58 protein-coding genes and 2 pseudogenes (2 of these 60 running past the window's edge) are annotated in these 55,193 nt (G+C 67.4%); 40 read left to right on the top strand and 20 right to left on the bottom strand.

Annotation, left to right across the window (positions count from 1 at the left end; translation table 11 throughout):
* From IB230_RS10635 to IB230_RS10590, 11 genes are all read left to right on the top strand, one after another.
* Positions 1-490, top strand: partial view of an adenylosuccinate synthase gene (locus tag IB230_RS10635; protein WP_192271998.1) — the 3' end only. Its footprint begins 803 nt before the window's first position; only the last 490 of its 1,293 coding nucleotides appear in the window; its start codon lies beyond the left edge, outside the window; the stop codon is at positions 488-490.
* Between the two features lie 242 nt (positions 491-732).
* Positions 733-1,041: a hypothetical protein gene (locus tag IB230_RS10630; protein WP_225589489.1), complete on the top strand. Its 309-nt coding sequence runs from the start codon at positions 733-735 to the stop codon at positions 1,039-1,041.
* A gap of 120 nt (positions 1,042-1,161) precedes the next feature.
* The gene (locus IB230_RS10625) at positions 1,162-1,479 is read left to right on the top strand and encodes a hypothetical protein (protein ID WP_225589488.1); all 318 of its coding nucleotides are present in this window, start codon (positions 1,162-1,164) and stop codon (positions 1,477-1,479) included.
* Between the two features lie 135 nt (positions 1,480-1,614).
* Positions 1,615-1,920 carry a hypothetical protein gene (locus tag IB230_RS10620; protein WP_225589487.1) on the top strand — a complete coding sequence of 102 codons (306 nt, stop codon included), beginning with the start codon at positions 1,615-1,617 and terminating at the stop codon, positions 1,918-1,920.
* 138 nt (positions 1,921-2,058) lie between these two features.
* On the top strand, positions 2,059-3,222 hold the full coding sequence (locus tag IB230_RS10615; RefSeq protein ID WP_192271996.1) for an efflux RND transporter periplasmic adaptor subunit: 1,164 nt from the start codon (positions 2,059-2,061) through the stop codon (positions 3,220-3,222).
* Positions 3,219-6,311, top strand: coding sequence for an efflux RND transporter permease subunit (locus IB230_RS10610; protein ID WP_192271994.1), 3,093 nt, complete (start codon positions 3,219-3,221; stop codon positions 6,309-6,311). Before IB230_RS10615 ends, IB230_RS10610 begins: the two co-directional genes overlap by 4 nt.
* 97 nt (positions 6,312-6,408) lie before the next feature.
* Entirely contained in the window at positions 6,409-7,089 is a 681-nt protein-coding gene (locus tag IB230_RS19835; protein ID WP_343227301.1) for an aspartyl/asparaginyl beta-hydroxylase domain-containing protein, read from the top strand.
* Positions 6,984-7,394 (top strand): aspartyl/asparaginyl beta-hydroxylase domain-containing protein, encoded by a 411-nt coding sequence (locus IB230_RS19830; RefSeq protein WP_343227340.1) that lies wholly within the window; start codon positions 6,984-6,986, stop codon positions 7,392-7,394. The genes IB230_RS19835 and IB230_RS19830 overlap by 106 nt, the downstream gene beginning before the upstream one ends.
* A gap of 59 nt (positions 7,395-7,453) precedes the next feature.
* Positions 7,454-8,134, top strand: a complete 681-nt coding sequence (locus tag IB230_RS10600; RefSeq protein ID WP_225589562.1) for a response regulator transcription factor — start codon at positions 7,454-7,456, stop codon at positions 8,132-8,134.
* Positions 8,127-9,458, top strand: coding sequence for a HAMP domain-containing sensor histidine kinase (locus IB230_RS10595; protein ID WP_192271990.1), 1,332 nt, complete (start codon positions 8,127-8,129; stop codon positions 9,456-9,458). Before IB230_RS10600 ends, IB230_RS10595 begins: the two co-directional genes overlap by 8 nt.
* 266 nt (positions 9,459-9,724) lie before the next feature.
* Entirely contained in the window at positions 9,725-10,522 is a 798-nt protein-coding gene (locus IB230_RS10590; RefSeq protein WP_225589486.1) for a MipA/OmpV family protein, read from the top strand.
* Positions 10,523-11,424: 902 nt separating this feature from the next.
* On the opposite strand, the gene IB230_RS10585 is transcribed toward IB230_RS10590, so the two are convergent.
* From IB230_RS10585 to IB230_RS10575, 3 genes are read right to left on the bottom strand one after another with little or no spacing between them, the layout of a single operon-like run.
* Positions 11,425-12,999 carry an AAA family ATPase gene (locus tag IB230_RS10585; protein WP_225589485.1) on the bottom strand — a complete coding sequence of 525 codons (1,575 nt, stop codon included), beginning with the start codon at positions 12,997-12,999 and terminating at the stop codon, positions 11,425-11,427.
* On the bottom strand, positions 12,980-14,830 hold the full coding sequence (locus IB230_RS19925) for a DUF2075 domain-containing protein (RefSeq protein ID WP_192271988.1): 1,851 nt from the start codon (positions 14,828-14,830) through the stop codon (positions 12,980-12,982). Before IB230_RS19925 ends, IB230_RS10585 begins: the two co-directional genes overlap by 20 nt.
* A gap of 25 nt (positions 14,831-14,855) precedes the next feature.
* On the bottom strand, positions 14,856-15,206 hold the full coding sequence (locus IB230_RS10575; RefSeq protein WP_192271986.1) for a nucleotide pyrophosphohydrolase: 351 nt from the start codon (positions 15,204-15,206) through the stop codon (positions 14,856-14,858).
* Positions 15,207-15,330: 124 nt separating this feature from the next.
* On the opposite strand from IB230_RS10575, the gene IB230_RS10570 reads away from it, so the two are divergent.
* From IB230_RS10570 to IB230_RS10560, 3 genes are all read left to right on the top strand, one after another.
* Positions 15,331-16,209: a GIY-YIG nuclease family protein gene (locus IB230_RS10570; protein WP_192271984.1), complete on the top strand. Its 879-nt coding sequence runs from the start codon at positions 15,331-15,333 to the stop codon at positions 16,207-16,209.
* A 400-nt stretch (positions 16,210-16,609) separates the two neighbouring features.
* Entirely contained in the window at positions 16,610-17,083 is a 474-nt protein-coding gene (locus tag IB230_RS10565) for a hypothetical protein (protein WP_192271982.1), read from the top strand.
* A gap of 100 nt (positions 17,084-17,183) precedes the next feature.
* On the top strand, positions 17,184-18,425 hold the full coding sequence (locus tag IB230_RS10560; protein WP_192271980.1) for a hypothetical protein: 1,242 nt from the start codon (positions 17,184-17,186) through the stop codon (positions 18,423-18,425).
* Between the two features lie 35 nt (positions 18,426-18,460).
* Here the strand turns inward: IB230_RS10560 and IB230_RS10555 are convergent, their stop codons facing one another.
* Both IB230_RS10555 and IB230_RS10550 read right to left on the bottom strand, forming a co-directional pair.
* Entirely contained in the window at positions 18,461-21,427 is a 2,967-nt protein-coding gene (locus IB230_RS10555) for an EAL domain-containing protein (RefSeq protein WP_192271978.1), read from the bottom strand.
* The gene (locus IB230_RS10550) at positions 21,424-23,319 is read right to left on the bottom strand and encodes a sensor domain-containing diguanylate cyclase (protein ID WP_192271976.1); all 1,896 of its coding nucleotides are present in this window, start codon (positions 23,317-23,319) and stop codon (positions 21,424-21,426) included. The genes IB230_RS10555 and IB230_RS10550 overlap by 4 nt, the downstream gene beginning before the upstream one ends.
* Positions 23,320-23,638: 319 nt before the next feature.
* Here IB230_RS10550 and IB230_RS10545 point away from each other — a divergent pair, with 319 nt between their 5' ends.
* The 10 genes and pseudogenes from IB230_RS10545 (at position 23,639) to IB230_RS10505 (ending at position 30,198) form a co-directional block, all read left to right on the top strand.
* Positions 23,639-25,402: a methyl-accepting chemotaxis protein gene (locus tag IB230_RS10545; protein WP_192271967.1), complete on the top strand. Its 1,764-nt coding sequence runs from the start codon at positions 23,639-23,641 to the stop codon at positions 25,400-25,402.
* Between the two features lie 306 nt (positions 25,403-25,708).
* The gene (locus IB230_RS10540; RefSeq protein ID WP_192271965.1) at positions 25,709-26,062 is read left to right on the top strand and encodes a hypothetical protein; all 354 of its coding nucleotides are present in this window, start codon (positions 25,709-25,711) and stop codon (positions 26,060-26,062) included.
* A gap of 235 nt (positions 26,063-26,297) precedes the next feature.
* A complete protein-coding gene (locus IB230_RS10535) occupies positions 26,298-26,576 on the top strand; it encodes a hypothetical protein (RefSeq protein WP_192271963.1) in 279 nt (92 codons plus the stop codon).
* Between the two features lie 32 nt (positions 26,577-26,608).
* Positions 26,609-27,010 (top strand): hypothetical protein, encoded by a 402-nt coding sequence (locus tag IB230_RS10530; protein ID WP_192271961.1) that lies wholly within the window; start codon positions 26,609-26,611, stop codon positions 27,008-27,010.
* A 5-nt stretch (positions 27,011-27,015) separates the two neighbouring features.
* Positions 27,016-27,291: a hypothetical protein gene (locus tag IB230_RS10525; RefSeq protein ID WP_192271959.1), complete on the top strand. Its 276-nt coding sequence runs from the start codon at positions 27,016-27,018 to the stop codon at positions 27,289-27,291.
* Positions 27,292-27,385: 94 nt separating this feature from the next.
* Complete coding sequence (locus IB230_RS10520) at positions 27,386-27,877, top strand: hypothetical protein (protein WP_192271957.1); 492 nt, start codon at positions 27,386-27,388, stop codon at positions 27,875-27,877.
* Positions 27,878-27,903: 26 nt separating this feature from the next.
* The gene (locus IB230_RS10515) at positions 27,904-28,239 is read left to right on the top strand and encodes a hypothetical protein (protein WP_192271955.1); all 336 of its coding nucleotides are present in this window, start codon (positions 27,904-27,906) and stop codon (positions 28,237-28,239) included.
* Positions 28,240-28,459: 220 nt separating this feature from the next.
* Positions 28,460-28,855: pseudogene (locus IB230_RS19690) on the top strand (PAS domain-containing protein); the annotation flags it as partial.
* A 36-nt stretch (positions 28,856-28,891) separates the two neighbouring features.
* A complete protein-coding gene (locus IB230_RS10510) occupies positions 28,892-29,836 on the top strand; it encodes an HWE histidine kinase domain-containing protein (protein WP_225589560.1) in 945 nt (314 codons plus the stop codon).
* Entirely contained in the window at positions 29,833-30,198 is a 366-nt protein-coding gene (locus IB230_RS10505) for a response regulator (RefSeq protein WP_192271951.1), read from the top strand. Before IB230_RS10510 ends, IB230_RS10505 begins: the two co-directional genes overlap by 4 nt.
* Positions 30,199-30,210: 12 nt before the next feature.
* On the opposite strand, the gene IB230_RS10500 is transcribed toward IB230_RS10505, so the two are convergent.
* Positions 30,211-30,441, bottom strand: a complete 231-nt coding sequence (locus tag IB230_RS10500; protein WP_192271949.1) for a hypothetical protein — start codon at positions 30,439-30,441, stop codon at positions 30,211-30,213.
* A 174-nt stretch (positions 30,442-30,615) separates the two neighbouring features.
* Here IB230_RS10500 and IB230_RS10495 point away from each other — a divergent pair, with 174 nt between their 5' ends.
* The 7 genes and pseudogenes from IB230_RS10495 to IB230_RS10465 form a co-directional block, all read left to right on the top strand.
* A complete protein-coding gene (locus tag IB230_RS10495; RefSeq protein WP_192271947.1) occupies positions 30,616-30,801 on the top strand; it encodes a hypothetical protein in 186 nt (61 codons plus the stop codon).
* 8 nt (positions 30,802-30,809) lie between these two features.
* The gene (locus tag IB230_RS10490) at positions 30,810-31,004 is read left to right on the top strand and encodes a hypothetical protein (RefSeq protein WP_192271945.1); all 195 of its coding nucleotides are present in this window, start codon (positions 30,810-30,812) and stop codon (positions 31,002-31,004) included.
* A 28-nt stretch (positions 31,005-31,032) separates the two neighbouring features.
* A complete protein-coding gene (locus tag IB230_RS10485; protein ID WP_192271943.1) occupies positions 31,033-31,311 on the top strand; it encodes a hypothetical protein in 279 nt (92 codons plus the stop codon).
* Positions 31,312-31,345: 34 nt separating this feature from the next.
* Positions 31,346-32,557, top strand: a complete 1,212-nt coding sequence (locus IB230_RS10480) for a HAMP domain-containing sensor histidine kinase (protein WP_192271941.1) — start codon at positions 31,346-31,348, stop codon at positions 32,555-32,557.
* Between the two features lie 214 nt (positions 32,558-32,771).
* Positions 32,772-33,524: a hypothetical protein gene (locus tag IB230_RS10475; protein WP_192271939.1), complete on the top strand. Its 753-nt coding sequence runs from the start codon at positions 32,772-32,774 to the stop codon at positions 33,522-33,524.
* Between the two features lie 74 nt (positions 33,525-33,598).
* Positions 33,599-34,003 carry a host attachment family protein gene (locus tag IB230_RS10470; protein WP_192271937.1) on the top strand — a complete coding sequence of 135 codons (405 nt, stop codon included), beginning with the start codon at positions 33,599-33,601 and terminating at the stop codon, positions 34,001-34,003.
* Positions 34,004-34,056: 53 nt separating this feature from the next.
* Positions 34,057-34,321: pseudogene (locus IB230_RS10465) on the top strand (thioredoxin family protein); the annotation flags it as partial.
* Positions 34,322-34,405: 84 nt separating this feature from the next.
* On the opposite strand, the gene IB230_RS10460 reads toward IB230_RS10465, so the two are convergent.
* Complete coding sequence (locus tag IB230_RS10460; protein WP_192271929.1) at positions 34,406-34,834, bottom strand: type II toxin-antitoxin system death-on-curing family toxin; 429 nt, start codon at positions 34,832-34,834, stop codon at positions 34,406-34,408.
* Between the two features lie 8 nt (positions 34,835-34,842).
* Positions 34,843-35,064, bottom strand: a complete 222-nt coding sequence (locus tag IB230_RS10455; protein ID WP_192271927.1) for an AbrB/MazE/SpoVT family DNA-binding domain-containing protein — start codon at positions 35,062-35,064, stop codon at positions 34,843-34,845.
* Between the two features lie 224 nt (positions 35,065-35,288).
* Here IB230_RS10455 and IB230_RS10450 point away from each other — a divergent pair, with 224 nt between their 5' ends.
* From IB230_RS10450 to IB230_RS10435, 4 genes are all read left to right on the top strand, one after another.
* On the top strand, positions 35,289-37,394 hold the full coding sequence (locus tag IB230_RS10450) for an EAL domain-containing protein (RefSeq protein ID WP_192271925.1): 2,106 nt from the start codon (positions 35,289-35,291) through the stop codon (positions 37,392-37,394).
* 85 nt (positions 37,395-37,479) lie between these two features.
* Entirely contained in the window at positions 37,480-39,099 is a 1,620-nt protein-coding gene (locus tag IB230_RS10445) for a CHASE2 domain-containing protein (protein ID WP_192271923.1), read from the top strand.
* Positions 39,080-39,391 carry a hypothetical protein gene (locus tag IB230_RS10440; RefSeq protein ID WP_192271921.1) on the top strand — a complete coding sequence of 104 codons (312 nt, stop codon included), beginning with the start codon at positions 39,080-39,082 and terminating at the stop codon, positions 39,389-39,391. The genes IB230_RS10445 and IB230_RS10440 overlap by 20 nt, the downstream gene beginning before the upstream one ends.
* The gene (locus IB230_RS10435; RefSeq protein WP_192271919.1) at positions 39,388-40,890 is read left to right on the top strand and encodes a M48 family metallopeptidase; all 1,503 of its coding nucleotides are present in this window, start codon (positions 39,388-39,390) and stop codon (positions 40,888-40,890) included. Before IB230_RS10440 ends, IB230_RS10435 begins: the two co-directional genes overlap by 4 nt.
* A 105-nt stretch (positions 40,891-40,995) precedes the next feature.
* Here IB230_RS10435 and IB230_RS10430 read toward each other — a convergent pair whose 3' ends face one another.
* Complete coding sequence (locus IB230_RS10430) at positions 40,996-41,355, bottom strand: glycine zipper 2TM domain-containing protein (protein WP_192271917.1); 360 nt, start codon at positions 41,353-41,355, stop codon at positions 40,996-40,998.
* Between the two features lie 209 nt (positions 41,356-41,564).
* Here IB230_RS10430 and IB230_RS10425 point away from each other — a divergent pair, with 209 nt between their 5' ends.
* The 3 genes from IB230_RS10425 to IB230_RS10415 all read left to right on the top strand — a co-directional run bounded on the left by IB230_RS10425 (position 41,565) and on the right by IB230_RS10415 (position 42,732).
* Positions 41,565-42,056, top strand: coding sequence for a pyridoxamine 5'-phosphate oxidase family protein (locus IB230_RS10425; protein ID WP_192271915.1), 492 nt, complete (start codon positions 41,565-41,567; stop codon positions 42,054-42,056).
* A gap of 143 nt (positions 42,057-42,199) precedes the next feature.
* Positions 42,200-42,508, top strand: a complete 309-nt coding sequence (locus tag IB230_RS10420; RefSeq protein WP_192271913.1) for a hypothetical protein — start codon at positions 42,200-42,202, stop codon at positions 42,506-42,508.
* 59 nt (positions 42,509-42,567) lie between these two features.
* On the top strand, positions 42,568-42,732 hold the full coding sequence (locus IB230_RS10415; protein ID WP_192271911.1) for a hypothetical protein: 165 nt from the start codon (positions 42,568-42,570) through the stop codon (positions 42,730-42,732).
* Between the two features lie 285 nt (positions 42,733-43,017).
* Here IB230_RS10415 and IB230_RS10410 read toward each other — a convergent pair whose 3' ends face one another.
* The 8 genes from IB230_RS10410 to IB230_RS10375 all read right to left on the bottom strand — a co-directional run bounded on the left by IB230_RS10410 (position 43,018) and on the right by IB230_RS10375 (position 51,009).
* Positions 43,018-44,418 carry a hypothetical protein gene (locus tag IB230_RS10410; protein WP_192271909.1) on the bottom strand — a complete coding sequence of 467 codons (1,401 nt, stop codon included), beginning with the start codon at positions 44,416-44,418 and terminating at the stop codon, positions 43,018-43,020.
* 96 nt (positions 44,419-44,514) lie between these two features.
* The gene (locus IB230_RS10405; protein ID WP_192271907.1) at positions 44,515-47,553 is read right to left on the bottom strand and encodes a TonB-dependent receptor; all 3,039 of its coding nucleotides are present in this window, start codon (positions 47,551-47,553) and stop codon (positions 44,515-44,517) included.
* A 121-nt stretch (positions 47,554-47,674) separates the two neighbouring features.
* The gene (locus IB230_RS10400; RefSeq protein WP_192271905.1) at positions 47,675-48,727 is read right to left on the bottom strand and encodes a FecR domain-containing protein; all 1,053 of its coding nucleotides are present in this window, start codon (positions 48,725-48,727) and stop codon (positions 47,675-47,677) included.
* On the bottom strand, positions 48,724-49,239 hold the full coding sequence (locus IB230_RS10395) for a sigma-70 family RNA polymerase sigma factor (protein WP_192271903.1): 516 nt from the start codon (positions 49,237-49,239) through the stop codon (positions 48,724-48,726). Before IB230_RS10395 ends, IB230_RS10400 begins: the two co-directional genes overlap by 4 nt.
* Before the next feature lie 69 nt (positions 49,240-49,308).
* On the bottom strand, positions 49,309-49,527 hold the full coding sequence (locus tag IB230_RS10390; protein ID WP_225589484.1) for a hypothetical protein: 219 nt from the start codon (positions 49,525-49,527) through the stop codon (positions 49,309-49,311).
* Entirely contained in the window at positions 49,508-49,975 is a 468-nt protein-coding gene (locus IB230_RS10385; protein ID WP_192271899.1) for a 3-dehydroquinate dehydratase, read from the bottom strand. Before IB230_RS10385 ends, IB230_RS10390 begins: the two co-directional genes overlap by 20 nt.
* A 13-nt stretch (positions 49,976-49,988) precedes the next feature.
* Positions 49,989-50,441 (bottom strand): hypothetical protein, encoded by a 453-nt coding sequence (locus IB230_RS10380; RefSeq protein ID WP_192271897.1) that lies wholly within the window; start codon positions 50,439-50,441, stop codon positions 49,989-49,991.
* 109 nt (positions 50,442-50,550) lie between these two features.
* On the bottom strand, positions 50,551-51,009 hold the full coding sequence (locus IB230_RS10375) for a hemerythrin domain-containing protein (protein WP_192271895.1): 459 nt from the start codon (positions 51,007-51,009) through the stop codon (positions 50,551-50,553).
* A 134-nt stretch (positions 51,010-51,143) separates the two neighbouring features.
* Here IB230_RS10375 and IB230_RS10370 point away from each other — a divergent pair, with 134 nt between their 5' ends.
* Entirely contained in the window at positions 51,144-51,572 is a 429-nt protein-coding gene (locus IB230_RS10370) for a VOC family protein (RefSeq protein ID WP_192271886.1), read from the top strand.
* A 170-nt stretch (positions 51,573-51,742) separates the two neighbouring features.
* Here IB230_RS10370 and IB230_RS10365 read toward each other — a convergent pair whose 3' ends face one another.
* Positions 51,743-52,507 carry an SDR family oxidoreductase gene (locus IB230_RS10365; RefSeq protein ID WP_192271884.1) on the bottom strand — a complete coding sequence of 255 codons (765 nt, stop codon included), beginning with the start codon at positions 52,505-52,507 and terminating at the stop codon, positions 51,743-51,745.
* 127 nt (positions 52,508-52,634) lie between these two features.
* Between IB230_RS10365 and IB230_RS10360 the strand changes: the two genes are divergently transcribed.
* Positions 52,635-53,537 carry a LysR family transcriptional regulator gene (locus tag IB230_RS10360; protein ID WP_192271882.1) on the top strand — a complete coding sequence of 301 codons (903 nt, stop codon included), beginning with the start codon at positions 52,635-52,637 and terminating at the stop codon, positions 53,535-53,537.
* 3 nt (positions 53,538-53,540) lie between these two features.
* Here IB230_RS10360 and IB230_RS10355 read toward each other — a convergent pair whose 3' ends face one another.
* Together IB230_RS10355 and IB230_RS10350 are read right to left on the bottom strand one after the other, a co-directional pair.
* Positions 53,541-54,782: a cation:proton antiporter gene (locus tag IB230_RS10355; RefSeq protein WP_192271880.1), complete on the bottom strand. Its 1,242-nt coding sequence runs from the start codon at positions 54,780-54,782 to the stop codon at positions 53,541-53,543.
* A gap of 67 nt (positions 54,783-54,849) precedes the next feature.
* Positions 54,850-55,193, bottom strand: partial view of a DUF11 domain-containing protein gene (locus tag IB230_RS10350; RefSeq protein ID WP_192271878.1) — the 3' portion only. 1,507 nt of this gene lie beyond the right edge of the window; only the last 344 of its 1,851 coding nucleotides appear in the window; its start codon lies off the right edge, out of view — the gene reads right to left on this strand; its stop codon occupies positions 54,850-54,852.

Raw genomic sequence — 55,193 nt, 5'->3', positions numbered from 1 at the left:
GGCCTATGCGACGCGCGTCGGCGGCGGTCCGTTCCCGACCGAACTGGACGACGAAGTCGGCCAGGGCATCCGCGACCGTGGCCAGGAGTACGGCGCGTCCACCGGCCGTCCGCGCCGCTGCGGCTGGATGGACATCGTCGCGCTGAAGCGCGCCGTCGCCATCAACGGCATCTCCGGCCTGTGCATCACCAAGCTCGACGTGCTGGACGGCATGGAGAAGCTGAAGATCTGCATCGCGTACGAGTACCGCGGCAAGCGCACCGAGTACGCACCGCTCGACGCCGCCGGCTGGGAAGAGTGCACGCCGGTGTACCTGGAATTCCCGGGCTGGGAAGAGAACACCCACGGCGTCACCGAGTGGGACAAGCTGCCGCCGGCCGCGCGTGCCTACCTGCGCGCGCTGGAGGAACTGTCGGGTTGCCCGCTGGCCATCGTCAGCACCGGTCCCGACCGCGACCACACCATGGTGCTGCAGGATCCGTTCGCGTAACCGAGCGTACGTCCGGGCGCAGGGTGTCCTGTCGCCGCGTGGCAACGCGACATAACAGGGGTGCACGGATGCACGCCGCATTGAAAGGAAGCCCCGCGGATGCGGGGCTTTTTTTATGCATCGATGGCGGGCCGCGTGAAGCGGCGCCACGCCGCTGGAGATCCCTTTCCCTGGTTGTGCCTGCGTCGGCCGCTCCGTGCCGTCCGTGCGTGCGCGCGCCTGTTTTCCATGGAGCCATTCCCATGCTCGACCCCAACGACCGCGCGCACGACGACCTGGAGACGGAGGATGCCGCGACCGCGGCCACCCTCCTCGATCGTCGCGACGACACGTCTGCGAACGACCCCATCGCCCTGCGTTCGGGCCTGTCGCGCGCGCAACTCGATACGCTGGAGACGATGGAAAGCTTCCAGTGGCGCCTGGGATTCGTGCGCTGGCCCGTGTTCAAGGCCGCCATCCCGGTGCTGTTCAACCGCACCGGGACCCGTTACGTGGTGATCCGCGAAGACGGCAGCATCGACGAACACCCCACGCTGACCTTGCGCCAATGAGCGCATTCGCCGACCTGCGGGTCCGGCACACGTCTTGCATCGTCATCACGACCCTAAATAGCGGCCGTCCGCGGCCGTTACGGATACCAGGTGTCGCCAGCCATCGTTGGAGTTTCCCCCATGTACCGTAGTGCCGCCCGAGCCGCCGTCATCACCGGCCCCTGGTCTTCGCCCGCGCCGGCGAAGGCGTCCACCCCCGCCGAACGCCGCAAGGCCGTGCCGGCGCCGGACACCGATGCGTTGCGCACGGGCCTGACGCCTGCGCAGCTGATGACGCTGGAAGCCCTGGAAATCTTCCAGTGGCGGCTGGCCTTCGTGCGTCGCCCGCTGTTCCAGGCGCCCATTCCGGTGCTGTTCGACCGCGAGGACACGCGCTACGTGGTCATCGAGGAAGACGGCACGCTCAACGAACAACCCACGCTGCAACTGCGGGTCTGATGCCGCGTCGCTGAACCGGACCTAGCTGTCGCATCTCCGCCCTCACGTTTTGTTCCTGTCGGCCGATACAGGGTGTAACCCTGCGTGCGCCGGTGGCGCGCGTGTTCGTCCACGCCATCAGGAGCCCCCCACCGGATGTCGGATCCGCAACGCCCCCGCGACCCCTCCGAGCCGGATACCGCCGGCACCGCCCCCCGCACGCCCGAGCGCCGCAAGGACGCCCGGGCGATGGACGACGCCACGCTGCTCGCAGGCCTCACGCCGGAGCAGCAGGCCACCGTGCAGACGATGGAAACCTTCCACTGGCACCTGAAGTTCGTCCGTCGTCCGCTGTTCAAGACGCCGATCCCCGTGCTGTTCAACCGCGCAGGCGACCGCTTCGTCGTGGTCAACGAAGACGGCACCATCGATGAGAATCCCACGCTGACGCTGCGCGACTGAGCCTGCGTCGCGTCGTCGCACCGCGCGACATTCCCACGACATCCCCCCTCCATCATCCGCCGCGCACACGCCATTCCGCGTGCTGCCGCGGCGCGTCGATGCGCGCTGTGGAACCGGAGTCCGAGGAATTCCTTCCCCATGAAGCGCGGTCGCATCGCTCTCATCCTGGTCGTGGCCGTCGTCGCGGTCGTCCTGATCGCCCTCGGTGTCGGCCGCGATGACGCCTCGGCGGCACCGGCCGACCCCGCGCCGGTGCTGTCGGTCAGCCTGACCCGACCCAGCATCGACACGCTGCCCGTGCGCGTGCCGGCCAGCGGCAGCATCGCCGCCTGGCAGGAAGCCAGCATCGGCGCCGATACCGATGCGCTGCGCCTGACCGAGGTGCGCGTCAACGTCGGCGACCGCGTCCGTCGCGGCCAGATCCTGGCGACGTTCGATCCCGCGCTGGTGGAGGCCGATGTGGACGAAGCCGTCGCGGCCGTCGCCGTCGCGCAGGCCCAGTCGCTGGAGGCGGCCGGCAATGCACGGCGCGCGACGCTGCTCGACGGCTCCGGCGCGATGTCCAGGCAGCAGGTCGAGCAATATGTCGCCGCCTCCGCGGTGGCGCAGGCGCGGCTGCAGGCGGCGCGCGCCACCGAGCAACGCCAGCGCAAGCGACTGGCGCAGACGCGTGTGCTCGCGCCCGCCGACGGCATCGTCACCGTGCGCAGCGCCACCGTCGGCGCGGTGGTGCCGGCGGGGCAGGAGCTGTTCCGCATGATCAAGGACGGCCGGCTGGAATGGCGCGCCGCGGTCGCCGTCGCCGATCTCGACGCGCTCGCCGTGGGCCAGGACGTGCGGATCCGCCTGCCCGGACACGACGAGGTGCGCGGCACGCTGCGGATGATCGCGCCCGACATCGACACGCAGACCCGCAGCGGTCTGGTCTACGTCGACCTGCCGCGCCACGACGCGCTGCGTGCCGGCGCGTTCGTCACCGGCCACATCGACGTGCGCGAGGCCGCCACGCTGACGCTGCCGCAGGGCGCCGTGCTGCTGCGCGACGGCTTCCACTACGTGATGCGCGTCGGTCCGGCGTCGGACGTGGTCGCGAAGAAGGTCGCGGTGGGACGCCGCATCGGTGACCGCATCGAGATCGTCTCCGGCCTGGCGGCCACCGATGCGGTAATCGCCACCGGCCTGGGCTTCCTCAGCGAAGGCGACACCGTGCGCGTGGTCGACGCGGCGCCGGATGCCGCCGATGCGCGCGTGTCCCGCGCGTCGCGCGCGAACGCCGAAGCGCTGGCGCGGAGCGCCCTGTGAACCTCAACGTCTCCACCTGGTCGATCCACAACCCGGTCGCCACCACGCTGCTCTTCATCCTGCTGACGCTGGCCGGCATCGGCGGCTTCCTGGCGATGAAGGTGCAGAACTTCCCCGACATCGACTTCCCGGTCATCACGGTGACGGCCGCGCTGCCCGGCGCCTCGCCCGCGCAACTGGAGAACGATGTCGCGCGCCGGATCGAGGACTCGCTGGCCAACGTGCAGGGCCTGAAGCACATCGTCACCACGCTGACCGACGGCGCCGCCACGATCACCGCCGAGTTCCAGGTCGGCAAGCCGGTGCAGGAGGCAATGGACGACGTGCGCGACGCCGTCTCCGCCACCCGCGCCCATCTGCCCGCGGACCTGCAGGACCCGATCATCAGGAAGCGCGAACTGGCCGCGGCGCCGGTGCTGACCTACACCGTGTCCTCGGCCACGCGCGACGACGAGGCGCTGTCGTGGTTCGTCGACAGCCAGGTCAGCAAGAAGCTGCTGGCCGTGCCCGGTGTCGGCGCGGTCTCGCGCGTCGGTGGCGTCGACCGCGAAGTCCGCGTCGAACTCGATCCGGTGCGCCTGCTGGCGTTCAACGCCACCGCCGCCGATCTGTCGCGGCAGCTGCGCGAGCTGCAACAGGAAGCCTCCGGCGGCCGCATCGATGTCGGCGGTGCGGAGCAGTCCGTGCGCACCATCGCCACGGTCGAGGCGGCGCAGGACATCGCGCGGCTGGACGTGTCGCTGAGCGACGGTCGCCGCCTGCGCGTGGACCAGGTCGCGGACGTGTCCGACACCGTCGCCGAGCCGCGCTCGATGGCGCTGATGGACGGGCGTCCGGTGGTCGCCTTCGACGTGCTGCGCTCGCGCGGTGCCGGCGAACTGGATGTCGCCGAGGCCTCGCGTGCGGTGATCGACGAACTGCGCACCGCGCATCCGGAGATCGTCTTCGCCGAGGCGGTCGACCACGTCACGCCCATCGCCGAGAACTACCACGGCTCGATGATGCTGCTGTACGAAGGCGCCGCACTGGCGGTGCTGGTGGTGTTCTGCTTCCTGCGCGATGGCCGCGCCACGCTGATCGCCGCGGTGGCGCTGCCGCTGTCGGCCATCCCGACCTTCGCGGTGATGCACCTGATGGGCTTCAGCCTCAACACGGTGTCGCTGCTGTCGCTGTCGCTGGTGGTCGGCGTGCTGGTCGACGACGCCATCGTCGAGATCGAGAACATCGAGCGCCACCTGCTGATGGGCAAGACGCCGATGCGTGCGGCCACCGAAGCCGCCGACGAGATCGGGCTGGCGGTGGTGGCCACCACGTTCACCCTGATCGCGGTGTTCCTGCCCACCTCGCTGATGGGCGGCGAGGTCGGCATGTACTTCGTGCAGTTCGGCTGGACCGCGGCGGTGGCGGTGTTCTTCTCGCTGGTGGTGGCGCGCATGCTGACCCCGACCATGGCGGCCTACCTGCTGAAGGCGCCGAAGAAGGTGCACGCGCCGCCGCGCTGGCTGGCGCGTTATCTGGATCTGGTCGGGCTCTGCCTGCGTCATCGCGCGGCGACCGCCGCGGCGGCGGCGCTGCTGGTGGTCTCCGGGCTCGGCGTCGCCGCGCTGCTGCCAGGCGAATTCATTCCCGCCGACGACGGCGACCAGGCGCAGGTGACGCTGACGCTGCCCCCGGGCAGCACGCTGCAGGACACGCGCGCACTGGCCGAACGTGCCCGCGACCTGATCGCCGCGCATGCCGAGGTGGTCTCGGTCTACACCGCCATCGGCGCGAGCACGGGCGGCGGCGAACCCGGCGAGGACGCGCAGCCCGGCACCGTCACCCGCGCCACGCTCACTGCCAACCTGGCGCCGCGCGGCGAGCGCGACCGCACGCGGCAGCAGATCGAAGCGCGCCTGCGCGAGGATCTGCTCGACCTGCCCGGCGCGCGCATCCGCGTCGGCGGTGGCGACGACGAGGGCTACGAACTGGTGCTGACCTCGGAGGACGGCGCCGCGCTCGCGCGCCATGCCGCCGTGGTCGAACGCGAACTGCGCGGTATTCCCGGCGTCGGCGCGGTGACCTCGTCGGCCAGCCTGGTGCGTCCAGAGCTGGTGGTGCGGCCCGACTTCGCCCGCGCCGCCGACCTCGGCGTGACCTCCGCCGCCATCGCCGAAACGCTGCGCATCGCCACCGCCGGCGACTATCGCCAGGACCTGGCCAAGTTGAACCTCAGCGAGCGGCAGGTGCCGGTGGTGGTGCGGCTGGCCGACCGCGGCCGCGACGACCTCGACATGCTGCGCCGCCTGCCGGTGCCCGGTGCGCGCGGCCCGGTGCCGCTGGAGAGCGTTGCCGACCTGCAGCTGCTGACCGGCCCGTCGGAGCTGACACGCTACGACCGCATGCGCAACGTCGAGTTCGCGGTCGAGCTCAACGGGCAGCCGCTGGGCGATGTCGAAGCCGCCGCCGACAAGCTGCCCAGCCTGCGCAACCTGCCGCGTGGCGTGGCCCATGCCGCCACCGGCGAGGCCGAAGTGATGGGCGAACTGGTGGTCGGGTTCGCCGTGGCGATGCTGGCCGGCATCTTCTGCGTCTACGCGGTGCTGGTGCTGCTGCTGAAGGATTTCGCCCAGCCGCTGACCGTGCTGGTGGCGCTGGTGCTGGCGATTCCCGGCGCGTTCCTGGCGCTGTTCCTGACCGGCGCCTCGCTGTCGATGCCGTCGATGATCGGGCTGATCATGCTGATGGGCATCACCACCAAGAATTCGATCCTCCTGGTGGACTACATCGTCATCGCGCGCCGCGACCACGGCATGGTGCTCGGCGATGCCATCGTCGATGCTTGCCGCAAGCGCGCGCGTCCCATTGTGATGACCACGCTCGCGATGGGTGCCGGCATGCTGCCGGTCGCGCTCGGCATCGGCGCCGATCCGAGTTTCCGTGCGCCGATGGCGATCGTCGTCATCGGTGGGCTGATCACCTCCACCGTGCTGTGCCTGCTGGTGGTGCCGGTGGTCTACAGCCTGGTCGACGACGCCCTCGGCAGCGTGCGTCGTGCGGTCGCCGCGCGTCGTCCCGCGGACGCGGCGGCGGTGGAGGCGGGCGCATGAAGACGATGGGCGGGACGCGCATCGGGGCAGGTCCTTCTTGCGCGGCGGGGGTCAGGCAAGCGCCCCCGTCCGCGCCTTTTTACCTCGGGGATCTGTCATGAACGTCAGCACGTTCGCGCTGGCCGTGATCGGCGCCTATGCGGTGGCCTCCATCGCCTACGTCTACCGCTGGCGCGGCCGCCTGCGCTACGCCGGCTTCGGCGAATACCTGCGCAAGAGCTGGCCGGTGTTCGCGCCGCTCAACTGCCTGCTGTACCTGGCCACGCACCGCGCCGCGCGGCGGCCGGTGATCGACAGCGCGTACCTGGATGGCATCTCCATCCTGCGTGCGCACTGGCCGCGCATCCGCAGCGAGGCGTTGGCGCTGTACGCCAGCGGCGCGCTGGAGGCGACCAGCCAGCCCGGCTCGGCCGGCTACCACGACCTCGGCTTCCGCACGTTCTACAAGCGCGGCTGGCGCAAGTTCTACCTGCGCTGGTACGGCACGCCGCACGCCTCCGCACAGCGGCTGTGCCCGGAAACGCTGTGGCTGCTGGCGCAGGTGCCGGGCATCCGCGCGGCGATGTTCTCGGTGCTGCCGCCGGGTGCGGAACTGACGCTGCACTCGGATCCGCTGGCGTGTTCGTTCGCTACCACCTGGGCCTGGTCACGCCGAACGACGATGCCTGCTTCATCAACGTGGACGGGCAGGCGCTGTCGTGGCGCGACGGACGTGACTTCGTGTTCGACGAAACCTATCCGCACTACGCACGCAACGACACCGACACGCTGCGGCTGATCCTGATGTGCGACGTGGAGCGGCCGATGAATCCGCTCGGTCGTGCGTTCAACCGGCTGTACTCGCAGCTGGCGCGCGCGCTGGCCGTGCCCAATACCGGTGAGGACCGGCGCGGCGCGCTGACCGCCGTGTTCGCCGCGGTCGCGCCGCTGCGCAGGCGCGCCGTCGTGCTGAAAGCGCGGCATCGCGGCCTGTACGTGCTGCTGAAGTATTCGTTGAACGCGATGCTCCTGCTGCTCGCCTTCCTGCCCGTTTTCGCCGTGCTACAGTGGATCGAGCGCGCGGACCTCGCGGCGGTGTACTGATCCATGCGCGACTTTCTGCCCGCCCATCCCGAGGCGCACGATCCATGAGCAGGGACTCCCTGTCGATCCTGATCATCGAGGACAACGCGCAGCTCGCGGCCAACCTCTACGACTACCTGGAAGGCTGCGGCCACAACCTGGATGCCGCGCCCGATGGCCTGTCCGGCCTGCACCTGGCGGCCTCGAAGGATTACGACGCCATCGTGCTGGACTGGAACCTGCCGCGCCTGGACGGCCTGACCGTGCTGCGCCGCCTGCGCGGCGAGGCGAAGAAGAAGGTGCCGGTGATCATGCTGACCGCGCGCGACCAGTTGTCGGACAAGATCGACGGCTTCGAGTCCGGCCTGGACGACTACCTGGTCAAGCCGGTGGCGCTGCCCGAGATCGAAGTGCGGCTGCGCTCGCTGGTGGCGCGCCTGCGCCAGTCGGCCGCACCGGACGATGTGCTGAGCGTCGGCGACCTGCAGTTCCACATGGGCACGATGGAGATCCAGCGCGGTGATCGCCGCATCGTGCTGACCCGCACCGGCCGGCGCCTGCTGGAACTGCTGATGCGCGAGAGCCCGCAGGTGGTGTCGCGGGCAAAGCTGGAACGCGCGGCGTGGGGCGACGAGGTGCCCGGCACCGACCTGTTGCGCTCGCACATGTACGTGCTGCGGCGTGCACTGGAACAGGCGCCGGAAACCACGCTGCTGCATACGGTGCCCGGCACCGGCTACCGGTTGTGCGTGCTTGAATAGTCTCTTCGCCCGCCTCCTCAAGCCGCGCGGCGTGCACGGCGGCATCACCGTCGCGCTGGTCGTGTTTGGACTGATCATGATGACCTCGCTGACGTTCCAGAACTTCAGCAGCCAGGGCCTGATCGAGCACCGCTACTGGGCCGACCTGCTGCGTGAAGTGTCGGACGAGCACGCGGCGCGGGTGCGCGCGGGCGACGCGCTGCCGCAGGAGGGGTTGGTGCGCTCGTGGTACATCGCGCCCGGTGCGCCAACCTCGGCGCCGGACTACCTGGCCGACCTGCCGCCGGGCGAATACTCCACCGAGAACGGCTTCCGCAATTTCACCGAGCTCGAAGGCTTCGATGGCCACGGCAGTTTCCATGCGGTGGTCGTCGACCTGCCGCCGGGCCGGCTGGTGACCGAACTCGACATCGGGCCGATCGAGGACCAGCAGAACCGCACGTCGTGGTGGAGCCTGATGTGGGCGTTGTCGTTCGCGCTGATGATCTGGGCGGTGATCGCCTGGCTGCACGCGAACCTGGTGCGCCCGGTCCGCGACCTGGCCGACCGCATGCAGGCCATCGATCCGCGCGACAGCACGGCACGCTTGCCGACCACCTACCTGCGCGAGGAGATCCAGGTCATCGCGCAGGCCAGCAACGTGCACCTGGAGCGCGTGGGCCAGTTCATCGAACGCGAGCGCAGCCTGCTCGACCAGGCCAGCCACGAGTTCCGCACGCCCATCGCGGTGATCGCCGGGGCGGTCGACGTGCTCAAGCAGATGTCGCTGCCAGACACCTCGCAGCCGGCGCTGGCGCGCATTGAACATGCGGTGGAAGGCCTGTCCGAAACCATGGTGGCGCTGCTGTACCTGGCGCGCGAGCCGGAGAACGGCAGCGAGCCCGCCGAGGTCACGGCGTTGCACGAGTGCCTGCCGCGGATCGTCGAGGACCACGAGCATCTGCTGGCAGGGCGGGGTGCGCAGCTGCGCGTGGGCGAGCTGCCGCCGACCTATCTGGCCGCGCCGGAAGCGATGGTGCGCATCGCGGTCAGCAACCTGATCCGCAATGCCATCGAGAACACCGAGGCCGGCTATGTGGAGGTGACGCTGTCGCACGGCGTCATCGCGGTGGTCGATTCGGGCAGCGGCTTCAATCCGGTCGAAGCCGCGCGCCGTTACCGCGAGAGCCTGCGCCATGCAGCACCCACGCGCGGGCAGGGGCTGGGCCTGTTCCTGATCGGCCGCATCTGCGAACGCTTCGGCTGGCGCCTGGCCATCGACGCCGGCACCGTCGCCGGCACGCGCGCGCACCTGGACGTGTCGGCCAGCGTCATCCCGCTGTAGGCCCACGCTTCCGACCCGCATCGACGCCTGCCGCGTTGTCGGCAGGCGTTGTCGTTTCTGCGCGCTTCGCGTTCGCACGTCGGTGCGGTGACGCGGCGGGTGGGGCAGGGGCGGGCGACAGGATCCGTTCAGCGCCGCGCCGCCAGGTACGACATTGCAGCGACATCGCCTCGCCATTCTGGGTTGGACGTTCGCACCCTGCGTTTTCGCGCGCAGGTTCCCCCACGCGGACGCCCCATCCCACCCAAGACGAGGTCCTGCATCCCATGAAGAAGCTCCTGTTGTCCGTGCTGCTGTCCGGCATGTCGTCCGTCGCGTTCGCCCAGGCCGGCGATGGCGACGGTCCTCCCGAAGGCGGTCCCCCGCGCTGGAGCGTGGGGCTGGGCGCGATGATCAAGAACGGCCAGTACGCGGGTGAGGGTTCGGACGTGATGCCGATCCCGCTGGTGACGTACAACGGCGAGCGGTTCTTCTTCCAGGGCATCACCGCCGGCTGGAAGTTCATCGACAACGATGCGTTCGAGCTGGCGGCGATCGGCAAGTTCCGCTTCGACGGGTTCGACGTGAAGGATCTGGGCCGCGTCGAGCTGGCGCGCAACGGCATCGACTACCGTCAGCTGGAAGACCGCGACAAGGGGTTCGACGTGGGCATGGCGGCGAAGTGGAAGGGCCGCGGTGGCGAACTGGACGTGGAGCTGCTGGCCGATGCGACGGGCACCAGCGAGGGCCAGGAGCTGTCGCTGCAGTACGGGTATCCGTTCCAGATCGGCAAGGGGCAGCTGACGCCGCAGGTGGGCGTGACCTGGCAGTCGGACGATCTGGCCAATTACTACTACGGCACGCTGAAGGAGGAGGTGGCGCGCGGGGTGGTGAACTACAAGCCGGATGCGGTGACGGTGCCGCACATCGGCTTCAGCTACTTCCGCCCGATCGGCGAGAAGTGGTCGATCATGAGCTTCGCCAAGTACAGCCGCCTGCCCGACGAGCTGTCCGACAGCCCGCTGCTGGAGCGGGACACCGACAGCACCGCGTCGATCTTCATCGGGTTGTCGCGGGGGTTCTGAGGGGCAAGCCTCGATTATGGGGCGGGGGCACCGTGCCCCCTTCATCCCAGCAATCTATTGGAGGTACCCACCATTGACATATGGAAGTGAAATGGCGAGCGCCCTTGACAGGGCTGCTCGCCAGGAATTCCGTCTGCGAGAAGTATCGACGGCTGCCATAGACCTAAGATGAAGAATTCGATCCTCCAAGTTGGCCATCAATCTCAGTGTGTCGCTAATTTCAACAATGGCTGAGTTGCCCTCAATAGCGAATCTTCGTTTCAACTGAAGGTCATTGAAGTAATTTCCAATACTTAGCCTTAGTTGGTCGTCCCAAGTCTCAGGCGATGCCACGAAATAGCTGACGGTAGTTGGTGATGTGCAAGCAATGCTTGCATGAAGCCAAGTATCACGTTCGATTCTTGGGTCTCCAAAATATGGATGGGGGAACGGCGAGTCTTCGGTGATCGGAGCGCTACCGAGTAGTTTGTTGCAGTCTGCGCATGCTGGAACGAGGTTGCGTGCTTCTATGGAGTAAAGCGGGTACCTTGATTTTGAAGCAAAATGATCGAGGGTTGAAACTTGTCCAAAGCCACAATACGGGCACTTCGAAAGCGGCGCTGAAAGCAATAGATTGTCGTAATGTGCCCTGCCCGGAGACCTGCTAACCATGTGCTTTTCGTACAGGCTGGTTAAGTCGCCCTTAGTAAGGTTGATGCTAATGACTTGTTCCGGGTGTCCGTGATGTGCCGAAACTAGTGTGTGCAGTGAGTCTGTTGAGGCATGTTGTGCGTAGTGGTTAGAGATTTGGGGTACATATGGTCGCAATTCCTCTAGTCGGGCCGTGAATGAGGCGTCGGTTACAGAACTCTTGCATGCATCAAAAATTTCAATCTGAGGGACGATGGGGGGTTGAAGAAGCTTCACTGGAAGCCACCGTTGTCGCGATTTCTAATGAGAGCAAGAAGAACAGCTGTCGCCTCAGTTCCGAGCTGATTCTTGTACTCGGTCATAATTTGATCAAAAGTCTTTCCTTGAGCGACTTCGTCGGTAAGGACTGCATGAAAGCCAGACTTCTGTACTTCTAGCCCAAACACTTCTTTTGTCAGGGTTCCGACGTTCTCGCCAAATGTCTCTGTCTCTGGTCGATCGCTGCGGCCGCTTGTCCGCCTTCGATCTAGCTTCCATACGCAGGACCTTGGGACTTCTTGGAGAATTACTGGTGAGTGAGTGGCGATGATCGCCACTCCGTTTCTGTCATGTAGAAGTTCAGAAAGGGCTCTCGTGAAAGCGGATAGCAGCGGTGGATGTAGATGGCTCTCTGGTTCGTCCATAAGAACCAGGGTTTTCTCTTCAACTTTTTCGATAAGGCGACTTATGGTCAGTAGGACTACCGCGTGACCAGAGCTCATCCGCTCAGCGAATGAGCGAACTATTCGCTCATTAGAGTCATCATCGGCAGTCCAGTTCGACGCGATTCTTCCCAACTCCATATCGGCGAAGTTTGAATCCGATTCAAGGCGGCGTATGGCTCTCTCCCAGCGGCTTCTGCGCTCAGATTGGCTTAGGCACGCCTTAGTGCTGAGTACAAGGTCATTTACGAGCTGCCGACTGGTCTTGGGTGGCATCTCGGCTGGGCTCGCGACGCCTGCGCGCATTTGCTTCATTCCGATGTAACAGTAGCTAGGGCCATGCCCGATATCGCTTCTATCTGGTGGAGGCGTGAAGGGGTCAAAAGCACTGAATGACACCGAGACGGCGCCGCTGAAGTAGTCCGGAGGAAGCTCGCTCACTCCGAAGATGCCGTTGTTCTCGTAGAAGCGGCCAGGGCCATCCGGAGAACTAGGCTCGATTGCGGCCGATATCATTTCATTCAGGATGGTCGTCTTGCCGACTCCGTTTCGTCCGATGAGTACGTGTATGTTTGTTGAAGGCTTTGATCCAACTTCAACTTTAAAACTTAGGTTAACGCCAGACTTTCTTTCGCTTTGCGGCCTCGCGTACAAGAAATTGAACTCGGTAAGTGATGCAAATCCTTGGACAATTCTTGTGAATTGTCCACGAATAAGTGGTGTGCTTATATTTCTTGTTAGAGAGCTATTGAATACCTGCTCATTCTCTATCGTTTCAAGGATGTGGGGATTGAAAACTACGTCTCTCATTGATCGCAAGTAATTGAGCCTATCTGGCTCGCTGAGGCTCATGATGGCTTGGTAGTAATCGGGGCTCTGGCCGAGCGAGAACCAGCCGTCTGGGAGCTCAAAAAAATTTCGTGGGATGTTCTGCAGCGTCCAGCCAGTGGGTTGGCCAACGAAACCAATCTTTACCGATCCCAGATCGGTAAGAACTCCCGAAGATTCAATGATGGAAGAGTTGAAGAGTGTTTTGAAAGAGTAGTCATCCCAGTTGTTTGCTGACAGCCTAACTGTGTTTATTGTGTTGTTGGATGGCCGCTCTTGGATGCCAAACACTTGAAAGTTAATCATGTTGTTGACCATTGTGTACCCGGTCTACATAGACAAAGCAGCCTTTTATGCCGCGCGTCATTAGCGTCTTATAGGTGTTTCTGACAATGATGTCCGCGCGACTCTCCATGGTGGCGTCCTTCTTAGCTTTCGACTTGTAGCCTCGAATCGAGCGGTCATGCTTTGAGCGCTTGGACGGGTGAGCAACTAGGTGGCCGTTGTGGTGCGCCAAGTCCGGGCCGATGATCACTCCCACGTAGTCCAGCTCTAATCCTTGGCAGGTATGAATACACCCAACCTGCTCAACAGAGTTTTCGGCGGTGATCCACAAGCTGCCATCCACGCTTAAATTCCACTGCGCCCGGTAGCCAAACTCCGGAATCTCGATGTCGTAGGCGTTGGGATCCTTCTTGCTCTTCCAGTCCCAGCAGTAGCCTGCGACGACCCGGGACTTGTTGTTGATCTTGTTCTTCTCGCGGATCAGGTCGTGTAGCTCCACCGGGGAGTCCACGATCCGGAAGTCGAAACTGTCGCGATCGAAGTCGGTGTTGGCGGTCTCGCGGATACCGAGCCAGTTGTCCAGCCATGCAACGTAGCCATCTGAGCCGTTGCAGCGGAACTGAGAACTGAGCTCCAGCGTTGTGATGTCGGCGCCAGCGGCGTTTGCCCAGTGGATCAATTCCTTCGTGTGGCCGATGTCGGCCAGTGTGACGATCTGATCGTCGTCCACGAAGAAGATGGTGCACTTGGCACTGCGGATAAGCTCCATGACCTGGTTCTCGCCCAGGTTTCCGTACAAGCCGCTCTTTGCGTTGAGTCGGTGGGCCTCGTCGACGACCAGCGTGTCGAACGTGTTCGGCGTGGCTTCGTGGAAGCCCCCGGAGCCAGAGAACATATTGCTGACTTCCACTCTCCGCACCTGGCCCGCCAGCTTATTGGCATAGACGGCACGGGGTGCTGCGTTCTTGGAAACGTACTTGGTGACCTGCCCGCGCTTCGTCAGGGCCACCAGCAGGTTGACGGCCACCACCGACTTGCCGGTGCCGGGGCCACCCTTGACGATGACGACTTGCTTTCGTGTCTCGCTGGCCTGTTCGGCCCGTGCCAGACAGGTCTCGTAAACGACCTTCTGGTCATCGATCAGGATGAACTCCTGATTGCCCTTGAGCATCTTCCCCAGGCTATCGGCCAGCATCTTGGAGGGTCGGATGCGGCCGTTCTCGATCTTGTAGAGCAGTTCGCCCTTGTCGCCCTTCCTGACGTGCTTCTTGATGAAGTCGCGTAGCAGCTTCAGCTCTTCCTCGCCCTTCAGGAAGACCGGTGCCTTGTCGAGATAGGGGGTATAGCGCGCATCGCGGATGATGCCGTCATCCCGATAGTTGTGCAGATAAGCGCAGGGACGAAGGGCGGTGCCTGATTCGTACACAGCCTCGTTGAAGCCGTTGAGCAGGGCCGCGTACGACCAGGCCTGGTAGCTGGGGTGGGGGCCTTCCGTCTCGGATCGCCCGCCGCGATTGGCGACGATGAGGCCATCCTTGTCGCTGAGCTTCGAGGTCGACCACTGCTTTAGTTCGACGATCACGACATGGGGCGTTCCCGTATCGTCCGCGCCAGACAGGATGAAGTCGATGCGCATGGCCGTCTGCGGGATGCCGAACTCAATGCCGACGCCGATGTCGTCGGGAATCTGCGGGTCGCGAAGAACCCGCGACATCTCGCGCAGTGAGGCAGCCCACGACTTGAACTCGGCATCGGACGCGTATCGACCCGTCTTCTGGACGTAGGCCGCATTGATGACGTCCTCGATGTTCCGGTTGTCGTTGTCGTCTAGGAACGTGGTCTTTGTCGCTTGGTAAACGATCACGCGTGCCTTCCCCTTGGCGGTGCGGTCAGAGTTCCGTGTACTTCTTGCTGCTGCCCTTGGCTTTCTCGACCGGGTACTTGGCGGCGTTCAACGCCAGCTTCCGCTGGGCGGCCTCTACCGGATCGATCTGGAGCTTGTCGGACAGTTGCAGCAGGTAGAGCAGGACATCGGCGATCTCGAGCGCCACCTTCTCCCGTTGCTCCGGGGAAAGATCCTGGCTCTGCTGGTCGGTCAGCCACTGGAAATGCTCCAGCACCTCGGCGGCCTCGATGGACAAGGAAGCCGCCAGATTCCTGGGGGTATGGAACTGACCCCAGTCCCGTTCCTCCGCAAACTGGCGAAGGGCGGTTTGCAGCGCCTGCACCTCGTTGCTCATGTCCACCCCTTCCTCAGTCTTTTTGCTCCCCTGAAATGTGAGTATATGGCGACGGCAGCCACGCGTCGTGGGGCTGCCGGGGACGCTTTGTCGCCCGCGACGCCTCTCTCCTGGATAACGCTCTATGTCAGGCGTGTTCGAACTCAACGATCTTCTTGCGAAGGCAGGTATCCGCCCTGATGAGGTGCTCGTCATGCGGCACCGTCCGACCGAGCGGGAGCTGCGCAAGGTGCTTCCTTGGCTCGCAGCAGAGCGTCACAGCGTGTTCAATGCTTACCAGCAAAACCACGGCCCTGTCGTCGAGAAGGCGCTGTCGCGGGCGCGCTATCTGGCTTCCTTCATCGGTCACGAAGCGGGCCGAGCTGTGTTCGTCGGACTGTATGGCGTCGCCGGATCAAAAACGGTGTCGACACGCGACTTCTGGAAGATTCCCGGTAATGCGGAACTGCGCAGTCTCGGAACGCGCGGGCCCCAGGAGCGCGACCATTCGCAGTGGTTCGATCTGGTGCAGACGGATGTCATGTCGGTATGGAAAGGAAGATTGGTAGTCCAGTGGCCGGGCATCGAGCGCTCCTGGTGGCGCTGGTCGGACAGGAACCGGATCCCGGTGCATGCCATCCATGAAGAGAGCCTGCTGGTGCCGCCGATGCCCGACTGGCAGTCGCTGGTGATCGATTGGAGTCAGTTGCCCCTGGTGCCTGCCAGTTGGCGGGTCATGCTCTCCCAGTGGCGGGGCGTGTATCTGATCTTCGATCGCGCGTCGGGCAAGCGCTACGTCGGTTCTGCGGCCGGCGGCGAGAACCTGCTGGGCCGCTGGTTGAACTATGCCGACTCCGGGCATGGCGGCAACCGGCTCCTGCGAGGACTGGACCCGACGAATTTTGTCTTCAGCATCCTGCAGCGCGTGTCTCCGGACACGGAGATGCCGGATGTGGTTGCGGTCGAAAGTTCATGGAAGGAGCGACTGCACACCCGCGCGCCCAATGGGCTCAACGACAACTGATGGGACTGTTTCGCTGAGGAGAACACCTCTTCTCACACAAACATCCAATGTTCCAAGTTTTTGCTTCTCTCTTCTCTCACTAACATCCGACGTTGGAAGTTTTAGGTCCAACGTTCCGAGTTTTCCGTCCTCTCTTCTCACACTAGCGGTCAACGTTGGAAGTTTTAGGTGGAACGTTGCATGTTTTTCGGTGTTTCTTCTCACACTAACGGTCAGCGCTGGGAGTTTTTCCTCCATCGCCGGAAGTTTTTCGGTATCGCGTCCATGTTTTTCGTCCAATCGAACTCCGTAGTGTGAGAACTACTTCACTTGCAAAGTGACAGGTCGCGGCGGGGGTGTGCGGGGGTAGGCTGCGGGTGCCGGCCGGACCCGGCCGGTACCACGGAAAGGACGCAATCACATGACACAGAACCGCATCAGCATGACCTTCGACGCCGATCGCGTGGAACGCATCGACGGCTCATTGAATGCCCTCGAAGCCGACCTCGATCTCCTCATCGGCCTCACCGTCGACGAACGCCAGGACCTGGTGAAGATGGGGACGAAGTCGCGCGCCTTCTGCGACAAGGCGCTGGAAGTGGCCCAACTGCATGCCGGCGTGATGCCGCGCGACTTCGACATCGACGCCTTCCGCCAGGATCACCTGGCCCTTAGCGTGCTGCGACCGCGCGTGGCACGGCTCGCCCACCTCGTGCAGCGCATGCTCGACACCGAACTCGCGCTCGGAAGCGACCTGATGGCCGCCGCCCTTGAGGTCTACGGCGTGCTGAAAGTCGCCGGCAAGGACCAGGCAGTGGACGATGCGCGCCGCGAATTGGCCTCGCGCTTCAGCCGCCGCCGCCCGATCGCCGGAACGCCGCCGCCGAAGGTCTGAGCCTCCCTGTTCCGAACGACGAAGGCCCCGCATCGCGGGGCCTTCTTGTTTGATGTCCTCCCATCGCGGACCCTTACAGCAGACCCGACAGGAGAGCGGCATGGCAGAGGAATGGAAGGAGCGGCAGCGCCGTACCCAGAGGCTGATAGGTGTTTTCGCGAAGCACCTGCTGGCGCAGGGCACACCCACGGCCGAACAGATTTACGGGCTCTGTCAGCTCACCTGGATTACACGCAGCTCCGACGGCGAGCGGGCTGGCTATGTCGCCAGCGCGAAGCTACCGGGGCTACGGCATGTATTCCCTCAGCTGGCCAAGGACTCCACCTTGGCCGATGCCGCGAAGCACATCGGAGCAATCATCGGGTCGCGGGATCTGCCTGCTCTTGTCAGGCAGGACACCGGATTCACCAACTTCTACAGTGCCTACAGGAAAAGCGCACTGCCCTGGATACGCAGGAACCTCGCCGAGATCAGGTCGCTGGTACGCAAGGCCAGGACACTGGACAGCGACAAGGATGGCGCGAAGCTGGCGTCGCGCATCGACGCGCTGCCTCCCATCCCGGACCCCAGCGGGAGCCGGGAGATGAATCCGGCGTTCCTGCTGACGCCCTTGCTGTTCTCGCTCGATCCCCGCGGACGATTCCCCATCATCAATGGCCGGGACGGTATCAAGGCATTGCTGGCGCGCCACGGCGCAGGCAACTCGGCTCTGGAAGAGCAGTACTGGGTGATGGTCAGCCAGTACGGCACCGGCACCATTCACGACGCTGTGGACCTGGATCAGGCGAACCTGGAACAGGTGGTGACAGACAGGGATGATGCGCTGGGGAAACGGAACCGCGCGCGCCCGCTGGCCGAGGGATCCGTGCTGGTCACCAAGCCGGTGGAAGGATCCAAACTGCCGCTCAAGGACGAAGAAGATGTCAAACGCGTCGCACAGGCGTCAGACATCAAGGCCCGTCAACAGCACAACACGATGACGAATCGTCTCGAGCGCTTGTGGCGCGGCCGTTTCGAACTGCTTGAAGGCAGGAACAGGGACGCCAGGTACGACGTGCTGGTGGAGAAGGGCGTGGGCGGGAGGGACCTGCTGATCGAGGTCAAGAGCAGCGACCACGAAGCGCAGGTCAGAATGGCGATAGGGCAGCTGTATGCCTATTCCTTCCGTTTTCCCGAACAGCGTCCTCGGCTCGCGGTGCTGTTGCCGACGCGTCCGAACGACGACGTGCTGGATCTCCTGGCATGGCAGAAGATGGGATGCCTGTGGTTCACCCCCGACGATCAACTGGCGACAGAAACGCCGTGGCTCAGATCGCTGGTCAAGATGGGACGCTCCACGTGAGGCGTGCGACGGGGACACCGGCCTGAGGCGACCCCTCACCGCGATTCCACCGGCGCCTCCAGCCACGCGATGAACGCCTCCAGCGGCACGGGGCGGGCGATGTAGTAGCCCTGCACCTGTTCCACGCCGTGGGTGGACAGCCAGGCCAGCTCCTCCGCGCGCTCCACGCCTTCGGCCACGATGCTCAGTTCCAGGCCCTTGCCCAGCGCGATCAGCGCCCGGCAGATCGACGCATTGCGCGGGTCCTGGTCCACGTGGTCGACGAAGCTGCGGTCGATCTTCAGGTGGTCCAGCGACAGGTCGCGCAGGTAGGCCATGCTGGAGAAACCGGTGCCGAAATCGTCGATCGACACGCACACCCCGTCCTGCTGCAACTCCTCCATCGCGAACTTCGCCGCATCCGGCCGCCGCAGCATCGCGCTTTCCGTCAGCTCCACATGCAGCGCACCGCGCGCCAGCCCATGACGCCGCGCCGCCTCGCGGATCTGCCGTGGTACCGCGCCCGACATGAACTGCACCGCGGATACATTGATCGCCACCGCGACCTGCGGAAAACCCGCCGCGACCAGCCGCGCCTGCGCCTTCGCCGCCTGCTCGATGACCCATTCGCCGATCGGGACGATCAGCCCCGATTCCTCGCTCAGCGGAATGAAGCTCGACGGCGGCACGTAACCGTCCGGCGTGCGCCAGCGCAGCAACGCCTCGGCGGACACCACCGTGCCGTCGCGCATGCGCTGGATCGGCTGGAAGAACAGCTCGAATTCCCCGTTCGCCAGCGCATGCCGCAGCCGGCCGACGATCGCCATGCGCGCGCTCGCCTTTTCCGCCAGCAGGTCCGTGTAGTGCATCGTCGGCACGTTCTCGGTGCGCGCCTGCAGCGCCGCCAGCGCGGCGTGGCCGATGACCTCTTCGCCGCTCTGCTCGGGCTGCTGCTGGAACGCCACGCCGATCCAGGCTTCCACCCGGTGGCTGCCGGTCTCCGACACCACCGGCGCGGCGAACAGCGCGTGCAGGTCGTCGACCACGCGATCCCACTGCGCGGCCTGCGGCACTGCGATCAGGAAGGCATCGGCCGGCACGTAGGCCACCGGGCCGGCCCCGCCGTCCGTCGCGGCGATGCGGCGCGCGATGGCGGCGATGATCTCGTCGCGCGTGCGCCGCCCGAACATCGGCGACACCAGCTCCAGGTCGCGCAGCTGCACGTACACCACCGCGTACGTGGCCTCGGGATCGTGCCGCGTCAACTGCTCCACCCGCTCCACGAACGTGCGCTGGTTGAGCAGGCCGGTGTTCTCGTCGTGCGCCGCGCGCCAGGCCAGGTCGTACTCGTAGGCGACCCGCTCGCTGACATCCTCCGCCAGCACCAGGCGCGCATCGTGCCCGTCGAAGCGGATGCGGCTGCTGTGGATGCGCACGTGGATGCGCTTGCCGCTGCGCGTGGCGTGCAGCCACACACGCAACCCATCGTCGGGTTCGGTGGCCTCCTCGACGCTCGCCAGCACCGCGGCGTGTTCCTCCGGCGGACGGATCTGCAGGATGGTCATGCCGAGGAATTCCTCGCGCGAGTAACCGTAGCGGCGGATCGCCGTGCCGTTCACCGCCAGGAAGCGCAGGGTGTGCACGTCGTAGACCCAGAACGGCAGCGGGTTCAGTTCGAACAGCTCGCGGAACTGGGCTTCCGCCCGCGCCAGCTGTTCCTGCTGGTCGCGGCGCTCGCTGACATCGACGATGGTGCCGCTCATGCGCGGCACCTGGCCCGGGTCGTGGGCCGGCGCGCCCTTGGCGTCGATCCAGCGCTGCCGGCCATCCGGCAGGAGGATGCGGTACTCGGCATGGAACGGCGTGCCGTTCTCCCATGACGCCGCGAAGGCCTGCTCAACGCGCGCGCGGTCGTCGTCGTGCATCCGCGCGAAGAACTCGCCCAGCGGCAGCATGCCGGGCACCGGCGGGAAGCCGAACAGGCGCGCGGCATGCGCCGAGGCGCGCACGCGGTCGCTGTCCTGTTCCATCGCCCACACGCCGGCCTGCGAGGCCTCCTGCGCCTTGGCCAGCCAGTCCGCGTGCCGCTGCAGTTCGTCGTGGGCGAGGTCGCGCGCGGACTCCGAACTGGCGGTCCTGCGCATCAGGTAGAGCGTGCCCAGCCAGTACAGCGCCAGCAGCACGATGGCGGTCACCGCGTAGTTCCGCCACGGCGCCAGCGCCTCGCGTTTCGAGATGCCGGCGGCCACCACGAACGGATAGCCGCTGGTGCCGGCGAAACTCGCGAAGCGCTCCACGCCGTCCAGCCGGCTGACCACATCCACCTGCGAGGTCTCGCCCGATGCCAGGCCGGCGGGCACCGGGACCTGCCGCCCCACGTGCGCCCCGCTGGCGCCGCGTCGCGCCAGCACGATGCCGTCGTGGCTGAGGATGCCGACGCTGCCTTCCTTGCCGACATCCAGGTCTTCCAGCATCCGCTGCAGCTCGGCCGTGCGCAGGCGCGCCACCAGCCAGTGGCCTTCCGGCGTGCGCAGCATCAGCGGCACGATGGGCTCCGCACGTCCTTCGACGATCAGCCGGCCGACGTTGAGCGCACGCGGCGGCGCACGCTGGATGTCGAGCAGCAGGGTGTCCTGCCCGTAGGCGCTGACGCCGCGGTAGATCGCGCGGCCGTCCCGGTCGTACAGGTCGATGTCCTGCAGTTCCGCATGGCGGGAGACGACGCCGCGGATCTCGCCGGGCAGGTCCCAGCGGCTCCGGTCCTCGTGGTCGTTGGCGTAACCGTCCGCGATGGTGGCCATGCCGCGCATGGCGCGTTCCAGGTTGCGGATCTCGAAATGCAGCAGCCGGTCCACGCCCATCGTCACCGCCATGCTCTGGCGGCGGGCGGCGTCGGTTCTCGCCGAACGGTCCAGGAAGATAGTGAACAGCAGGCCGGCGCTGATCACGATCCCCAGCCAGATGCCGATCCAGCGCACGAACGTGGTGCGTGCCGTGGCGGCGTCCGATGCTGCTGCCTTCATCCGGTCCCCCATCTGCTGCGGCGTCCGCGGCCGGCGCGCGACGGATCGTCGCTGGCCGGCGCGGCCGTCCCGTGTCCCCTCCCGCCAGGGTCGCCCCCCACCGCGACGACCGCGACCTCGTACCGGTCGCGCCCCTTCTGCTTGGCTTTGTACAGGGCTTCGTCCGCCGCCGCCAACAGGTCGTCCTCGCTGGCTGGCCCGGCGGTGAACGCGACGCCGATGCTGGTGGTCACGGTGAGCGTGGTGTTGCCGATGCGCATGGGCGCCCGCACCGCCACCAGCAGCTTGCGCGCGACCTTGGTGGCGGACGCCAGCGTCACGTCGCCATCCAGCAGGATGACGAACTCGTCGCCGCCCAGCCGGACCACCAGCGCGTCGGTGCCGGCGTGCGTCTGCAGCCGCTGGGCGAAGGTGCGGATCACGCCGTCGCCACTGGTATGGCCATGGGTGTCGTTGATGCCCTTGAAGTAGTCGATATCGAGGAAGAACAGCGCCATCGCGCTGCCTTCCTCGCCCAGCCGCGAGATCGACAGCGACAGGCGGTGTTCCAGCTGGCGCCGGTTGGCGATGCCGGTGAGCGCATCGATCATCGAAAGCCGCTGCAGTTCCTGCCGGCTGGCCTCCAACGCCTGTTCGGCGGCGACGCGCTTGCTGATGTCGCGCCCGGACAGGATCAGGTCGCGCGCGCCATCGCCGCCGTCGCGCGGCGCCGAGCGCATCACCACTTCCGTCCACACGTAGCGGCCATCGCGATGGCGCACGCGGTAGCGGTGCGTCTGCGGCAGGCCGGAGGCGACGACTTCCAGCATCGCCTGCCGTTGCGCCTCGCGGTCGTCGGGATGCAGCAGGTCCCAGCGCGTGCCCAGCATTTCCTCGGGCGCCCAGCCCAGCATTTCGCGCGACGACGGCGACACGTAGGTCCGCTCGCCGGCCGCATCCAGCCGCACCACCAGGTCGCCGGAGAAGTCGGCCAGCAGCCGGTAGCGCTGCTCGCTGTCGCGCACGCGCGCGGTCAGGCGGTCGCGCTCGGCCATCGCCAGCACCACCGGCAGGGTGATGAGGCAGGCACCGGCGAGATACAGCTGCAGCAGCACCGTGCGCCAGGCATCGTCCAGCGCGGGCAGGTCCGCGAGCGGGCCATGGCCCGCGGCGGTGAACCCTACGCCGATGACGGCGAGCAGCGACACGCCGACCGCGACGCCGCCGAAGCGGTGGCGGAACGCTGCGAACAGCACCGGCGGATAGGTGACGAAGAGCAGCGCGTAGTGGGTCGAGAACGCCAGTCCGGCCATCAACGCCACCAGCGCCATGCCCAGCAGGAAGCCGATGCGCCGGCCCGGCGGTGCGAGCGAGCGCAGGCCTTCCACATGGACGACCAGCGCGGTGGTGCCCACGATCACCAGGCCCAGTACATGCGCGCCGTACCACGGGGCGAACGTCATCAGCGGATCCGCGCCGGGCACCAGGCGGGCCAGTTGCGACACCACCGCCCCCGAGATCGCGCAGGCGATGACGGTACTGGCGGTGGCGACGCCGCCCAGATGCACCCAGTGCCGCGGATCGCTGATGTCGGGAATGCTGCGGCGGATGAAGAACGCGACGCAGAACGATTCGAACAGATGGCAGAGGGCCAGCGGCAGCGCGATGGCGGTCGGCGTGCCGGCCAGCCATTGGCCCGCGGCATCCGCCGCCAGGCCGGCGACCCCGTAGCGCCACCACGTGTCGCGGGGCCGCACCAGCAGCCACGCGCACAGCAGGCCGGCCGGCATCCACACGGCCGGCAGCGCGCCGGGCCCGACGGCCCAGCGGATCGACAACCAGGCACCCGCCACCATCAGCAAGGCGACCAGGACGATGTCCGACCCTCCCGTCCTGCGAGGCCACGTGGACATGCCAACATCCTGTCAGTGCGACATGCGGCCATCCTCGCGCCGGACATGTTTGCATCGCGTGGAGGCGAGGCCTGCGTTGTTGTCGCGTATCGCGCGTAAGGGCTGCTCACCATGCGTTAGCACCGCGAAACAGCGGAAAAACAGAGGTTTGTCACGGATATGCATTTACCTGCCCGGTCGGCGTATCGCGCCCTCAAGGCAGGGTGCGCAGGGCCGTTATGCAGGTGCGGTGCGATCGATGTGAGCGCGCCGGCGCAGCGCCAGCCACCCCGTCGATCCGACCGGGTACGCCATCGCGAACACACCCAGGAGCATCACCATGACCACTGCCGCCACCTTCTCGCCCGACCACGCCCGACCCGCCTTCGAGTGGCGCTCGTGGGTCGCCCGGCTGGCCGGCGGCGGACAGCGGGTATCGGCGAAGGAAGGGCAGCGGCTGGCCGAACTGCAGGCGCAGGTGGATGCGCTGCACAAGGTGCAGGCCGTCATCGAGTTCGACCTGGCCGGCAACATCCTGACGGCCAACGCCAACTTCCTCGGCGCCCTGGGCTACACGCTGCCGGAGATCGTCGGCCGGCACCACCGCATGTTCGTCGACGGCGACTACGCGGCGAGTGCGGACTACCGCGACTTCTGGGCGCGGCTGGGGCGCGGCGAATTCGACGAAGGCCAGTACCGGCGCCTCGGCAAGGGCGGGCGCGAGGTCTGGATCCAGGCCTCGTACAACCCCGTGTTCGACCCGCACGGGAAACCGTACAAGGTCATCAAGTTCGCCACCGACATCACCCGCGAGAGGCTGCAGGCCGCCGATTACGCCGGTCAGCTGGCGGCGATCGGCAAGTCGCAGGCGGTGATCGAATTCGACCTGGCCGGCACCATCCTGTCGGCCAACCGGAATTTCCTCGATGCGATGGGCTACACGCTGGAGGAAGTGCAGGGCCGGCACCATTCCATGTTCGCCGACGCGGCGTACCGCGACAGCGCCGAATACCGTGCGTTCTGGCAGAAGCTGGGCCGCGGCGAGTACGACGCCGGCCAGTACCTGCGCCATGGCAAGGGCGGGCGCGAGATCTGGATCCAGGCCTCGTACAACCCGATCTTCGACGCTTCCGGGCGCCCGGTGAAGGTGGTCAAGTACGCCACCGACGTGACCGCGCAGGTGCGCGCCACGCTGGCCATGCAGGCCGCGCTGGCGCAGAGCCGGCAGGTGGTGCAGGCGGCGCAGTCGGGCGACCTGACCGCGCGCGTGCCGACCCGCGACAAGGACGGCGCGGTGGCCGAGCTGTGCCAGGGCATCAATGCGCTGGTCGAGATGATGGGCAGCCTGGTAGGCGACATCCACGGTGCGGCCGAAGTGGTCAATGCCGGCGTGCGCGATATCGCCGCGGGCAACAGCGACCTGTCCGTGCGCACCGAACAGCAGGCCGCGTCGGTGGAGGAAACCGCCTCGTCGGTGGCCGAGCTGAGCGCGACCGTGCGCCACACCGCCGACAATGCCCGCATGGCCGCCGATCTGGCGGTGGGCGCGACCGATGTCGCCGCACGCGGCGGGCAGGTGGTGCACGGCGTGGTGGACACCATGGCGCAGATCAACGCCTCGTCGCGGCGTATCGCCGACATCATCGGCGTGATCGACGGCATCGCCTTCCAGACCAACATCCTGGCGCTCAACGCCGCCGTCGAAGCGGCGCGTGCGGGCGAGCAGGGCAGGGGATTCGCGGTGGTGGCGAGCGAAGTGCGCTCGCTGGCGCAGCGCTGCGGCGGTGCGGCGCGCGAGATCAAGCAGCTGATCGGCGATTCGCTGGCGCGGGTGGAAGCGGGCAGCCGCCAGGTGGAGGACGCCGGCGCCAACATGGAAGAGATCGTCGCCAGCGTGGCGCGGGTGAGCGCGCTGATCGGCCAGATCAGCCAGGCCTCGCAGGAGCAGAGCCTCGCGCTGGACCAGGTCAACCAGACCATCAACCACATCGACCACAACACCCAGCAGAACGCCGCCCTGGTGGAGGAAGCCTCCGCCGCCGCGCACAGCCTGCAGGACCAGGCCGCGCAGCTGCTGGAAGCGGTGGAGCGCTTCCACGCGTAAGGCAGCGCACGCACGCAGGGCGGGCCCAAGCCCGCCGTCCTGCTGCCGGCAGGTGTCGTGTGGATGGATCACGCGGGAACCCGTGTTCGCCGCTTTCCGTGCGACGTGATGTCGTGCGACGGCCACGTAGGGCGGGCTCAAGCCCGCCGTCCTGATGCCGGCAGGCGTCGTGTGGTTGGACCCCGCGGGGACCCGTGTTCGCTGCTTTCCGCGCGACGTGATGGCGTGCGACGGCGGGCTTGAGCCCGCCCTACGGAGCAGGCATCGCGTAGGCTGACGTCTCGTCCTACACCTGGTGCGGCGTCGATGCCATTCCTCAAGTTCCTGAGAAGCCTGGTCGTCGGGCTCGGCAAGATCGCGCTTGCGCTGGTCGTTCTGTTTGCCGTGTTTTCCGCCTACGGCCTATATGCCGACCGCGTGGCCTCGCGGAAGGCGGCGGCCATGTGCGCGTCGATCCTTCCCGGTGCGGACGCAGCGCCGCTGGTCGAGCGGGCGCTCGAGGACGGTGCCAGCACGCGCAGCGCCCGCTGGTCATCGTCGGGCGGCTTCGACACGCTCGCCATCATGTACGTGGGCATGCCGCCGTTGTCGCGATTCCTGTGCATGGTCAAGGCGAAGGACGGACGCGTCGTCTCTGCCGAGCAGGCCTACATCGACTAGCGCGTAGGGCGGGCTCAAGCCCGCCGTCGTGCCGGCAGGCGCCGTTGGATGGATTGGACCCCGCGGGAGTCCATGTTCGCCGCTTTCCACGCGAGGTGACGTCGTGCGACGGCGGGCTTGAGCCCGCCCTACGGGTGGCCGCGGGCCGGGTATGATCGGATCACGGGGCGCCTTGAACGTCACGCGGGTACCCGGACGCATCGCGAACGTTTCCACACGGACATGGAGCAGGGGCATGACGCAGCAATCCCGGCCTTCCTCGCGCATATCGCCACTCGCCCGGGGGGCGTATTTCTGCATCGCACTCGTGCCGATCTACCTGGCGATATCGCTCAACCTTCGCCACCCGCTGCAGCTGGCCATGGATGTGCTGGCGCCGCTGTCCTTCCTGCTGCTGGCCGCCACCGACTCCTATCGGAGCCCTACGGCGAAGCTGGCGCTCGTCGCGGCCTTGCTGCTGTGGGCGCTGATGATCGCGCAACCCTTCCTGCATCCGCAGCCGTGGCGGTTCTAGGGCTCAGGCATCAGGTCGGATAGGAGCGTCGCATGCAACTGGCACTGACGATGGCCCAGAACGCGGGATGGCTGGCGGCGCTCGCGGGCCTTCTGTTGCTTGCCTGGCGCGCCGGCAGATACGCGGGTGGCGCGCTGGTCGCCTGCATGGCCGCGATCGCGATATGGGCTGTCTGGAGCGAATCCATCGTGACGTGGTTGGACGTGTTCCTGTTCGGCACGCCTCCGCCGGTCCCGGCGGGGACAGACGGCAGCAACGCCGCGGCAGTGCTTGCTGCCATGGGGTACACGCATGAAATCGGACGCGTGTGCGAGTCGCTGCTCATCCTGTGGCTCAGCCTGTCGTTCCTCTTCGCAGTGATTTCGGTGAAGCGGAGTGGGGAGCCGCCCGACCGCCTTACGCCGGATCCGCTTCACGGATCGGACCCGCGCTGAACGGCATGCGGAAGACATCCTCCAAGGCCATGCGAAAGCAACCGCCGCGCGCCGTTGTCGCGTTCGGTGTTTTCCTGGGTCTCGTGATGGTGGGCTACGGGTCCGTCATGCTGCTTCTGCGCCCCGACGGGACGGGGCCATGCGGTCGCACGTGCGGCCTGGATCAAGCGCTGCTGACACTCTTCGGCCAGCCGCTGTATAACCTGGTCTTCGGTCTGGTGTGGGTGGCGCTCGGCCTGTCCTTGATGGTGCTCATGATCGCCTTGCGGGTTCGCAGGTGACGTGTCGCTCGTGCGGCGTGCGGGGTCATCCGGCGTGTGGCCGTTCCTTCCGTCCTCGTGCCTGTCGTCCCACCGGTTTCTGGAGAGTGCGCAGATGATCAGTAGCGTGTTCCTTGTTGCCCTGCTGCAGGCGAGTGCGAGTGCGGGCGCGACGCCGGTCGCGTTCGCGCCGAACAGCGACGACTGGGGTGTCGGCGCCACCGCGGCCGGCACGCTGGCCGTGTCCGCGCGCGACATCACCATCGCGCTCGACGACGTCACCCTGACCGCCAACGCCGACTCGCCCGACGGGCGCTGGATCGTGGGCTACAGCGTGTGCCTGGCGTACCAGAAATCCGTGGAGGTCTGGAGCCTGGGGACGTGCTCGTCCACGATCGACTACAGGACCACGCTGAAGGCCGGCGAGTCCGCGTCCCCCGGGGCGTCGACCCTCAGGATTCCCACGCAGGGGCCGGCGTCGCTGGGCGGGTACTGGCTGGTGCTGCGCGTGCATGCTGCGCAGAAGGGCGGCAGGGTCGGCTACGCATTCGCGGATAGCCAGAAGGGTCTTTTCGCGCCGCCGGTCCCGGCGCCGGACGCGCGTTGACATCATCGAACGACAAGGACGGCATCGTGAGCATCCGCTTCAGGGGTTTCCTGCAGTTCGCGGCATCGGGCACCGTGTTCGGCTTCATCATCGCGTGGTATTCGGCGCAGCGTGCCGCCAGCCCCGACTTTGCGTTGCCGGGCGGACCGTTCGGTCTGCTGGCGATGGTGGTGCCCGGCGGATTCGCGCTGGCGGGTCTGGTGCAATCGGTCACGGGCGTGCCGTTCGCCGACCTGTCCGATCGCTGGAATGCGCTGAAAGGCTGGCAACGCGGCGTGATCGGGACCGGTGTGTTCGCGCTGGGCCTGCTGCTCCTGTTCGGGGGGCTGGTGGCGTACGGACTGCTGACGGAGGCCCGCTGAGGGCAGCGTCGGAGCGCATCGACACGCGAATCGACGGTGCCGGCGTGTCGACCGCGGCATCGGTTTATCCATCGCGATCGTCATCGTCGTCGGCAGGCTGTGTTTCGCGAAGGATTAACCGCAGGTATGTGGCGCACGTGGTTTCACGGGTTGCCAACACGCGCGGACGATAAGCTGAACGCGTTGCAGGTGGGCAAGGACACGCGTGGACAATCCGTTGATGGCAGCCGGACCGGCGGCTCCGTTGGAGCAGCGAGCCCGGCTGTACGAAACCCTCCTGCAGGTCACGCCCGACCTGGTCTACATGTGGGACCTGCAGCACCGCTTTACCTACGCCAATGCCGCGCTGCTCGCCATGTGGGGCATGACCTGGGACGAGGCGATCGGCAAGAACTGCCTGGAGATCGGCTACGAGCCCTGGCATGCGGCGTTGCACGACCGCGAGATCGATCAGGTCGTCGCCACCCGCCAGCCGGTGCGCGGCGACGTGCCGTTCAACGGCACCAACGGGCGCCGCATCTACGATTACCTGCTGATGCCGGTGATTGGGCCGGACGGGCAGGTCGAGGCCGTCGCCGGCACCACCCGCGACGTCACCGACCGCAAGCAGCATGAAGACGCGCGCCGTCGCAGCGAGGAGCGGCTGGCGGCGATGGTCGACGCCACCACCGACCTGGTCTACCGCACCAACGCGGACTGGAGCGAAGTGGACATCGTCGGCGGCAGCCTGCTGCTGGGCCGGCATGGCTCGCTGACGCCGGACTGGCTGGACGTGCTGATCCACCCCGACGACCGCGACCGGGTCCGCGACGCCATCGCCCATGCGCGCGCCACCCAGACGCCCTACGAAGCCGAGCACCGCGTCCGCAACGACGACGGCGGCTGGTCGTGGGTGTCCTCGCGCGCGGTGCCGATCCGCCCGATCGGCGGCCAGATCACCGAATGGTTCGGCGCGGCCACCGACATCAGCGAGCGCAAGCGCCACGAAGAGCACCAGCGCCTGCTGCTCGCCGAACTCAACCACCGGGTCAAGAACACGCTGGCCATCGTGCAGTCGATCGCCCTGCAGACGCTGGGCACCAACGGCGACGCGTCGCCCGCCTACGACCGCTTCGAGGCGCGCCTGCACGCGTTGAGCCAAGCCCACGACATGCTGACCCTGAAGCAATGGGTGAACGCGCCGCTGGAGGCGATCGTGCGCACCGCGATCGCGCCGTGCACGCAGGGCGACAACCACCGCTTCACCCTGCAGGGCTTTCCCATCGAACTGGAACCGCAGCGCGCGCTGGCGCTGACCATGGCGCTGCACGAGCTGTGCACCAACGCGATGAAGTACGGCGCGCTGTCGGGCGAGCACGGCCATGTCGACATCCGCTGGACGCGCGAGACGCGCGATGGACGCGACTGCCTGGTGCTGCGCTGGGAAGAACGCGACGGGCCGCCGGTCGCCACGCCGGCGCGGCGCGGCTTCGGTTCGCGCATGATCGAACGCGGCCTGCGCCATGACCTGGGTGGCCACGTCTCGCTGGACTTCCTGCCCACCGGCGTGGTCTGCGAGATCACCGCCCCCCTCGCCAACACAGGAGCCGTCGCATGACCCCGGATGCCGCCAAGCGCGTTTTCATCGTCGAGGACGAGTTCATGCTGGTCATGCTGATGGAGGAGCTGCTGCCGACGCTGGGCTACGAGGTGGCCGGTACCGCCGCATCGTTGGACCAGGCGCTGGAGCAGCTGCAGGCGCTGCAGATCGACCTGGCGGTGGTGGATGTCAATCTCGCCGGCACGGAGTCCTTTCCGGTCGCCGATGCGCTGCGCGAGCGCGGCACGCCGTTCCTGTTCACCACCGGCTACGGGCAGCAGGGATTGCCGCCGCGCTTCGCCGACGCTCCGGTGCTGGCCAAGCCGTTCCGCCGCAACGACATCGAAGCGGCGCTGGCGCGGCTGCACGCCACGCACTGACGCCTTTCCGCCTCACGACGACGGCGCGGCATCCTCGCCGCCGTGTACGTATGCCACGCCGAGATGGCGCGACAGGGCGTGCAGGCGACGCAGCACGGCCGAGCGCAAGTGCATGGGCGCCTGGTCGTAGACCTGCGTCCACAGGTTGCGCAGGAACAGCTGCGGATCGCCGATGTCGGCATGCGCGCGGACCAGGCTTTCGGCGTCGGAGAGACGCGCATCGATGCGTTCTTGGCAGAGCATGACTGACATGCTGCTGACGCATTCGTAAAGACGCCGTGCGCAGACGATGCGCGGGTTCAGCGTCCAGTCGATCAGGACGCGTCGGGTGACTGCGGGCTGAAAACCTGCACGCGCTCATCACGCATCTTCAACGTTTTGCCGGCCACGCTGGCCGCTCGCAAGCGAGGACCCGCCATGGATCGCAAAACCCCTGATGCCACGCCCGTGGCCCCGAATGCATGGGAGCGGCAACGCCGTCCCGACGGCCCGATGACGCGCGGCGAATCGCCCGGAAAACGTACCAACGAGGAACGCAACGATCCGGCTGTGGAGCCCGGCGCTGCGGAAGGCCAGCTCCGCGACCATCCCGCACAGATATAGGACGCACCATGACCCCTCTCGACAAGGCGCTGCGGCGCGAACTCTCCATCGGCGAACAGGCGTACACGCTGACCATCGATCCCAACGGCCTGAAGCTGGTCGAAAAGGGACGTCGCAACGGCGTGGAAGTGCGCTGGGCCGATCTGGTCTCCGGCGATGCCGGTGTTGCCGCCGCGCTGCAGGCCTCCACCGCGAAGGACTGATCGCGCCGCCGGCGCGCAGGAGATACGCATGCAGATCCCCATCACTGCCCACGGCACGCCCAAACCCAGCGAGCCGGGCAAACCCACGCCGCCGGGCACGCCGACGCCGCCCGGTGAACCGACAGAGCCCGGCAAGCCGAGCGAGCCCGGCACGCCCAGCGATCCGTATCGCCCGGAAGATCCGCAGGCGCCGCCGATGCCACGCGATCCGTCGGATCCCGACGACGTACCCGGCGGGCCCGATCAGCCGCCGGACCCGCAACCCCATATCGACGATCCGCGCGATCCGCGCAGCATCGCCGACTGATCACCGCCCCTGTGACGCGACGGAAGGAACACGAATGACCGCAGACGTCACCCCACGACTGGAGCAGGAAGGAGTGCTCATGCGACTAGCCGACTTCATCCAAGCGAACACCGAGCGGATCCTCGATGACGCCGTGGAGTTTGCGACCACCCAAACGCCGGTCGGCGTGAAGTTCGACGTCAAGACCTTGCGCAACGACATTCCGCTGATCCTGCGCGCGATCGTACTGGACCTGCGCACCGCGCAGAGTCCCGCCCAGCAGCGCGCCAAGGCGGAGGGACGCGCGCCCGAACGCGCAGGCCCGGAATCGGCCGCTACCAGCCACGGCCGCAGCCGCGCGGACGACGGCTTCGGCGTCAACCAGATGATCGCCGAGTACCGTGCCCTGCGGGCCTCGGTGCTCCGGCTGTGGGCGGCCGATGAGGCGCTGGTCACCGCGTCGATCGAGGACATGATCCGCTTCAACGAAGCGATCGACCAGGCGGTCGCCGAATCACTGGCCGAGTTCTCTCGCACGGAAGAATCCTGGCGCAACGTCTTCTTGGGCGCGCTTGGGCACGATCTGCGTGGCCCATTGCACGCCGTCATCGGCACGGCGGAACTGTTGGCGGACAGTACGCGGGATACACCCTATGCGCGTCAGGCCGAGCGCATCCTCAAGGGGGCCGTGCAACTGGGGCAGCTCGTGGACAGTCTGTTGGATTACTGCAGGAGCACGCTGGGCGCCGGCATGGGTTTAAAAAAATCGGTGTGCGATCTTGGCAAAGCGGTCGCCGAGGAGGTCGATCTGCTACGCGCTGCGTTGCCCGAAGCGCCGCTGACGCTTCAGGTGACGGGGACGGTGCATGGCGACTTCGACGAGGTGCGTATCCGCGAAGCGGTGCACAACCTGGTGACCAATGCGGCGAAGTACGGCGACGAACGTGGTGAGATCGACGTATCCGTCACGGGCGAGGACGTGCAGGTGCGCGTCTCGGTGAGCAATACCGGCGAGCCGCTCTCGAGCGATACGATCAACGCGCTGTTCGATCCCTTGCGGCGGGGATCCAGTAGCGCCCACAAGGGCGAACACGCGAGTTTGGGCCTGGGGCTGTTCATCGTGCGCGAGATCGCACGAGCCCATGGCGGCGAGGTGACGGCGCATTCCGGCGGCCGCATCACGACCTTCGCCATCGTGCTGCCGCGCCGCTCGGATGCAGCGGCCATGATGTTCGATGCACGGGACAGCGTCATCGTCGGCATCTAGCAAACGCTTGCCGCGCTGGGCGACAGCCATTCACGCCCGGTTGTCGGAAAACGCACCTTTCCGTCACGATGCACTCACCAACATGACGCGAGTGCACATCGCTGTCACCCCGGATGCGGAACATCGAATGCATTCCCTGCACTCGCCATGGCGGCGCGTGCGCAGAATGACGCGATGCATGTCGCATGGCGTCCGCATTCGGAGGACTTTCCAGATGACACGCGATACTTCACAACGCGATGCGAACCGCGATCCCATCAGTGGCGCACCGGGTTCGCACCCGGTCGGCGTCGGCGTCGGTGGCGCCGCCGGTGGCCTGGCCGCCGGTGCCGTGGCCGGCACGGTGTTCGGTCCCATCGGCACACTGATCGGCGCCGCTGCCGGTACGGTGCTAGGCGCCGCGGCAGGCAAAGGCGTGGCCGAACGCATCGATCCGACGGGCGAGGTCGACTACTGGCGCGAAGCCGCACCCACGCGTCCGTACTATTCGGGCGAGCACGATTTCCAGCGCGACTACGCAGGCGTCTACCAAGCCGGCGCGGTGGCGCGCGGCGAGTATCCGGAACAGTCGTGGGACGAGACGGAGCGCCGCCTGCAGGCGGGCTGGGAAGCGCGCCGCGGCGAGTCGCGCCTTGACTGGGAGCGCGCGCGTCCGGCGCTGCAGGATGCGTGGGAGCGTGCCGACCGCACGTACGATGCGTACGCGCGCACCGACGACACGTTCGCCCAGCGCTTCCAGACGGCACCGTACCGGCAGGACGGCGACGAGTTCGACGACTACCGTTCTGCCTACCGCTACGGCACTTACGCGCGCAGCCAGTATGCCGAGCGCCCGTGGGACGACAGCCTGTCGAACGACCTGGAACGCGGCTGGGGCCGCTTCAAGGGCGGATCGCGGCTGACGTGGGATCGCGCCAAGCATGCGGTCGCCGACGCATTCACCCTGGACAGGCAGAAGCCGCACTGACCAGCCGCGCGATGTGCTCCGTCGTGAGACGGCGGGGCGCATTGCGCATGGGCTTACCTTCCGAGGAGATCGATATGAATGCTCTGCCCGTGGATGCGCTGGTGGTGGTCGCCGACGGCGAGGGTGCGCGGATCTTCCGCAACCGCGGCGAAGACGGCGCGGTGTCGTTGCACCAGTACGACCTGCTCGAACTGATGAACGCGAACGACGATGGACCCTCGGGCAGCGTGCCCGGCGAAGCCACCAGCCGTCAGATCGACGAAGCGACGTTCGCGAAACAATTGGCGCAAGGACTGAACGACAGCGCGCTGAAACAGCAGTACGAACACCTGGTGCTGGTCGCCGATCCTGCCACGCTGGGCCGCATGCGCCCGTTGCTGCATAAGGAAGCGGCGCAGCGGATCGTGGCGGAGATCGGCAAGGACCTGACCAACAGCCGGCTCGACGACATCGAGCGGCTGATCGCCAGGGCATCGTGACCTACTGCGTCGACTACGCGGTCGTGGAGCCGACCCGCAGCGCCGTCGATGCCATGGAAGGTATCGTGGTGCTCGAGTTCGGCGCGCCGTGGTGCGGGCGCTGCCGGCTCGCCCAGCCCCTGCTGCGCGACTGGCTGGCCGGCGAGGCCGGTACCACCCACGTCAAGATCGAGGACGGCAAGGGGCGGCCGCTGGGACGCTCGTTCGGCGTGACGCTCTGGCCGGACGGTGATCGTGCTGGAGGACGGTCGCGAGCGTGCCCGCGTGGTGCGCCCGACGCGGGCGTCTGACCTGGATGGACTGCGCGCGGCACTCGACGCCCAGGCGCACGGACGCGACGGGGCGCGCATTGGGGATGCCGATGTCAGTGCCGGCCGGAGGGCCGTTTGACCTGACAGCCTGTCAGCGGGCGTAGCGTGCCGGCGGTTCCTGCACCTTGCCGGTCGCCGTCATCCCGATGCGAGGGCGAAGCCAGTCGGCGAACTCGGTTTCGCTGATGGAGCCTTCGGCAAGGCCCAGTGTCATCGCGTACTTCTCCTCATCACTGGCTGCGAGATCGCCACCGTTGAGCCGGAGGAAGACGCGATAGCAGACGTGGGCGGTACGCTTGTTGCCGTCGATGAAAGGATGGTTGCGCGCGAGAGCGAACGCGAGGCTTGCTGCGAGATCGGCAAGATCCGGAGGCGGGTCGCCGTAGGCATGGCGTTGCTGCGGACGCGCTAGGGCCGCCTCGAATAATCCGTCGTCGCGCACGCCAGTGCCCCCACCATGCTCGGCGAGTTGGCGGTCGTGGATGGCCAAGGCCAGTGTCCTGCTGATCCAGATGATCATGGCGCGCTCTACTGCGCCAGCTTATGCAGGACCTGGCGATCCTCCCGCATCACCTGCTCGGCGATCTCCATCTGCTCGGCCAGCGTGGGGTCGTAGACGGTCAGGCGGATGCCGTCGGCGGTTTCCAGCGCGTGCAGTTCGTCGCCCTTCTCCAGGCGCAGGCGTGCCAGCAGCTCGCGGGGCAGGATGACGCCGGCGGAATTGCCGATGGCGGTGATCTTGAGCTTCATGGGGTGTCTCCAGACGTTATAACGGTCGTTATACGCGGGGGCGGGGGCATGAGCAAGGACAGCGCCCACACGCCCGGCATCGCCGCCGCCGAGCCCTACGCGGCGGCTGTAATGTGACAGCGTCCGCACAATCGATCGCGCCGACGCCGGTGGTCGGCGCACGGCTTCATTCTTGAATGGCCACGCCGTTGTAGCTGTCAGAAGAGGAGTGCCAGGGACGTTCCATGGAAGCAGGGCTTGTTGCGACCTATGTGCCGGAACTGGTGGTCACGTCGTTCGTCGTGGCCGTCGTGGCCTCGTATGCCGCGCTGAAGACCACCGGACGCATCCGCGCCAGCGACCCGGTCGCCCGTCGCTGGTGGCTGGCCGGCGGCGCGCTGGCGATGGGCATCGGCGTGTGGTCGATGCACTTCATCGGCATGCTCGCGCTGCGCCTGCCCATCCGGCTGGGCTACGACATCGGCATCACCCTGTTGTCGCTGCTGCTGGCGGTGGCGGCCAGCGGCTATGCGTTGTGGCTGGTCACCCGCGACCACGTCACCCGGTTGCGCCTGGTGAGCGGCGCGGTGGTGATGGGGCTGGGCATCGCGGCCATGCATTACATCGGCATGGCAGCGATGCGGATGGACCCGGATATCATCTACAAGCCGCTCTGGTTCGCCGCCTCGTTGCTGATCGCCATCGTCGCCGCCGGCGCCGCGCTCGCCATCGCCTATCGCCTGCGTGACAACGCGCATCACGAACGCTTGCACCGCCTGCTCGCTGCGGGCGTGATGGGCGTGGCCATCGTCGGCATGCATTACACCGGCATGGCCGCGGCGCACTTCCCCGAAGGCTCGATCTGCAGTGCGGCGCTGCGCGACGGGCTGTCGCCCGATTCGCTGGCCTGGTTGGTGGTGGTGGTGAACACCGCGGTGCTGGGCACCGCGATAGGTGCGAGCGCGCTGGACCGGCTGCTGCACGAACGCACGGCGCGGCTGTCGGATTCGCTGCAGCTGGCCAACCGCCAGTTGACCCATCTGGCGATGCACGACGCGCTCACCGGCCTGCCCAACCGGATGATGCTGACCGACGAGTTGCAGGAGCGCATCCTGCGCGCGCAGTTGCAGGGCGAGCGGTTCGCGTTGCTGTTCATCGACCTGGATGGCTTCAAGGGCGTCAATGACGCTTTCGGCCACCACGTGGGCGACGCGCTGCTGGTCCGCGTGGCGGACACGTTGCGGCGCATGGCGGCCGCCGACGATACGGTGGCGCGGCTGGGCGGCGACGAGTTCGTCATGGTCACGCGCGTGACCGAGGTGGGCGAGGCCACGGCGCGCGGCGAGCGCCTGCTGGCGGCGCTGCTGGAATCGACCCGCTTGCAGGAGAACGACGACGTCACGGTGAGCGCGAGTATCGGCATCGCGCAGTATCCCGGTGACGGCGAGGATGCGCAGTCGATGATCGCGCACGCGGACGTGGCGATGTATTACATCAAGCAGGCCGGCCGCAACGGCCTTGCCCTCTACGCGCCGTCGATGGGCGACGAGGTGCAGGGGCAGCTGCAACTGACCTACGAACTGCGCAAGGCCCTGGAACGCGGACAGCTGGTGCTGCACTACCAGCCGCAGGTGCGTGCGCAGGACAACGGCATGGCCGGCATGGAGGCCTTGGTGCGCTGGCAGCATCCGCGCCTGGGCCTGGTGATGCCGGACCGCTTCATCGCACTGGCCGAGCGCGTGGGCCTGATCGTGGACCTGGGCCAATGGGTGCTGGATGAAGCCTGCCGCCAGTGGGCGGTGTGGCGTCGCGCCGGCGCGCGCGTTCCCACGGTGTCGGTGAACCTGTCGCCGGTACAGGTGCGTGGCGACTATCTGGTGGCGCAGGTCGCCTCGGCCATGCGCCGGCACGGCCTGCCGCCGGGCGCGCTGACGCTGGAGATCACCGAATCGATGGCGATGCTCGAGCCCGAGCGCACGGTGGAGGTTCTCACGCAACTGGAGGCGGTGGGCGCGCGCATTTCGCTGGACGACTTCGGTACCGGGTATTCCAGCTTGTCGTACCTGGCTTACCTGCCGGCGCACGAACTGAAGATCGACCGCCAGTTCGTGCGGCAGATGACCACCGGCTCGCGTCACGCCGCCATCGTGCAATCGGTGGTGATGCTGGGCCAGCAACTCGGCCTGGAAGTGGTGGCCGAAGGCGTGGAGACGCTCGAGCAGAAACAGATGCTGGCGGCCATGGGGTGCAGCCGGTTGCAGGGCTACTACATCGGCAAGCCACGCGCGGTGGAAGACATGCCGGCGCTGGCGCCGCAGGAACCGCCGGTGGCCCGGCGTACGCACGGGTAGCGCGCGTCGAGGTTGCTGCCCTGCGTAACGGCCGTTATGGTGCACGGAGCCGGGACGGGGGTGCCGGCGCAGACCGGGGGAAAGCGTGGCGGAGCAGGCCACACCGCAGGGACAGGACACGCCGCCTGGCGCGGACGCGCGCGGGGATGGGGTGGGGCTGGGTGCGTGGCTGGCGCAACTGGCCGCGAAGCATCCAAGATTGGCATGGCTGCACGGCATCGCCTGGCGTCCGCGCAGTATCGCGGGGCAAGTCGTTGACGCGACCGTGCTGGTGTTCTTCTGCGTGTTCCTGCTGGGCTTGCTGTTCAACCTGATCGAGCCGTTCGGCCTGGACAACGCCAGCAAGGCGCAGTCGCAGCGCATCACCGCGCGCGTGATGGCGCCGTTCTACGGCAGCGATGCGCAGGACCACGTGGCGGTGGTGATGATCGACGACCACACGCTGGCGGCACGCGGCGTGGGGTGGCCGCCGCAGTACACCTATTACGACGAACTGCTGCGCCGCATCCTGGCCCAGCGTCCGCGCGCGGTGTACCTGGACATCCTGATGCAGCAGCGTCGCGACTACGACGACAGCTACGAGGACGCACGCCTGGGCATCGGCGAGGAAATCGCGGCGGCGGGGATTCCGGTGTACTTCGGCGTCGCCGCGCCGGGCGGACGTTCGATCTTTTCCGGCGCGGGCGGTGCGCGCGACGTGGTGACCAGTTGGCAGGGGGCGGGCAGCGATTACCCGTTGAGCATCCGCGGCGACTACATCAATGCCCAGGGCGCGGCGATGCGCACGGACGTGGGCGGAACCGGGGGTGCCGACGCGCGCAGTGTGGCGTTGGCGCTGTATGAAGCAGCGTGCGCCGAGCGCGGGACGGGATGCAGCGCGCCGGTCTCGGCACTGTCCGCGCAGGCGCGGGCGCAGCCGATGGTGGTGCGCTGGGGCAGCACACTGCCGCGGGGCAGCGGCGGCAACGGCGCCTGCACGCGCACCGGTGACGTCGCCCTCGGCACGCGGCTGGCCGCTTCGGCGCGGCTGCTGTGGGACAGCTTCAACAGCGGTCGCGACGAGCAGGTGGAGGACCGCCATCGCGCGCAGTGCGCGTACACGTTCACCGTGTTCGAGGAACAGCTGGACGACGAGGCGATGCGCGATGCATTGACCGATCGCGTAGTTCTGGTCGGCACCCATCTGACCGGTCTCAACGACCGCGTGCTGTCGCCGGTGCACCAGCAGATTCCCGGCGTCTACCTGCATGCGATGGCGCTGGACAACCTGATGACCTGGGGCGAACGCCGCACGCACCGCACCGACGGCGCGAACAATCGCCTGGCGTTGCTCAACGCGGTGCTGTTGTCGTTGGCGGCAGGCATCGTCCTGGTAACGGTGCGCGGCACGATCAAACGCCTGGTGTTGATGGCGGCGCTGTCGGTGCTGCTGGGGCTGGGTGTGGCGGTGTTCGCGCAGGGCGTGCTGCACCAGCCGCCGCAGGACTGGATCGGTCTGCTGGGACTTGCGCTGGCCGTGACGTGGTACGTGGCAAACCTCGGGCCGCAGGGCCCCGACAAGCGGGAGCAGGGCAATGGACAAGGCGAAAGCGAAGATGCGCCGGGCGTGGGCGCTGCGGGCGGTACTGGTGGCGGCGACAGCGACAGCGTGGGCAGGGAACGGCGGCACGCCGCTGAAGGCGAAGGTGATCCAGGCCACCAGTGAGCAGGTGGCCACGTTCGAGCAGGACGGCGAGCGCTTCAAGCGTACCGGCCAGAGCGTAGCGGGGGCGTCGCTGGCCAACGCGCCGGTGCTCGATGTGTCGCGCAAGGGCTATGTGCAGGTGCAGACCGCCGCAGGCCCGGTGTGGGTGGACAAGTTGAAGCTGCGCATCGAAGGCGACCTGAGCCTGGCGCCCGGCGTGCGTTGTGCACCCGCGCGCACGGGCAGCGGCGTCACCGCCAGCCGCGACGCGGCTACCGCCGGCGTGCGCGGTGCGGGCGAGGGCTGTCCGTGAACGCGCGCCGCGGCGCCTGCGCGCTGCTGGTGTTCGCACTGGCCTGCGCGTCGCCGGCCGCGCAGGCGGGCAAGCCGCTGATCAGCGACAAGGACCTGGAGCGGTTGAACCGCAACGCGCAGTTGCTGGGTGGCGTGCTGCAGTCGTTCCGCCAGAACCGCACGATGACGCCGGTGGAACGGCAACGGTGGGCCTATGGCGTGGTACAGCAGCCGCAGCTGGACGGCGCGCTGGACCGGGTATTGCAGGAGATCCGGCGTGCCGCCGGGCCCAGGGCGCCGGCGGCGCGCGTCTACGTGATTCCCGACCCCACCTTCCAGGCGTACGCGGCGGAGGACGGGTCCATCTTCGTTGCGGCCGGCATGCTGCAGAGCCTGGAGAGCCAGGACGAGATCGCCGCGCTGCTGGCGCACGAATACGTGCATGTGCTGCGCAAGCACCCGGGCAAGAGCGCGCTGGAAACCGCGAAGGGCGTGGGCGCCGGCCTGACCTCGATCTACCTGGACCGCGAGTACGCCGGCGTCAGCACCTCGCGCCCGAGCACCGACTACGTGCGCCACGCGCTGCTGCGCGAGACGGCGATGCAGTCGGTGCAGGCCGGCATCGTGCCCACGCGGGCACGCGCGCAGGAGGATGAAGCCGATCGGATGGGGACCGACCTGATGGTCGCTGCCGGTTACAACCCGATCGCCATGATGGACATGCTGGGCCGCATGGAACTGTGGGAGCAGCAACGCCGGCAGGCGGGTACGCCGTCCACCGCCATGCAGCAGGGTGTGGCGGCGACGCTGGGCCGTTACCTGCAGAACAGTGACCAGGCGCGCTCGGCCAAGCGTCGGCTCGACGACAACAAGGGCGTGGACAATCTGATCACCGCGCTGGTCGGCGCCACCCAGCAGCGCGTGCAGCAGGCCGGCGGCAATACGCACCGTGACTCCGCGCAGCGCATCGAGCGGGTGCGCGCGCACATCGAAACGAAACACGCCGACCTGGAGCGGCCCGACATGCGCGCGCTGTCGTGGGCGGGGGACACGCAGGTGGATGCGATGTTCGCGTCCATGCAACTGGCGCACCAGGTTCTGGCTGCCGATGCCACGCGCCTGACGCGTCCCCAGCAGGATGCGGTGCTGCAGGCGCTGGTGCGGAGTCCGGCAGCGGAAACGCCGCTGATCCGTTACACCGCGATGCGGTTGATGGAGTCGCAGATGGATCGCGACAAGGCACTGCCGGTGCTGCAGGGCGAGCTCGGACGCAACGACTCGTTGTTCGCGCTGCACCAGCTCACGCTGGACATGGCCAGCCGCAGCAGCAACCGCGAGCAGGCACTGCAGGTGCTGGAAACCAGCCGCAAGAGCCTGGGTGATCCGCCGGAACTGCTGCCGTATGGCGTGCGCCTGAACCGTCGTGCAGGCAAGGCCGACGCGGCACGCCTTTACGCCGCCCGCTGCGCAGGCAGCGGCGACGACAGGCTGAAGCGGGCGTGCCAGGACGAACTGTGACGATGCGCTGACCCGGCGGCGATGACCGCAGTCAGGGAAAGAAAAAGGCGCCTGCGGCCTCGTCACCGCAGGCGCCCGGCGCGCCTGTCCCGGGGGCAGACGCACTTAGCGGTAGATGCGCTCGCAACGACGTTCGACGATGCGGTCGCCCTTGTTCTCCTGGCTGTTGCCCTGCACCTTGCGGCCGATTGCGCCGCCCGCTACGGCGCCACCGACGGTGGCGACCTTCTTGCCGTTGCCGCTGCCGACCTGGTTGCCCAGCAGGCCGCCGACAACCGCGCCGATGGCGGTGCCGGCGACGCGGTTGGGATCGCGGCTGTTCTTCTGCACTTCCACGTTGCGGCATTCGATCTTGCTGCCATCGCTGAAGCGGCGGCCTTCGTCCTGCGGGCCGTACGTCTGCGCGACGGCAGCCGACATCACCGACATCAGGCCGAGCGACAACAGGACACGGGGGGTATTCATGGCGGATCTCCTGTGGGAATCGCGAGGCCAGCCTGCGCGCGCCATCGCGAACGCGTGGTGAAAGACGCCGCTACCGTTCATCCGCGAGTACGCCGGCCGTGACGCAGGCGCGACAAAGATGACGCACGGCTGACGATGGCCGATGCCGTTGACGGCGACGCGACGCCCCGGCGACTAGCGTGCGCGCACCACCGACGAGGAAGTGCGCCATGCATACGCCCGAGGAACTCGAGAAGAAGCTGTGGAAGGCGATCAAGTCCGATCGCACGATGATGCTGGGCCTGGACGGCGCCGAGGACGGGCATACGCGTCCGATGACGGCGTTGCTGGAACATGAGGGACGCGGGCCGTTGTGGATCTTCACTGCCACCGACAACCTGCTCGCGCAGCGCACGTCAGCGCCGCAGCGCGCCATCGCCACCTTCGCGTCGATGGGACACGACATCTTCGCCAGCCTGCAGGGGTCGCTGGTGCGCGACGACGACCGCGCGGTGATCGAGCGGCTGTGGAACCCCTTCATCGCCGCGTGGTACGAAGGCGGCAAGGACGATCCCAAACTCGCGCTGCTGCGTTTCGATGCCGAGCACGCGGAGATCTGGCTCAACGAGCAGAGTCTGCTGGCCGGCGTGAAGATGCTGCTGGGCGTGGATCCCAAGGAGGACTACGAAGACAAGGTCGCCGAGGTGAACCTGCGCGGGTAGGCCACAAGTCACGTTTTCCCTAACGGCGCATGACTCGCGCGGCGGCGGCCCTGGCCGCCGCCGCATCATCTGCGCGTGATCAGGGGAAACCGCAGCCGGAACAGGGGCCAGGACGCGGTGATCACGCACCGGACGCTTGCCCCATGCTGTTGTACACACAGACCCATTTGCATTCCCTGCTGGAAAGACTGGAAACCAGCGACGCCCGCGCCACGGGGCAACTCGAAGCCCTGACCGTATGGGTCGCCGCACTGGTGCAGACCCATCCCGACGGCGAACGCCTGCGTGCCTCGGCCCAGGCGCTGTCGGCGCGCAACCCGTTCCGCGCGCTCTGCCAGTACCAAGAAGAGGTCGCCGCCTACGACGCCACCTTCTGCCAGATGCAGTCGCTGGCGTCGCCCGCCGACGTCACCCCGCGCGTGCGCGTGCCGCTGCCGCCGAGGAACGTATGAAGCGCTTTTCGCCCGATGCCGGACGCCGGCGCGTGCTCCGGCGCGAAGCGATGACCTCCATGGACCTGGTGCCGCATTGCGCCACGGGGCTGCTTGCAGCGGCCACGCTGGCGGTCGCGACATTGACGGCACCCGGTTCTTTGTCCGGGTCGAAGGCGTTCGCGGACACGCGTTGCGATGTCCGTACCTCCGCCGATCCGCAGAAAGACGGAACGCGCGGCTGAGGCCACGCGTTCCGTCGTCCTTCTGCGATGAAGCAGGTACCGCGCCAGCGATCCTTCGGACGGGGACGCACTTGCAGCTAGGCTGGACGAAGCTAGGGCTTCGTACAACGGTACCGGTGTGGCCGCCGTGGCTGTTTCACCTGGATCCGGCACGCCGCGGTTGCGGCATCGACCACACGTGAAGTGTCGCGTGCGTTTCGCAAAGACCGCGTCAACGCATGGGGCGCCGATGGCGGGAACTGCGGGCCGGATCACGCGCGGGCGTGAACACCCGCTGTCTTGTGCTCAACGTGCAGGGCGTTGCGCCTGCGGGCCGGCGGTGTCGATGAACACCGGATTGGAATAGAACCACAGGTCCTGCCACGGATCCTCGCCGGGCACGTCGGCCAGCGGCGCCGCTTCCCCTGTGTTGCTGCCGCGTGCACGCACGAAGGCGCCGCGTGCCGGGACAGGCAGTTCCCACGTGACGACGCGCCAGTCACCGTCGCGACGCCACTGCTCCGCGGTCCAGCGCCGGGTCTGCATCACCGGCGCGCCGTCATCGCCGGGCGAGCCGACGATCACTTCCATCTGCGCCAGCACGGGCATGTCGCCGTGCGTGTTCGGGCGCGCGGGTTGGCGCACGCGCAGTTCGATGCGCATCGTGTCGCCGGGCGTCATCGCCAGCGTCTCGCCGAGCGTGGCGGAAGGCGCGCGCTTGCCGCCCGCGCGCACGCGCAGTTCGAGCCGGTCGACCAGGTCGCCCGTCACCGCGAACATGCGGCCGTTCCGCAGGCCATCGAGGATGTCGTCCGCGTCGTGGCGCGCCCACACATAGGTCTTGCTGTATTCGCCGGGATCGTAGTCGCGGCCGCCATCGCGCAGGTTGACGTGCGAGTCGGAGGTGGCGGTGATCCAGAAGCGTCGTCCTTCCGCCAGCAACGTGTCCCATACGCCGCCGACCTGCGCGGTCATCTGGTCGAAGCCGCCGAAGGTCGGTGCCGCGGCGTTGCGGTACAGGCCGCGCTCGCTGCGGATGGCCTGGTGGCCGGGTGCGCCTTCCATGCCGACCAGCACGCGTGGTGCGGTGTCGTGCCAGCCGCGCAGTTCGGTGGGATCCACATCGCCCCAGATGCCGACGCCGCTGGCGGTACGCGAGGGATGGTTGACGAACACGAGTGGCGGCGCGGGCAGGCTGCGCATGTGCGCCAGTGCGTCGAGCATGGTCTGGCCATCGTCGCGCTGCACGCCGTCGATAGGTTCGCTGCGGCCGAAGCGGCGTTCGATTTCCACCAGTTCATCGCGCTCGCGCGGCGATGGCGCGATGATCAACGACGCGTGCTCCGCCGCGGGCACGTCGAATTCGGCGCCGTTGAACTGGATCAGCGTGGGCACGTCGCGACGCGCCTGTTCCAGCGCGGGCCAGGCGTGGTCGCGCGTCACCACCGAATGGCCGGGGCCGCCGTGATCGGTGTGCACCATCCAGGTCAGTCCGAACTTCGCTGCCTGGCGTGCGTTGTCGCTGCGCGTGTACGGTGAATCGCCGCCGCGGATCGGCGTCGGCGGCGAAGTGGTGCGGTTCCAGTCGACGCTCCATTCGCTGTGCACGTGGTGGTCGCCGGGTTGCCAGGCACGGCCGGTGTCGCCTTCGGCGGCGAGGACAGGGAGCGGAGCCGCCAGCAGGGCCAGCAACAGGAAGGAGCGCATGGTGAACCTCGCAGGACACGGCGATGCCGCCGCGGGTGCGGCAGGATCGCGGGAAAGAGAAGCGCGCCGCGGCACGGGCCGACGGCGCGCAGGGGATCAGAAGTCGGCGCGCAGCCCCAGGCTGATGCGGCGGCCCGACTTTTCGTACATGGTCGGGAACGATGGATCCATGGTGTAGCCGCTGGTCTCTTCGTCGGTCAGGTTGATGCCTTTCAGGCTCAGCTTCAGGTGATCGCTGATCCGGTAGCCGATCGAGACATCGAGCTGGCCATAGGCATCGCGCCAGATCGGGTACATGTTGTAGCCGATCGACTCCACGTACTCGTCCTTGTGGTTGTACGACACGCGGGCGTCGAAGCGCGCGTTCTCGTAGTACGCGGTCAGGTTCCAGGTCTTCTCCGCCAGGCCCGGCATCGGTGTGCGGATGCCGAGGTCGGACTCGCCGGCCAGCGAGCTGTCCAGCATCGTGTAGTTGGCGTTGAGGCCGAAGCCTTCCAGCACCGGGTGGAACGTGGCCAGCGGCAGGTTGGCGATCAGCTCGATGCCATCCACGTCGTACGAACCCTTGGCATTCACCGGCTGGTAGACGTCGAAGTCGTAGTAGCCGTTGAGCGTGCCGTTGGCGTTGTACACGGCCACGTCCTCGACCACACCGGTCAGCGCGCTGACCACCACGCCGTCGATCTTCTTGCGGAAGTACGACGCCGCCAGCAGGCCGCCGTTCTCCAGGTACTTCTCCAGGCCGATTTCCCACTGCTTGGCGTAGGTCGGCTTCAGGTCCGGGTTGCCGTCGGTGAAGCGGAACGAACTCCAGCTCGCCGTGCGCTTGTAGGCCACGTCACCCAGCGCCGGACGGATCAGCGTTTCCGAACCCGCGGCGCGCAGCAGCAGGCCGTCGGCCAGTTCGGCGGTCAGGTTGAAGCTGGGCAGCACGTCGGTGTAACCGCCGTCCTTCGACACCGGCGTGTCGGTGTAGCCGGTGCTGCCGTCGGGGTTCTGCACGGGGTGGTAGCCGAACGAGGTCACCGATGTATCGACGTAGCGTGCGCCCGCGTTCACGGTGACCGGCACGCGGCCGAGGGTGAAGTCGAAATTGGTCATCGCGTACAGCGCGGCGACTTCCTCGTCGACGCGGTAGTACTGGGCGTCGTCGAACGGCGTGGAGAAGCCGGGATAGCGGAAGTAGCCCCGGGCGAAGTCGTTGGAGACCTGTCGCCAGTCGAGATCCTTCACGCTGTAGTTGCCACCCGGCACGATGTCGCCGATCCACTGCAGAGGGCTGTCGGCCAGCGTGCGGACGTTCACCCACGAGGTGTTGCCGGCGGACGGGCCGGTGATCTTCAGCTCGCCGTACTGGCGTTCCTTGCTGCGGTCGGTGTAGCGGCCGCCGAACTGCACGCTGCGCAGCGCGGGGAGGAACGGCAGTTCCAGCTTGCGCGTCACGTCGACCTTGGCGGCGTACTTGTCGTCGTTGATCTTCTCCAGCGTGGTCTCGTAGGCCTCGAACAGGTAGCGCTCGGGCGAGCCGTACATGTCGAAGCCGCCGGAGGTGGCGCTGGGAAGGGTCTCGCCGCTGCGGCCGGTCCAGCGCGTGCGCGACGGTGCGTAGGCCACATGCTTGAGATTGGAGTAGTCCAGCGTCTTCTCGGCACCCGAGTAGCCGGCCATCGCCTCGACGTCCCACAGGTCGTTGTTCCAGTCCAGGGCCACGCTGTACTGGCCGTAGTCGGTCTTGTTGATGCGCTCCTTGCTCAGGAACTCGTGCTGGGTCGCGGTGTAGGACACGTCGCGCAGCACCAGCATGCCGTAGTCGGACAGGGTGGTGTCGTCGTATTCGTGGATCGTCTCCAGTGTGCTGCGGCTGGAGGCCGAGTAGGCGGCGGCGTCGTACTCGTCCTCGGTGGTGTCGTAGCCGCCGACCATCGCGTCGAAGGTCAGGCTGAAGGTGCGGCTGGGCTTGTACTGCAGCGAGGCGGTGGCGCCCCACTTGTCCTGGTCGTTGAGGTAGACGCGGTCACCGACCTTGTCCTGGAACACGATCAGGTTGCTCTCGGCGGTGTTCGCCCGGTTGTCGATCACCCAGCCCGTATCGCGCTCGATCACCGCTTCGGCCTGCGAGCCGCGCGTGCCGGAGGCGCCGAGGAAGCGCGACATCGGTCGGAAGTTGATGCCGGAGGTCGAATCCGTGCGGTTGGTGCGCTCGGCGTGCGAGAACGACACCAGTGCGCCCCAGTCGCCCCAGGTGTCGCTGGCGAGGAAGGCGAACTTCGGGTCGGTCTCCTCGGAGATCGAGTTGTGTGCGCCCTCGGCCGAGAACACCAGCTTGCGGCCGTTGTAGTCGAACGGGCGTGCAGTGGAGATCTTCACCGAGCCGGCGATGCCGCCTTCCTCGTCCGCCGCGGTGGGGGACTTCTGCACGGTGACCTGCTGGATGATCTCGGAGGCGAACAGGTCGAACTCCACGTCGCGGCCGCCGCTGCCGGAGGCGGTGGCCAGGTCGTTGATCGACACATGGGTGTACTCGGACGGCAGGCCGCGCACGTTGACCTTGCTGCCCATGCCCTTGTTGCGCTCGATGGTCACGCCGGGCATGCGCTGCAGCGCCTCGGCGAGGTTCTGTTCGGGGAAGTCGGCGACGTCGGTGGCCACGATGGAGTCCGAGAAGCCCACGGTGTAGCGCTTGATGTCGACTGCCTGCTCCAGGCTGCGGCTGTAGCTGCCGACCACTTCGATGCTTTCCAGCTCCTGCGTGTCCACCGCTTGTGCGGTGGGTGCTGTGGCGGCAGGCGCGCGGGCAGGTTCCGCAGCAGGCGCGGCGGGCGCAGCCGGTGCCGCGTCGGCTTCGATGGTGACGGTGCTGGCGTTGAGGTAGCGGTAGCGCAGTCCGGTGCCGTCGAGCAGTTGCGTCAGCGCCTGTTCGGACGACAGCCCGGCGGGCACGGCGCGCGTGCGCGGGTTGCCGGCCTGCGCGTTGTAGACGAACTGCAGGCCGGTCTGGCGCGACAGCGTGTTGAGCGCGGTATCGAGCGACTGCGGCGGGATGGCGTCGGTCGCGACGTTCGCCTGCTGGGCCGCGACATTGGCGGTCGCGGCCTGCAGCGCGAGGGCGATGGAAAGAGCGAGGAGTCGGCGCATCGGGGAGTCCAGTGGGGTGGGGTGGCGGCAGCGCGATCAACGCGTGCTCACCTCCCTACGATTCCCGACGAAGAAGATCGGGCACCGATTTCTTCGTGAATTTTTTCTTACAGCAGCTGGATCAGTACGCGCCGGGCACCAGCACGTGGCGCGAACGCACGCGGATCTCGCGCGCGTCCGCCGTCGTGGCCAGTGACGGTTGCTCGTCGAGGAAGGCGCGCAGCGAGGCGAGATCGTTCGCCTGCAGGTTGCCGGTCAGACGCAACGCACCGGCCACGTTGTCGTCCACGTGCAGGCGCACGCGGTTCATGCGGTTGAAGCGGTCGGCAATGTCGCGCAGGGGCTCGTCGCGGAACACGACGCGCCGGTCCCACCAGGCGGTCAGCACGTCGCTGTCTTCCTGGCTGATGTGTACCCGGCGATCCGCCTGCGCGATGCGCGCGGCCTGGCCCGCCTGCAGGTCGGCCAGCAGCCGTCCGGCGCCGTCCTCATCGACCACGTGGATGCGGCCTTCGGTGACACCGAAGCGCGCCTGGTCGCGTTGCAGCGAAACATCGAATGTGGTGCCGATGTCGCGCACCTCCATGCCGGCCGCGCGGACGGTGAAGGGTCGTCGGCCGGGCGCGACCACGAAGCTCGCCTGGCCGCGGGTCAGCGCCACGCGGCGGTGGAACAGGCCGAGCGAGACACTGGCTTCGCTTTCCGCATTGAGGTGCAGCACGGTGCCGTCATCCAGCGCGAAGACGCGCGGCTCGCCATGCGGCGCAAGGTAATGGCGCGGCGAAGGCGATACCGCTTGCCAGCCGGTGGTGACCGCCAGCAGCAGCGTCGCCGCGGCAGCCGCGCGTGGCAACCAGGTACGGCGCGTCGCGCGCGCGGGCGGATGCTCGATGGCTCGTGTACGGCCCAGCGGGATGACGTTGGCGTGATCCGCCGGACGGCCGGCAATGAGTGCATCGGTCTCCGCATCGGCCGGCAGGGTGCGCAGGGCTTCACCCAGTTCCGCGGTCACGCGTGCCATCGCGAGGTATTCGCGCAGATGGTCGGGCGACGCGACCAGCCAATCCATGAAGCGCTGCTGGTCGGTCGCGCTCAACGCGCCTTCGCGCTGCAAAAGATGCCAGTGCGCGGCTTCCTCGGTGGCGCTCATCCTGCCGAAGCGGCGGTCGCTCATCGGTCGTCCCCGACCGCACGGCGGCACACCGCCAGCCCGCGCACGACGTGCTTCTTCACCATGTGCGGGGAGACACCCATGCGGTCGGCGATCTGGCGGTAGGTCAGGCCGTCGCGGTACTGCATGACCAGCACGGCGCGCGTGCGTGCCGGCAGGCCGGCGAGCAGGACGTGCATGTGCTGCTGGCGCTGCGCGCGCTCGGTCGCGTCCTCGACGCCTTCCGGATTCGTCATCAGCGCGGCCACCTGTTCGACGTCTTCGATCGGCACCGGCGAGCGCTGCCGGCGCGCAGCCTGTTCGCGCGCCAGGTTGGTGGCGACGGTATAGAGGTAGGCCTCCGGATTGGCGATGCGCTCGCCACCGCCCTGGTGGGCACGCAGCAGGCGGAGATAGGTTTCCTGCACCAGGTCTTCGGCCTCGTCGTTGGCGCCGCGACGCGCGAAGAAACCACGGAGGGCGGGCGCCTGGTCGGTGAAGACGCGTGTCAGCGCCCGGATCGCCTGCTCGGCCAACGTGTCGCCCCGCCTGTCGGAAAACCCGGCAACGTACGCGAGCGGGATGACGCCGGCATGACAGGGGGATCAGAGGCGTGCGATGCAACGCAACCGGATCGCGCCCGCGTCTACCTCGTGCATGTAAGCAGCCTGTTGGCGCAACGACGCCACCACGTCTGCCGCGGTGGCGTCCGCAGCGTTGCGCGCGCGGTACGTCACTTGGCCCCAGGCGACGGCATGACCTTCCTGGTAGACCTCGTAGTCGGCGAAGTACTCACGCGGCGCGTCAGGTGCCGACGTGCACATCGCACTCGCACTCGGCGCAGCCCAGTTGTTCCAGCGCGATCTCCAGCGCCAGCGCATAGCTGCGTGCGCCGTAGCCATCGACCACCGCGAGGCGGCGTCCGGTGGAGGCAGGAAGGGAAGGTTCCTGTTCGCCCAGGCCGTCGTGCACTTCCACGTAGGGATGCGTCAGGCCCTGCACCGCGCGTTGCAGCAGCGGGTGGTCGGACAGTGCGCCGGGATCGAGCAGGGTGGCGCGGACGCCCCATTCGTTGGCCAGACGCAGGGCGGTGAGCACTTCGGTGGTGGAGCCGCAACTGCGCACGGCCAGCGTCTGGCCCGCGCAGCCCGCACGCTGCACGCTGCACGCTGCACGCTGCACGAGTGCACCCAGTACGGACGGCGGCAGCGGAGGCGGCGGCGAGGTCAGGCGATCGTGGTGTTCGGGGCCACGGATGACGAGGATGGACATGAGGGGCTCCGGCTCAGGCATGGAAGGCGTCCGCCGCGGTCGCACGGTCGAGGCGACGCAGGGCGATGGCGAGCGCCATCGCATAGGCGCGCGACAGGTCGTCGCGCAGGATGACGGTGACCAGCGGGGCATGCTGCGGCTGCACGCGCGGCTCCAGTGCATGCGCGGCATCGTCGTGCACTTCGATGTAGGGCGACGGCAGGTCGTCGAGCGCAGCGCGCAGCGCGGTGGCCTGTGCGGTGTCGCGCAGGGCGAGGTCGCCGATGTCGAGCAGCAGCAGGTCGGTGCGTTCGCGGCGTGCGCGCCGCAAGCCGGCGATCAGCTCGCGGACGCTGGCGAAGGCGCGGCAGTGCAGCGCCTGTCCGGCGGCGCGGGCACGCTCACGCAGCGGACGGTAGAAAGTATGGGACGACGCGGAGAACGGCGGGATGGCGGCATGCGGGCCGCGCAGGATCAGGATGGACATGGGAGCGATGAAGCGCACCGGAGTGCGGTGACGCCACGATAGGGGGCGTGCGCGTAAAGCCTCTACCGCGTCCCGTGCCGCATCCCGTAAAGAACGCGTAGTGCGAGGACTATGCCGCTTCCAGTTCGCGTCGCATGCGCGCGTAGTCGCGCCGGTACTGGCGCGCCAACTGCGCCTTCTTCGTCGTGCTGAGGATGCGGCCGGAGACCTGGAAGAACTTCTTCTCTTCCTCGCGCAGGTGGTGGTGCACCTTTTCCGACAGCTCGCGCGCCTTCTTCAGCCATGCCGCATAACGGGGATCGAGCGACTGGATGTCTTCCACCAGTTCATCGATCTCGTGGTGTTCGTGCAGCGCGTGCCGCGAGGAGTTCAGGCCGCGGTCGTCCATCAGGATGGGCACGTAGAGGAAGCGTTCCTCCGCGGCCGCGTGCGCCGCCAGTTCGATGCGCAGCGCGGTGAACAGGTCCAGCCGCTCGCGCGTGCCGGGTTTCGAGCGCAGCAGGCGGCGGCACAGCAAGCGCTGCGCCTCGTGGCTCTCGTGCAGGGCGTCGTAGATGGACTCGGGCATGGCGCGCTCGCGATGGCTGGCGGAGCGCCAGCGTCCGTCACGCGGCGTCGAGACGGCGTTAACGGCGCCTCGCGGACACTCGCTGTCCGCATTCCGTGTCATCACTGCCGTTTCTTCAACCGGAGGATCACGCCATGGAAACCCAGGAACTGCACCGCGGTCGCCTGATCGACCACATCCAGCTGGTCGTACGCGATCTTGAAGCCAGCCGCACCTTCTACGCCGCCGTGTTCGACGTGCTCGGCATTCCGATGGCGGGCGAGGGCGACAACTACTTCTGGGCCGACGAGCTGTTCGTCTCCACCGCGGACAGCGAAGCGGCGGACGGCAAGCTCACCGGACGGCACCATCTGGCGTTCCAGGCGCAGGACCGCGCGATGGTGGACCGCTTCCACGAGGTCGCCTTGGCGCATGGCGGCAAGGACAACGGCGCCCCCGGCCTGCGCGACTACCACCCCGGTTACTACGGTGCGTTCGTGCTGGATCCGGACGGCAACAACATCGAAGCGGTCTACCACGGCGAAGCGAAGCGCAGTGCGCCGTCGGTGAAGGTCGAGTTCTGATGCCCGAATCCTTCTCCCCGCATGGCGGGGAGAAGGTGCCCGAAGGGCGGATGAGGGGCAGCGCGCCGAACGCGGAAGCGTCGCGAAACTCGGTCATCCTGCTTCCGTTCGCCCCTCACCCGCCTTCGGCACCCTCTCCCCGTTGCACGGGGAGAGGGAACGTTGATGGCTTAAAGGAACATGCCGCCCGACGCTTCGATGCGCTGTGCGTTGACCCACCCCATGGCGGGCGACAGCAGCGAGGCGACCACACCGCCGATATCGTCCGGCTGGCCGACGCGACCGAGCGCGGTCTGCGAAGCGACGAAGGCATTGAGCTGGGCGTTGTCGCGGACGGCACCGCCGCCGAAGTCGGTTTCGATCGCGCCGGGAGCGACGATGTTCACGGCGATGCCGCGCGCACCGAGTTCCTTGGCCTGGTAGCGCGTCAGCACTTCCATTGCGCCCTTCATCGCCGCATAGGCGGCGTAGCCGGGCAGGGCGAAGCGCGCCAGGCCGGACGAGATGTTGACGATGCGGCCGCCGTCGGCGATCAGCGGCAGCAGCGTCTGGGTCAGGAAGAACGGACACTTGAGATGCACGTCGACCAGCGCGTCGAACTGCTCGCGCGTGGTTTCGGCGAAGCCGGCGTGCACGCCCATGCCGGCATTGTTGACCAGGTGGTCGATGCGATCGCGATGCCATGCGGCGAGCTGCGCACGCACCGACTCGGCGAAGGCGTCGAAGCCGCCGCTCTGCCCGACATCCAGCGGCAGCGCCGCGGCGCGCTGGCCGAGTGCTTCGATCTCGGCGACGACGGCCGCGGCTTCGGCCTGCTGGCTGCGGTAGGTGATCAGCACATCGTGGCCCTGGCGGGCGACGGCGAGGGCCATGTTGCGGCCCAGCCCGCGGCTGCCGCCGGTGATCAGGGTGAGGGGGGAAGGGGGCGTGGTCATGGCGGGGCTCCAGTGGGGACGGGCGGTGGATTCACCGTGGCGCCACTGTATTGAGCGGCAATGGGCGGATAAATCGGCTTAAACTGATTGGACCGTTCGTCATGTACGAACAATCGCCGGAGCCGTCATGAACCGCCTCGACGCCATGCAGGCCTTCGTCCGGGTCGCCGAGATGGCCAGCTTCACCCGCGCCGCCGACAGCCTGGGCCTGCCCAAGGCCAGTGTGTCCACCGCCGTGCAGCAGCTGGAAGCCTGGCTCGGCACGCAGCTGCTGCACCGGACCACGCGGCGCGTGCAGATGACCCAAGATGGGCAGGCGTTCTACGAGCGCTGCCGCGACCTGCTGGCCGACATGGACGAGGTGCAGCATCTGTTCGCGCGCACGCCGCAGGCGCTACGTGGACGCCTGAGGGTGGACATGCCGGCGCGTTTCGCGCGGCACTTCGTGCTGCCGCATTTGCCGGACTTCCTGCAGGCGCACCCGCAGCTGGAGCTGGAACTGAGCTGCACCGACCGCCGTGTCGACGTGGTGCGGGAAGGTTTCGACTGCGTGCTGCGGGTCGGCACGCTGGCCGACACCAGCCTGGTCGCGCGGCCGCTGGGCGAGTTGCGGGTGGTGACGTGCGCCAGTCCGGCGTACCTGCAGCGCCATGGCCTTCCGACATCCCTCGACGACCTGCAGGGGCATCGGCTGATCCACTACGCCAGCACCTTCGGTGGCAAGCCGGACGGCTGGGAGTACTGGGACGGCACGCAGTTCGCCAGCCTGCCGATGACCGGTGCACTGACGGTCAACAGTTCCGATGCCTATGAAGCCGCGTGCATGGCGGGACTGGGCCTGATCCAGGCACCGATGGCCGGGCTGCGTACGTTGATCGAACAGGGGCAGCTGGTGGAAGTGCTGCCGCACTACCGCGCCGAACCGATGCCGGTGACGCTGCTGTATGCGCACCGCCGCCACCTGCCGCAGCGCGTGCAGGCGTTCATGGGCTGGCTGACGGAAACATCGCGTCCTTATCTGGACGCGTAGACCTCAGGCGGGCTGACGGCCGTGCGCGTCCGCGGTCGCGTGGCGCTTCACCAGCGTGCGGAAGAACGGACCGGTCAGCAGCGTCGACAGCACGGCCAGCGTGACGAGTGCAGCGAAGGCGTGCTCGGACAGCAGGCCGTGGTCGCGCAGGATGGTGGCGGCGACGATTTCCATCAGGCCCTTGCATTGCAGCAGCGCACCGACCGCGAGCGCTTCGCGCCGCGACAGCGTGGAGGCCGGCGGGCAGAGCATCACCGCGACCAGCTTGGCGACCACCGCCAGCACCAGCAGCACCAGCGAGGCCTGCAGCGACGCCCAGCCCAGCACGCTGCCGTCGATCTTCAGGCCGCTGTGGCCGAAGAACAGGGGCGCGAGGCCGATCAGGGCGATCTGGCCCAACCGTTCGACCAGCAGGCGCTTCGTCCAGGACGGCGGCACCATCGCGCCGCCGAAGTACGCGCCGAGCAGCGCATGCAGGCCGAGTTGCGAACTGGCCCAGGCGCCGGCGACGAGGAACACCGGCAGCGACAGCCACACAAGCCAGGTCGGCGGCGTACGCAGGCGCGACGCCAGCGATCCGGCCGCGGCGAGCACGATGATCACGCCCACCGCGAACACATGCGTGGTGGACGCGCCGGCCAGCAGCGAGCCGCCTTCGGCCACCAGCAGCAACAGCGCCAGGCCGGTCCACAGCACCGCGTCGTCGATCACCGCGATGCGCAGCGCGAGCTGGGTCAGCGGTCGATGCAGCGGACCGAGTTCGCGCACGATGCCGATCAGCACCGGCAGTGCGCTGACCGCGATGCACAGGCCGATCGCCAGCGCGCCCATCCAGGCGCCGCCCTTCGGCGCGTCCCAGCCCGGCAGGCCGGTGAAGTAGTAGTGCGCGGCCAGCGTGCCGAGCGCGAACGGCAGCAGCAGCGCCATGCCGGCGCTGGCGACGAAGCGCAGTGCCTGCGTACGTGGCAGCGGCGTGGCATCGGCGGCGGTCGGCAGATGCGCCGACTGGCGCGTCTCCAGGCCCGCGGTGAACGCGAGCAGCAGCACGCCGAGGAAGCCGATCTGGTCACCGAGCTTCGACGGTACGCCCCAACTGGCCGGCAGCACGCCGGTGGCCGCCAGCAACAGGCCGATGATGATCGGGATGACCGCGATCGGAATCGACCGCCCCAGCGCACGCCATGCGACCCAGGCAAGACCGATGAAGATCAGGGCGTCGAGGGCGAGGGCGGCAAGATCGGGCATGGGCGGATGATAGCGGCGATTCCGCTGCTCGCCTCACATCCGGCGCGGACCGTGGCCCGGGTGTCGATCAGGGACTTGCGGGAATGCAGGTCAGCTCGACCACGATGCGGCCGCCAGCAGGCAGCGCGGGGAGTGCGACGCCGCCCGCGGATTGCAGCGCCGCCACCGACACCGGTCCGCTGGCCACGCCGCCGGGGCACAGCGCGCCTCCGGTGCCCTCGCAGGTGGCGCTGCCAGGCGCCGGCGCGGCCAGGCATTCCAGATTCGCCACCGCGGGGTCGCGCAGCACCGTGCCGTTGGCGGCAGCAGGGCCGGCGTTGTCGATGGTCAGGGTGAATTCCATCGGTTCGCCGGCGACGACCTGTGCCGCACTGGTGGTCTTGGTGATGGACACATCCGCCTGGTTGGACA

It is taken from the genome of Pseudoxanthomonas sp. PXM01, assembly GCF_014851815.1.
Classification (GTDB): Bacteria; Pseudomonadota; Gammaproteobacteria; order Xanthomonadales; family Xanthomonadaceae; genus Pseudoxanthomonas_A.
Note: the sequence above shows the minus strand (reverse complement) of the source record. Positions and strands in the feature narration are given on the sequence as shown.

What these genes read in the sequence shown, in the direction of transcription:
- IB230_RS10380 (WP_192271897.1), bottom strand. Translation starts at nt 50,441, where the DNA reads ATGTCCATCCTGATCCTGCGCGGCCCGCATGCCGCCATCCCGCCGTTC.
- IB230_RS10385 (WP_192271899.1), bottom strand. Translation starts at nt 49,975, where the DNA reads ATGTCCATCCTCGTCATCCGTGGCCCCGAACACCACGATCGCCTGACC.
- IB230_RS10505 (WP_192271951.1), top strand. Translation starts at nt 29,833, where the DNA reads ATGACCCCGGATGCCGCCAAGCGCGTTTTCATCGTCGAGGACGAGTTC.
- IB230_RS10405 (WP_192271907.1), bottom strand. Translation starts at nt 47,553, where the DNA reads ATGCGCCGACTCCTCGCTCTTTCCATCGCCCTCGCGCTGCAGGCCGCG.
- IB230_RS10510 (WP_225589560.1), top strand. Translation starts at nt 28,892, where the DNA reads ATGGTCGACGCCACCACCGACCTGGTCTACCGCACCAACGCGGACTGG.
- IB230_RS10390 (WP_225589484.1), bottom strand. Translation starts at nt 49,527, where the DNA reads ATGTGCACGTCGGCACCTGACGCGCCGCGTGAGTACTTCGCCGACTAC.
- IB230_RS10490 (WP_192271945.1), top strand. Translation starts at nt 30,810, where the DNA reads ATGACCCCTCTCGACAAGGCGCTGCGGCGCGAACTCTCCATCGGCGAA.
- IB230_RS10575 (WP_192271986.1), bottom strand. Translation starts at nt 15,206, where the DNA reads ATGAGCAACGAGGTGCAGGCGCTGCAAACCGCCCTTCGCCAGTTTGCG.
- IB230_RS10615 (WP_192271996.1), top strand. Translation starts at nt 2,059, where the DNA reads ATGAAGCGCGGTCGCATCGCTCTCATCCTGGTCGTGGCCGTCGTCGCG.
- IB230_RS10550 (WP_192271976.1), bottom strand. Translation starts at nt 23,319, where the DNA reads ATGTCCACGTGGCCTCGCAGGACGGGAGGGTCGGACATCGTCCTGGTC.
- IB230_RS10410 (WP_192271909.1), bottom strand. Translation starts at nt 44,418, where the DNA reads ATGCGCTCCTTCCTGTTGCTGGCCCTGCTGGCGGCTCCGCTCCCTGTC.
- IB230_RS10355 (WP_192271880.1), bottom strand. Translation starts at nt 54,782, where the DNA reads ATGCCCGATCTTGCCGCCCTCGCCCTCGACGCCCTGATCTTCATCGGT.
- IB230_RS19835 (WP_343227301.1), top strand. Translation starts at nt 6,409, where the DNA reads ATGAACGTCAGCACGTTCGCGCTGGCCGTGATCGGCGCCTATGCGGTG.
- IB230_RS10400 (WP_192271905.1), bottom strand. Translation starts at nt 48,727, where the DNA reads ATGAGCGACCGCCGCTTCGGCAGGATGAGCGCCACCGAGGAAGCCGCG.
- IB230_RS10455 (WP_192271927.1), bottom strand. Translation starts at nt 35,064, where the DNA reads ATGAAGCTCAAGATCACCGCCATCGGCAATTCCGCCGGCGTCATCCTG.
- IB230_RS10535 (WP_192271963.1), top strand. Translation starts at nt 26,298, where the DNA reads ATGACGCAGCAATCCCGGCCTTCCTCGCGCATATCGCCACTCGCCCGG.
- IB230_RS10585 (WP_225589485.1), bottom strand. Translation starts at nt 12,999, where the DNA reads ATGGTCAACAACATGATTAACTTTCAAGTGTTTGGCATCCAAGAGCGG.
- IB230_RS10415 (WP_192271911.1), top strand. Translation starts at nt 42,568, where the DNA reads ATGGACCTGGTGCCGCATTGCGCCACGGGGCTGCTTGCAGCGGCCACG.
- IB230_RS10540 (WP_192271965.1), top strand. Translation starts at nt 25,709, where the DNA reads ATGCCATTCCTCAAGTTCCTGAGAAGCCTGGTCGTCGGGCTCGGCAAG.
- IB230_RS10375 (WP_192271895.1), bottom strand. Translation starts at nt 51,009, where the DNA reads ATGCCCGAGTCCATCTACGACGCCCTGCACGAGAGCCACGAGGCGCAG.
- IB230_RS10630 (WP_225589489.1), top strand. Translation starts at nt 733, where the DNA reads ATGCTCGACCCCAACGACCGCGCGCACGACGACCTGGAGACGGAGGAT.
- IB230_RS10565 (WP_192271982.1), top strand. Translation starts at nt 16,610, where the DNA reads ATGACACAGAACCGCATCAGCATGACCTTCGACGCCGATCGCGTGGAA.
- IB230_RS10495 (WP_192271947.1), top strand. Translation starts at nt 30,616, where the DNA reads ATGGATCGCAAAACCCCTGATGCCACGCCCGTGGCCCCGAATGCATGG.
- IB230_RS10570 (WP_192271984.1), top strand. Translation starts at nt 15,331, where the DNA reads ATGTCAGGCGTGTTCGAACTCAACGATCTTCTTGCGAAGGCAGGTATC.
- IB230_RS10520 (WP_192271957.1), top strand. Translation starts at nt 27,386, where the DNA reads ATGATCAGTAGCGTGTTCCTTGTTGCCCTGCTGCAGGCGAGTGCGAGT.
- IB230_RS10625 (WP_225589488.1), top strand. Translation starts at nt 1,162, where the DNA reads ATGTACCGTAGTGCCGCCCGAGCCGCCGTCATCACCGGCCCCTGGTCT.
- IB230_RS10365 (WP_192271884.1), bottom strand. Translation starts at nt 52,507, where the DNA reads ATGACCACGCCCCCTTCCCCCCTCACCCTGATCACCGGCGGCAGCCGC.
- IB230_RS10430 (WP_192271917.1), bottom strand. Translation starts at nt 41,355, where the DNA reads ATGAATACCCCCCGTGTCCTGTTGTCGCTCGGCCTGATGTCGGTGATG.
- IB230_RS10420 (WP_192271913.1), top strand. Translation starts at nt 42,200, where the DNA reads ATGCTGTTGTACACACAGACCCATTTGCATTCCCTGCTGGAAAGACTG.
- IB230_RS10620 (WP_225589487.1), top strand. Translation starts at nt 1,615, where the DNA reads ATGTCGGATCCGCAACGCCCCCGCGACCCCTCCGAGCCGGATACCGCC.
- IB230_RS10475 (WP_192271939.1), top strand. Translation starts at nt 32,772, where the DNA reads ATGACACGCGATACTTCACAACGCGATGCGAACCGCGATCCCATCAGT.
- IB230_RS10480 (WP_192271941.1), top strand. Translation starts at nt 31,346, where the DNA reads ATGACCGCAGACGTCACCCCACGACTGGAGCAGGAAGGAGTGCTCATG.
- IB230_RS10530 (WP_192271961.1), top strand. Translation starts at nt 26,609, where the DNA reads ATGCAACTGGCACTGACGATGGCCCAGAACGCGGGATGGCTGGCGGCG.
- IB230_RS10470 (WP_192271937.1), top strand. Translation starts at nt 33,599, where the DNA reads ATGAATGCTCTGCCCGTGGATGCGCTGGTGGTGGTCGCCGACGGCGAG.
- IB230_RS10590 (WP_225589486.1), top strand. Translation starts at nt 9,725, where the DNA reads ATGAAGAAGCTCCTGTTGTCCGTGCTGCTGTCCGGCATGTCGTCCGTC.
- IB230_RS10450 (WP_192271925.1), top strand. Translation starts at nt 35,289, where the DNA reads ATGGAAGCAGGGCTTGTTGCGACCTATGTGCCGGAACTGGTGGTCACG.
- IB230_RS10485 (WP_192271943.1), top strand. Translation starts at nt 31,033, where the DNA reads ATGCAGATCCCCATCACTGCCCACGGCACGCCCAAACCCAGCGAGCCG.
- IB230_RS10525 (WP_192271959.1), top strand. Translation starts at nt 27,016, where the DNA reads ATGCGGAAGACATCCTCCAAGGCCATGCGAAAGCAACCGCCGCGCGCC.
- IB230_RS10370 (WP_192271886.1), top strand. Translation starts at nt 51,144, where the DNA reads ATGGAAACCCAGGAACTGCACCGCGGTCGCCTGATCGACCACATCCAG.
- IB230_RS10555 (WP_192271978.1), bottom strand. Translation starts at nt 21,427, where the DNA reads ATGAAGGCAGCAGCATCGGACGCCGCCACGGCACGCACCACGTTCGTG.
- IB230_RS10360 (WP_192271882.1), top strand. Translation starts at nt 52,635, where the DNA reads ATGAACCGCCTCGACGCCATGCAGGCCTTCGTCCGGGTCGCCGAGATG.
- IB230_RS10460 (WP_192271929.1), bottom strand. Translation starts at nt 34,834, where the DNA reads ATGATCATCTGGATCAGCAGGACACTGGCCTTGGCCATCCACGACCGC.
- IB230_RS10500 (WP_192271949.1), bottom strand. Translation starts at nt 30,441, where the DNA reads ATGCTCTGCCAAGAACGCATCGATGCGCGTCTCTCCGACGCCGAAAGC.
- IB230_RS10560 (WP_192271980.1), top strand. Translation starts at nt 17,184, where the DNA reads ATGGCAGAGGAATGGAAGGAGCGGCAGCGCCGTACCCAGAGGCTGATA.
- IB230_RS10425 (WP_192271915.1), top strand. Translation starts at nt 41,565, where the DNA reads ATGCATACGCCCGAGGAACTCGAGAAGAAGCTGTGGAAGGCGATCAAG.
- IB230_RS10545 (WP_192271967.1), top strand. Translation starts at nt 23,639, where the DNA reads ATGACCACTGCCGCCACCTTCTCGCCCGACCACGCCCGACCCGCCTTC.